The sequence below is a fragment of the Clostridioides sp. LIBA-6622 genome, assembly GCF_056716095.1.
The window spans coordinates 190,514-248,184 of sequence record NZ_CP196998.1 but is presented as its reverse complement, the minus strand read 5'-3'; the positions used below and the strand labels follow the sequence as shown (position 1 = coordinate 248,184).

General features: G+C 27.6%; 46 protein-coding genes, 1 pseudogene and 1 riboswitch (2 of these 48 running past the window's edge). Of the genes and pseudogenes, 7 read left to right on the top strand and 40 right to left on the bottom strand.

Annotation, left to right across the window (positions count from 1 at the left end; genetic code table 11):
- The 5 genes from ACTG47_RS01485 to ACTG47_RS01465 all read right to left on the bottom strand — a co-directional run.
- Positions 1-684, bottom strand: partial view of a M56 family metallopeptidase gene (locus ACTG47_RS01485; protein WP_479925836.1) — the 5' portion only. Its footprint begins 456 nt before the window's first position; the window shows 684 of its 1,140 coding nt (coding positions 1-684); its start codon is at positions 682-684; its stop codon lies beyond the left edge, outside the window.
- 87 nt (positions 685-771) lie between these two features.
- Complete coding sequence (locus tag ACTG47_RS01480) at positions 772-1,773, bottom strand: M56 family metallopeptidase (protein WP_479925835.1); 1,002 nt, start codon at positions 1,771-1,773, stop codon at positions 772-774.
- A gap of 330 nt (positions 1,774-2,103) precedes the next feature.
- A complete protein-coding gene (locus ACTG47_RS01475) occupies positions 2,104-3,246 on the bottom strand; it encodes a M56 family metallopeptidase (RefSeq protein WP_479925834.1) in 1,143 nt (380 codons plus the stop codon).
- 177 nt (positions 3,247-3,423) lie between these two features.
- The gene (gluD, locus tag ACTG47_RS01470) at positions 3,424-4,689 is read right to left on the bottom strand and encodes an NAD-specific glutamate dehydrogenase (RefSeq protein ID WP_169467565.1); all 1,266 of its coding nucleotides are present in this window, start codon (positions 4,687-4,689) and stop codon (positions 3,424-3,426) included.
- 128 nt (positions 4,690-4,817) lie between these two features.
- Complete coding sequence (locus ACTG47_RS01465; RefSeq protein WP_169467567.1) at positions 4,818-5,642, bottom strand: ATP-binding protein; 825 nt, start codon at positions 5,640-5,642, stop codon at positions 4,818-4,820.
- A gap of 276 nt (positions 5,643-5,918) precedes the next feature.
- On the opposite strand from ACTG47_RS01465, the gene ACTG47_RS01460 reads away from it, so the two are divergent.
- Positions 5,919-7,106, top strand: a complete 1,188-nt coding sequence (locus ACTG47_RS01460) for a class I SAM-dependent methyltransferase (protein WP_479925833.1) — start codon at positions 5,919-5,921, stop codon at positions 7,104-7,106.
- 125 nt (positions 7,107-7,231) lie between these two features.
- On the opposite strand, the gene ACTG47_RS01455 is transcribed toward ACTG47_RS01460, so the two are convergent.
- The 4 genes from ACTG47_RS01455 to ACTG47_RS01440 form a co-directional block, all read right to left on the bottom strand.
- Positions 7,232-8,458, bottom strand: coding sequence for an FAD-dependent oxidoreductase (locus tag ACTG47_RS01455; RefSeq protein WP_169467571.1), 1,227 nt, complete (start codon positions 8,456-8,458; stop codon positions 7,232-7,234).
- The gene (locus tag ACTG47_RS01450) at positions 8,433-8,906 is read right to left on the bottom strand and encodes a 4Fe-4S dicluster domain-containing protein (RefSeq protein ID WP_479925832.1); all 474 of its coding nucleotides are present in this window, start codon (positions 8,904-8,906) and stop codon (positions 8,433-8,435) included. Before ACTG47_RS01450 ends, ACTG47_RS01455 begins: the two co-directional genes overlap by 26 nt.
- Positions 8,899-10,800, bottom strand: coding sequence for an anaerobic carbon-monoxide dehydrogenase catalytic subunit (cooS, locus tag ACTG47_RS01445; RefSeq protein ID WP_169467575.1), 1,902 nt, complete (start codon positions 10,798-10,800; stop codon positions 8,899-8,901). The genes ACTG47_RS01450 and cooS overlap by 8 nt, the downstream gene beginning before the upstream one ends.
- Positions 10,801-10,970: 170 nt before the next feature.
- Complete coding sequence (locus tag ACTG47_RS01440) at positions 10,971-12,035, bottom strand: CapA family protein (RefSeq protein WP_479925831.1); 1,065 nt, start codon at positions 12,033-12,035, stop codon at positions 10,971-10,973.
- Between the two features lie 284 nt (positions 12,036-12,319).
- On the opposite strand from ACTG47_RS01440, the gene ACTG47_RS01435 reads away from it, so the two are divergent.
- Positions 12,320-12,490 (top strand): DUF362 domain-containing protein, encoded by a 171-nt coding sequence (locus tag ACTG47_RS01435; RefSeq protein WP_009888017.1) that lies wholly within the window; start codon positions 12,320-12,322, stop codon positions 12,488-12,490.
- Positions 12,491-12,659: 169 nt separating this feature from the next.
- Here the strand turns inward: ACTG47_RS01435 and ACTG47_RS01430 are convergent, their stop codons facing one another.
- Both ACTG47_RS01430 and ACTG47_RS01425 read right to left on the bottom strand, forming a co-directional pair.
- Entirely contained in the window at positions 12,660-13,190 is a 531-nt protein-coding gene (locus ACTG47_RS01430) for an FmdE family protein (RefSeq protein WP_479925830.1), read from the bottom strand.
- A 152-nt stretch (positions 13,191-13,342) separates the two neighbouring features.
- Entirely contained in the window at positions 13,343-13,975 is a 633-nt protein-coding gene (locus ACTG47_RS01425; protein WP_021382595.1) for a redox-sensing transcriptional repressor Rex, read from the bottom strand.
- 135 nt (positions 13,976-14,110) lie between these two features.
- On the opposite strand from ACTG47_RS01425, the gene abc-f reads away from it, so the two are divergent.
- Positions 14,111-16,024, top strand: coding sequence for a ribosomal protection-like ABC-F family protein (gene abc-f, locus ACTG47_RS01420; RefSeq protein ID WP_479925829.1), 1,914 nt, complete (start codon positions 14,111-14,113; stop codon positions 16,022-16,024).
- A gap of 15 nt (positions 16,025-16,039) precedes the next feature.
- Positions 16,040-17,416 (top strand): MATE family efflux transporter, encoded by a 1,377-nt coding sequence (locus ACTG47_RS01415; protein ID WP_169467581.1) that lies wholly within the window; start codon positions 16,040-16,042, stop codon positions 17,414-17,416.
- Positions 17,417-17,513: 97 nt separating this feature from the next.
- Here the strand turns inward: ACTG47_RS01415 and ACTG47_RS01410 are convergent, their stop codons facing one another.
- The 3 genes and pseudogenes from ACTG47_RS01410 to ACTG47_RS01400 form a co-directional block, all read right to left on the bottom strand.
- On the bottom strand, positions 17,514-18,215 hold the full coding sequence (locus ACTG47_RS01410) for a Crp/Fnr family transcriptional regulator (protein ID WP_479925828.1): 702 nt from the start codon (positions 18,213-18,215) through the stop codon (positions 17,514-17,516).
- 73 nt (positions 18,216-18,288) lie between these two features.
- A pseudogene (locus tag ACTG47_RS01405) lies at positions 18,289-19,236 on the bottom strand (RNA-guided endonuclease TnpB family protein).
- Between the two features lie 22 nt (positions 19,237-19,258).
- Complete coding sequence (locus ACTG47_RS01400) at positions 19,259-19,408, bottom strand: hypothetical protein (protein WP_479925827.1); 150 nt, start codon at positions 19,406-19,408, stop codon at positions 19,259-19,261.
- 921 nt (positions 19,409-20,329) lie between these two features.
- Between ACTG47_RS01400 and ACTG47_RS01395 the strand changes: the two genes are divergently transcribed.
- The 3 genes from ACTG47_RS01395 (at position 20,330) to ACTG47_RS01385 (ending at position 25,315) form a co-directional block, all read left to right on the top strand.
- Positions 20,330-22,342 (top strand): sigma 54-interacting transcriptional regulator, encoded by a 2,013-nt coding sequence (locus ACTG47_RS01395; RefSeq protein WP_169469709.1) that lies wholly within the window; start codon positions 20,330-20,332, stop codon positions 22,340-22,342.
- 366 nt (positions 22,343-22,708) lie between these two features.
- The gene (locus ACTG47_RS01390; RefSeq protein ID WP_169469710.1) at positions 22,709-23,929 is read left to right on the top strand and encodes a M20 family metallopeptidase; all 1,221 of its coding nucleotides are present in this window, start codon (positions 22,709-22,711) and stop codon (positions 23,927-23,929) included.
- Positions 23,930-23,965: 36 nt separating this feature from the next.
- On the top strand, positions 23,966-25,315 hold the full coding sequence (locus tag ACTG47_RS01385) for an APC family permease (RefSeq protein ID WP_479925826.1): 1,350 nt from the start codon (positions 23,966-23,968) through the stop codon (positions 25,313-25,315).
- Between the two features lie 224 nt (positions 25,316-25,539).
- Here ACTG47_RS01385 and ACTG47_RS01380 read toward each other — a convergent pair whose 3' ends face one another.
- The 26 genes from ACTG47_RS01380 to ACTG47_RS01255 form a co-directional block, all read right to left on the bottom strand.
- Positions 25,540-27,285 carry an ABC transporter ATP-binding protein gene (locus tag ACTG47_RS01380; protein ID WP_479925825.1) on the bottom strand — a complete coding sequence of 582 codons (1,746 nt, stop codon included), beginning with the start codon at positions 27,283-27,285 and terminating at the stop codon, positions 25,540-25,542.
- Between the two features lies 1 nt (position 27,286).
- Positions 27,287-28,255 carry a S8 family serine peptidase gene (locus tag ACTG47_RS01375; RefSeq protein WP_479925824.1) on the bottom strand — a complete coding sequence of 323 codons (969 nt, stop codon included), beginning with the start codon at positions 28,253-28,255 and terminating at the stop codon, positions 27,287-27,289.
- A gap of 19 nt (positions 28,256-28,274) precedes the next feature.
- Entirely contained in the window at positions 28,275-30,785 is a 2,511-nt protein-coding gene (locus ACTG47_RS01370) for an ABC transporter permease (RefSeq protein ID WP_479925823.1), read from the bottom strand.
- A gap of 8 nt (positions 30,786-30,793) precedes the next feature.
- Positions 30,794-31,456 (bottom strand): ABC transporter ATP-binding protein, encoded by a 663-nt coding sequence (locus tag ACTG47_RS01365; RefSeq protein ID WP_479925822.1) that lies wholly within the window; start codon positions 31,454-31,456, stop codon positions 30,794-30,796.
- Between the two features lie 90 nt (positions 31,457-31,546).
- Positions 31,547-31,729, bottom strand: a complete 183-nt coding sequence (locus tag ACTG47_RS01360) for a hypothetical protein (protein ID WP_169469716.1) — start codon at positions 31,727-31,729, stop codon at positions 31,547-31,549.
- Between the two features lie 52 nt (positions 31,730-31,781).
- On the bottom strand, positions 31,782-32,819 hold the full coding sequence (locus ACTG47_RS01355; RefSeq protein WP_479925821.1) for a radical SAM protein: 1,038 nt from the start codon (positions 32,817-32,819) through the stop codon (positions 31,782-31,784).
- 3 nt (positions 32,820-32,822) lie between these two features.
- A complete protein-coding gene (locus tag ACTG47_RS01350) occupies positions 32,823-34,115 on the bottom strand; it encodes a radical SAM/SPASM domain-containing protein (protein WP_479925820.1) in 1,293 nt (430 codons plus the stop codon).
- Positions 34,116-34,426: 311 nt separating this feature from the next.
- A complete protein-coding gene (locus ACTG47_RS01345; protein ID WP_479925819.1) occupies positions 34,427-35,734 on the bottom strand; it encodes a sensor histidine kinase in 1,308 nt (435 codons plus the stop codon).
- Entirely contained in the window at positions 35,728-36,438 is a 711-nt protein-coding gene (locus ACTG47_RS01340; protein WP_169469720.1) for a LytR/AlgR family response regulator transcription factor, read from the bottom strand. Before ACTG47_RS01340 ends, ACTG47_RS01345 begins: the two co-directional genes overlap by 7 nt.
- A gap of 763 nt (positions 36,439-37,201) precedes the next feature.
- Positions 37,202-38,152 (bottom strand): 4-hydroxyphenylacetate decarboxylase activase, encoded by a 951-nt coding sequence (gene hpdA / locus ACTG47_RS01335; protein ID WP_479925818.1) that lies wholly within the window; start codon positions 38,150-38,152, stop codon positions 37,202-37,204.
- Positions 38,145-38,402, bottom strand: a complete 258-nt coding sequence (hpdC, locus tag ACTG47_RS01330; RefSeq protein ID WP_169469722.1) for a 4-hydroxyphenylacetate decarboxylase small subunit — start codon at positions 38,400-38,402, stop codon at positions 38,145-38,147. Before hpdC ends, hpdA begins: the two co-directional genes overlap by 8 nt.
- Before the next feature lie 3 nt (positions 38,403-38,405).
- Positions 38,406-41,114, bottom strand: a complete 2,709-nt coding sequence (gene hpdB / locus ACTG47_RS01325; protein WP_169469723.1) for a 4-hydroxyphenylacetate decarboxylase large subunit — start codon at positions 41,112-41,114, stop codon at positions 38,406-38,408.
- Positions 41,115-41,410: 296 nt separating this feature from the next.
- On the bottom strand, positions 41,411-42,427 hold the full coding sequence (gene tsaD / locus ACTG47_RS01320) for a tRNA (adenosine(37)-N6)-threonylcarbamoyltransferase complex transferase subunit TsaD (protein ID WP_169469724.1): 1,017 nt from the start codon (positions 42,425-42,427) through the stop codon (positions 41,411-41,413).
- Positions 42,428-42,432: 5 nt separating this feature from the next.
- On the bottom strand, positions 42,433-42,909 hold the full coding sequence (rimI, locus tag ACTG47_RS01315) for a ribosomal protein S18-alanine N-acetyltransferase (protein ID WP_479925817.1): 477 nt from the start codon (positions 42,907-42,909) through the stop codon (positions 42,433-42,435).
- On the bottom strand, positions 42,899-43,615 hold the full coding sequence (gene tsaB / locus ACTG47_RS01310; RefSeq protein WP_479925816.1) for a tRNA (adenosine(37)-N6)-threonylcarbamoyltransferase complex dimerization subunit type 1 TsaB: 717 nt from the start codon (positions 43,613-43,615) through the stop codon (positions 42,899-42,901). The genes rimI and tsaB overlap by 11 nt, the downstream gene beginning before the upstream one ends.
- Complete coding sequence (tsaE, locus tag ACTG47_RS01305; RefSeq protein WP_479925815.1) at positions 43,615-44,067, bottom strand: tRNA (adenosine(37)-N6)-threonylcarbamoyltransferase complex ATPase subunit type 1 TsaE; 453 nt, start codon at positions 44,065-44,067, stop codon at positions 43,615-43,617. The genes tsaB and tsaE overlap by 1 nt, the downstream gene beginning before the upstream one ends.
- Before the next feature lie 126 nt (positions 44,068-44,193).
- A complete protein-coding gene (locus tag ACTG47_RS01300) occupies positions 44,194-45,234 on the bottom strand; it encodes a DUF4116 domain-containing protein (protein ID WP_479925814.1) in 1,041 nt (346 codons plus the stop codon).
- A gap of 336 nt (positions 45,235-45,570) precedes the next feature.
- On the bottom strand, positions 45,571-46,176 hold the full coding sequence (locus ACTG47_RS01295; protein WP_169469729.1) for an ECF transporter S component: 606 nt from the start codon (positions 46,174-46,176) through the stop codon (positions 45,571-45,573).
- A gap of 124 nt (positions 46,177-46,300) precedes the next feature.
- Positions 46,301-46,418: riboswitch (FMN riboswitch) on the bottom strand.
- Positions 46,419-46,477: 59 nt separating this feature from the next.
- The gene (locus ACTG47_RS01290; RefSeq protein WP_169469730.1) at positions 46,478-47,644 is read right to left on the bottom strand and encodes an amidohydrolase; all 1,167 of its coding nucleotides are present in this window, start codon (positions 47,642-47,644) and stop codon (positions 46,478-46,480) included.
- Positions 47,645-47,767: 123 nt separating this feature from the next.
- Positions 47,768-49,909 (bottom strand): Tex family protein, encoded by a 2,142-nt coding sequence (locus ACTG47_RS01285; RefSeq protein ID WP_479925813.1) that lies wholly within the window; start codon positions 49,907-49,909, stop codon positions 47,768-47,770.
- Between the two features lie 146 nt (positions 49,910-50,055).
- Positions 50,056-51,163 (bottom strand): peptide chain release factor 2 gene (gene prfB / locus ACTG47_RS01280; RefSeq protein ID WP_479925812.1). Its coding sequence is split into 2 segments (ribosomal slippage): positions 50,056-51,087 and positions 51,089-51,163, totalling 1,107 coding nucleotides; the frame shifts between segments, so codons are not numbered across the junction.
- 14 nt (positions 51,164-51,177) lie between these two features.
- Positions 51,178-53,853, bottom strand: coding sequence for a preprotein translocase subunit SecA (gene secA, locus ACTG47_RS01275; RefSeq protein WP_169469733.1), 2,676 nt, complete (start codon positions 53,851-53,853; stop codon positions 51,178-51,180).
- A gap of 131 nt (positions 53,854-53,984) precedes the next feature.
- On the bottom strand, positions 53,985-54,536 hold the full coding sequence (gene hpf / locus ACTG47_RS01270) for a ribosome hibernation-promoting factor, HPF/YfiA family (RefSeq protein ID WP_169469734.1): 552 nt from the start codon (positions 54,534-54,536) through the stop codon (positions 53,985-53,987).
- 549 nt (positions 54,537-55,085) lie between these two features.
- Positions 55,086-55,760, bottom strand: coding sequence for a copper homeostasis protein CutC (locus tag ACTG47_RS01265; RefSeq protein ID WP_479925811.1), 675 nt, complete (start codon positions 55,758-55,760; stop codon positions 55,086-55,088).
- A gap of 2 nt (positions 55,761-55,762) precedes the next feature.
- The gene (locus tag ACTG47_RS01260) at positions 55,763-56,815 is read right to left on the bottom strand and encodes a Sapep family Mn(2+)-dependent dipeptidase (protein ID WP_479925810.1); all 1,053 of its coding nucleotides are present in this window, start codon (positions 56,813-56,815) and stop codon (positions 55,763-55,765) included.
- Positions 56,816-56,860: 45 nt separating this feature from the next.
- Positions 56,861-57,671 carry the 3' portion of a glycosylasparaginase gene (locus ACTG47_RS01255; protein WP_479925809.1) on the bottom strand. 149 nt of this gene lie beyond the right edge of the window, so the window shows 811 of its 960 coding nt (coding positions 150-960); its start codon lies off the right edge, out of view; its stop codon occupies positions 56,861-56,863.

The window sequence follows — 57,671 nt, the reverse complement described above, 5'->3', positions numbered from 1 at the left end:
TTCATCACAATAAAGTTCACAATCTAAATCTATATGTTTATCCATTATATATACAAATGGATTAAACCAATATACTATTTTCAAAAATAAAATTATATATTTTAAATAAAGGTCTCTACTCTTAAAATGCATAAGTTCATGCCTAAAGATCCAATTTAGTTCTTTTAATTTATAATCATGTGGTGGTAAAAACACACATGAATTAAAAAATGCTGGTGTTTCAACTTCATATGAGTACTTGAGCTTTATATTTTTTGTTATATCAAATTCTTTCAATATACTTTTATAAAGATTGACTATCTCTTCATCATCAACTTCATAAGATAAATCACCTATTAAGTTTTTAAGTTTTATATATTTGAATATAGTATAAATTAAATATATCATTACAGATATAATCCAAAAGTATAGTAAAATACTACTAATTATAATTGAAACATTATTAAATCCCTCTAAATTTATATTATTGATATTAATGTCTTTTTTACTTCTCAATATATTTATTGTACAAGTATAATATGTAAATGGCAAAAATAATTTAATAACAACTATCATCCATATATAATAGTTAAATTTTTTACTAAATCTTTTAAATACATTTTTCTTGAATATTAATATCAGAAGGATACTTAAACTACTCACTATAACAGTTCTAAAAATACCATTTAGAATGAAGTTAGACATAGATTCCCTCCTTAACCTATTTAATATTATCTTACACCTTAATTTAATTATTTTGAGTTTTCAATAATATACTTTAGATTTTTTAACTTAATTCTCAACTACAACTATTCGTCTCATTATTTCAAATGCACTTCCAGGTCTACCTAAAGAAATACTACTTTCAATAATACTAGATGAATCAAATTTCATGAAAGTAACCAACGACAATATACACAAAACTAAAGCTATCAATACACCATTTTTATATTTTTCATTAAACATATTCGTTACTCTTTTTCTAATATCAGATTGTTTATATAGTCCAGCTATAAATTTATTTGAAAAATGTGAACTCTTTTTCATTGCATTTATAATTGTTAATGCATACTCTTGTTTTTGTTGGGTAGTACAGTTTTTTAAAACTCTTTCATCACAATAAAATTCACAATCTAAGTCTATTAATTTATCCATTATATATATGAATGGATTAAACCAATATACTATTTTTAAAAGTAACATTATATATTTTAAATAAAGGTCTCTACTCTTAAAATGCATAAGTTCATGCCTAAAAATCCAATCTAATTCTCTCAATTTATAATCATGTGGTGGCAAAAGCACACATGAATTAAAGAATGCTGGAGTCTCAACTTCATATGAGTATTTTAGTTTTATATCTTTTGTTATATCAAATTCTTTTAATATACTTTTATAAAGATTTACTACCTCTTCATCATCAACTTCATAAGATAAATCATTTATTAAACTTTTAAGCTTTATATATTTAAATATAGTATAAAGTAAATATATCCCCACAGATACAGCCCAAGTGTACAGTAAAATACCACTAATTATAGTTGAAATATTATTAAATCCCTCTAAATTTAGGTTATTAATATTAATGTCTTTTTTACTTCTCAATATATTTATTGTAAAAGTATAATATGTAAATGGTAAAAATAGTTTAATAACAACTATCATCCATATATAGTAATTAAATTTTTTACTAAATCTTTTAAACACATTTTTCTTGAATATTAATATCAGAAGAATGCTTAAACTACTCACTATAACAGTCCTAAAAATCCCATTTAGAATAAAGTTAGACATGTATTTTTCTCCTATCTTATTTAATAGTATTTTACAGCTAATTTTAGTTATTTCTTAATGCCTTCATATCATAGTTATTAATTAAAATATATGTTTTTTGTAATAAATAACTATGTTTTATTATCTTATATTATATTTATTTTAAGGCATGATTTATTGAAATATTCTTATACTTAATTATAGCTTAGTAATGATTACTGTGCATTAAACTCATTAATTTAATATCTATAAATTTAATAGTTAGAAATATACAAAGTCGAAGTTATAATAAAGATTTGATGGTCTAAATATAAAAATTTCATAATATTAACTTTAAGATTAAGTCTAACATTATTTTTTTATATCCATGCAATTTTTAAAAAATCTAGGTATAATTTCTATTGGGTCTGAATCTTTTGGAATTATCCCAATTGCTCTACAATTTTCTTCATGTTGTCTTTTCAGTTTTTTAGGTGCATCTGCATATGTAAAATCTATTGTTACGAATACATCTTCTTTTCTTCCTTCAAACGTATATCTTGAGCTCTCTAAGAAATTACTTTCTTCAATAATACTAGTTGAATCAAATTTTAAAAATGTGATAGAGGACAATAAACTTATGCTTAAAGCTATTAAAATACCATTTTTATATTTTTCATTAAACATATTTGTTACTCTTTTTCTGATGTCAGATTGTTTATTTAGACCAGCCACAAATTTATTTGAAAAATTTTTCCCCCTCTTCATTGAATTTATAATAGTTAAGGCATATTCTTGTTTTTGCTGTACACTACTATTTTTTAAAACTCTTTCGTCACAATAAAGTTCACAATCTAAATCTATTGCTTTATCCATCATATGTACAAATGGATTAAACCAATATACGATTTTTAAAAATAGTACTATATATTTTAAATAAAGGTCTTTACTTTTAAAATGCATCAGCTCATGTCTAAAAATCCAATCTAGTTCTTTTAATTTATAATCATGTGGTGGCAAAAGTACACATGAATTAAAAAATGCTGGTGTTTCAACTTCATAAGAATACCTAAGTTTTATATCTTTAGATATATTGAACTCTTTTAATAAACTTGTATAAAGGTTTATTATTTCTTCATCATCAACTTCATAAGATAAATCATATATTAAATTTTTAAGTTTTATATACTTCAAAAAAGTATAAATTAAATATATTATTACAGTACAAATCCAAATATACAATAAAATATTATTGTTTGAGGTTGATACTTCATTAAAATATTCTAAATTAATATTATCAATATTTATATTTTCTTTACTTCTAAAAATATTTAAAGTAAGTGTATAATATGTAAAAGGCAATAACAGTTTAATAATTACTATTATCCATATATAATAGTTAAATTTTTTACTAAATCTTTTAAAAATATTTCTCTTAAAAGCTAATATTAAAAGAATACATAAGTTACTCACTATAAGAGTTCTAAAAAGTCCATTTAAAATTAAATCAGCCATCAATTCTCACCCATCTTAATTATAGCATTTCAAATTTTGAAATTTTTAGTTCCATAATTTATAAATTAAAATAAAAAATGACCCACATTATCTGAGCCACATAATTTAAGGGCTGTACTATGTACAGCCCCTTTATATCTTAAATAATTATATCCTATTATTTATTAAGAGTAAATCCTAGTACCATCCTCTTAATTTCATAGCTTCAGCAACTTTCTTAATTGAATGCATGTAAGCAGCTTCTCTCATTGTAACATTGTACTCTTCTTTGATTTTCCAAATAGATTCGAATGCTTTAACCATAGCTACTTCTTCTTTTTGTTCTACTTCTTCTTCTGACCAGTAGTATCCGTATAAGTTTTGTACCCACTCGAAGTAAGAAACTGTAACTCCACCAGCATTAGTTAATATGTCTGGAGTAAGAACTATTCCTCTTTCAGCAAATACTTCATCAGCTTCTGGAGTAGTTGGACCATTAGCAGCTTCACAAACTAATTTAGCTTTTATAGATTCAGCAACTTCTTTAGTTATAGAGTTTTCTAATGCAGCTGGTATTACTATATCAACATCTGAAGCCCAGAACTCTTCTAAAGATATTCTCTTAGCTCCTGGGAAGTTTAATAAGTTACCATGCTCTTTCATATGATCTAACATAGCTTGACCATCTAATCCATTTTCATTGTATATAGCATAAGAACCTTCTGCTTTACACCATTCAGCCATAGCTACAACAGTACCACCAAGTTTTTCACAGTTAAGAACTGTGTAAGAACCAACGTTTCCTATACCTTGAATAGCTAATTTAGCTTTTTTCATATCTATTCCTAATTTAGCAGCAGCTTCTCTTGCAGTAACAGCAACACCAAATCCAGTAGCAGCTGTTCTTCCTAAAGAACCACCAAATTCAACTGGTTTACCAGTTAAAACACCTATAGCACTTTGTCCAGTTAATTTATTGTACTCATCAACCATCCAAGACATTATTTGTCCATTAGTGTTTACGTCTGGTGCAGGAACGTCAACTTTCTCACCTATTAATTTATATATTCCATCTATGTATCCTCTACTTAATCTTTCTAATTCACCTTGAGATAAAGTTGATGGGTCTACTATTATTCCACCTTTACCTCCACCATATGGTATACCTGTTACAGAACACTTGAAAGTCATCCATATAGATAAAGCTTTTACTTCGTCTCTTGAAACATTTTGATGGAATCTTATTCCACCTTTTGTTGGCCCTACTGCATCATTATGTTGTGATCTAAATCCTTTAAAAGTTTTTATAGAACCATCATCCATTTTAACTGGAATTGAAACTTCTATAACTCTCATAGGTTCTTTTAATAATTCATAAACTGCTGGTTCCATACCTAATTTATCACATGCATTTTTTACTTGAGATTGCGCCATCTCGAAGACATTTACATCTTTTCCTGACATTTGAAAGCCCCCTTATAAATACGTTATAATTATGTATACTCCATTTAGAAAAAACCATTTCCTAAATTTACAGTTTAATTATAGCACACTTTATTGCAAATTAGTATATCATTTTTTCAGTTTATTTTTTAACATGGGAGGAAGTTTATTTTTTTAATTTTATGAATGTTAATATCTATTTTTTGTACATTAACTAAAGTCATTTTCTCAATAGACTTTTTTATTATCTGTTGCATATCTTCAATTTTTTTTATAACTTCTAAATCATTGATATTTATACTTACAAAAATATTCATAAAATTATTGCAATTCTCTATATTGATTTTATTTATTCTATCAATGTTTCCAAAGTTGTATACTTCATATTCAATAATCTGTTTAATTACATCTTCATTAATATAAAATTTTCCAATATAGCTAAAAGTTGGTCTTATTATTGTTTTTTCTAAAACTACCATATTTCTATTATTTCCTTTTTTAAAAAGTCTCTTTAATGGATTTATACTAAGACCACTTGCCATACTTTTTATTTCAACTGCTGGAACAGGAATTACATGATTTCCTTCTTTTCTAGATTGTTTTGCTATTTCTATTTCATATTTAGTACTTATCTCTTGAATATTTATAAATTTATAAATTCTTTCAATTGACAATCTATCTACAATCTGATTAACCATTTTTTTTGATGTCCCAATAATGAGAATCTTGCTTATATTTTCTTTTTTTATTGTATCCCTAACTTCTTTTCTGTGCTCTACATTGTAAAAAATAGCTCTTTTAACTGCTTCTATAGTAGTATTTGCTTGTTTTGCTGATATTCCAGCTAAAACCTTGTTTTTATATATTAAAATACCATCATCAATTATATAATCTATGTCATTTTCATATGCAAACTCTAAAGCCTTAAAACTCTTTCCTGTGCCACTTGACCCAACCAAGGCATATACTTCCATTTTACATCTCCTTCATAAAATAGCTTTAAGCTATTTACTCAAAATTTTATTACACTTTATTGATTAAAATTATTATATCATTAACAGTTAAATATTATATCCCATATGAAATTTTATAAGCAAAAAACATACTACAATATGAAATTCTTTTTCAAAAGATAGATTTCCTTCAAACAAAAAATTTATTGAAAAAATTTTACTTTTTTAAAAAAAGGAATATAATATATTTTAAAGCAAAAAAAACTTACTGGATTTACATTAGAAGGAGCTGGTAATATGAATATTACAAAAAATTTTTTAAAAGACTATTTAGAAAGATTTGGCGAGACACCATTTCTAGTTAGGCTTAAAGATGGAGAAGAATTTCCAATTGGAGAGGGTTCTCCTCAGTTTAAAGTTATTGTAAATAATGATATTAGCAAATCTGAACTACTAAAAAGTACATCTTTAGCACTTGGAGAAGCCTACATAAATAGAGATATTGAAGTTGAAGGAGATTTATTCTTAACTTTAAACCTACTTTTAAAACAAATAGACAAATTCAATATTGATAATTCAGCTGTAAAACATCTATTACACTCATCAAATTCAATGAGACATCAAAAAAAAGAAATACATGCTCACTACGATATTGGTAATGATTTTTATAGCCTATGGTTAGACAAGACACTTAGTTATTCTTGTGCATATTTTAGAAATGATAATGATACTCTTTATGAGGCTCAAATCAATAAAGTTCACCACATATTAACTAAACTAAATTTAAAAGAAGGTATGAGTCTTCTTGATATTGGTTGTGGTTGGGGATTCTTACTAATAGAAGCAGCAAAAAAATATAAGATTAATGGTGTTGGAATTACACTTAGTGAAGAACAGTATAAAGAATTTAACAGAAGAATTCAGGAAGAGAATCTTCAAGATTATCTTGAAGTAAAACTTATGGACTATAGAGAGCTTAGAAACTCAGACCTTATGTTTGATAGAGTTGTAAGTGTTGGTATGCTTGAACATGTTGGTAGAGAAAATTATGAGCTTTTTATTAAAAATGTAAATGCTATTCTAAAGGATAGCGGATTATTTTTACTTCACTATATAAGTGGTCTTAAAGAGTCTTATGGAGACCCTTGGATAAAAAAATACATTTTCCCAGGAGGAGTTATTCCTAGTCTAAGAGAAATGATACATGTCTGTAGCGATTACAAATATCATACTATAGATGTAGAGAGTTTAAGATTACATTATGTAAAAACTTTATTATATTGGCAAAAAAATTTCTATGAAAATCTTCCAAAGATTAAAGAAATGTTTGATGATAAGTTTATAAGAATGTGGGACTTATACCTTTGTTCTTGTGCTGCTGCTTTCAACACTGGTATTATAGATATACATCAGATACTTTTCACTAAAGGTATAAAAAACGATTTACCTCTTACTAGGGAATATATGTATCCTTGTTCAAAATAATATCTTTCTATAATATAATTTAAACTTAGTTATAAAAATAGAGCTATTTCTAAATAAGATTCCTTATTTTAGAATAGCTCTATTAATTAATTCATTGAGTTTTAAGTATTACTCTACATATGTCTTTATAAGCTATAACAAAACTCTCCATTTTCTTTTATATCAAAAAAGTCTGCATAACATACATCAAATATTCTATTTTCTAAATCAGATATTTCAACTTTGTTTTTTATCAAATAAGTTAATACACCCACATATGAAATATCTCCTTGTATAACAGCTCCATAAATTACATTATCTTTAAAAACAAATTTTTTATAATCATCAATTCCATCTCTAGTTAATACTCTATAGCTATCATCTACAGGTGTATTCATACCTATAGAAATAGTTGGTATATCCATAAAATTCATACTATTTTTAAAAGCAAATTCATCTTCTATCTTTTTACCTTCTCCAACCATGTTATACGCAGCTACAATTCCTTGCTTTACTGCTAAAGGCCAAATAGCATTTTTACCAACAACATCACCAGCTGCATATATATCTTTTTGTGTTGTTTGGCACATATCATCTATTATTATACCTCTATCATATTCTATTCCTGTTCCATCTAAAAAATCAGCATTTGGTTTAACTCCTGTAGCCACAATTACCATATCTGCATCAAGAATCTCTCCATTTGAAAATGCGACACCTTTAACATCTTTATTATCGTCCAAGATAATTTCTTGGATAGATGCACTTGGGTAAAATTTCACACCCTTTTCTTTAAACTTGTTTTCATATACTGAAGCTGTATATTCATCTAATTGTCTATCTAAAATATACTTTTCCATAAATGCTACAGAAATATTTAACTGCTGATATTTAAATAATCCAACTAATGCATCTATACCAACTAGACCAGCACCTATTATTACTACATTTTTAGAGTTTTCTGCTTTTTCTTTTATTTTATAAATATCATCTATGTTTCTCACAGAATATACAAAATTTCCATCTCTTAAATTTTTTATTGGGGGAATAGCAGAAGACGCGCCTGTAGCTATTAGAAGCTTATCATAATTTACAGTAATATCTTCTGTCTGAACTACTTTTTTACTTATATCTATACCTTTAACAGTTTCACCTGAAATCCAATTTACATTGTTTTTCTCCATAAAATCTTCATCAACAAAATTTATTTGTTTTAAAGTTCTGTGTTCAGATATAACATGATGTAACATACATCTTGAGTATATATTTTCATCTTTAGAAATTACTACTATATTTGAATCTTTATCTAATTCTCTCAATGTTTTTACTGCATTGATACCAGCAGCACTAGCCCCTAACACTACATAATTCATCGTTTTCCTCCTTCTGTAATTCAATTGCTCCACTTGGGCAATTAGCTACACATCTAGGATACTCCTCATCTTTACATAAATCACATTTAAGTATGTTTTGCTTGCTTCTATCATCTGGCTTTAATAATCCATATGGACAAGACATTACACACATATAACATGAACCACATTTTTCTTCATCATAAGAAACGATTCCACTTTTACTATCTTTACGCATTGCGCCACTCATACATGCTAATACACATTCGGGTTCATCACAGTGTCTACAAAGAATTGGAACTGGATTATTATGTTTGCTATCTAATTCTATATGTCCTCTACTATCATTATCTATATTTTCTAAATCAAGAGTATACATGTCATAGTCTTTATTGTGCTTTAGCATACATGCTAATACACAACTTTTGCATCCTGTACATAAATCTTTATTTATAAAAATTCTATGCATTACATTCCACATCCTTTAACCCCAAATTTTTTCTTCTGTCTATTATTATTTCTTCTAATTGATTAGCTGAAGATTTAGGGTCTGGATTCACTATAACATGTCCTCCTGTTAAGTCTTTTAATTTTTCTGTTAATACTTCTGTTACTAATTTTCCTCCTGTTATAAATGGAGGTAAAGCTAAATGAAGAGGTAAACCAAGAGCAAGACCAAAGGCTCCATCAGCCAATGCTTGTTCTTCTAACCATTGTGGAGCTGAAAGCACCAATGGTAATTGTGGTAAATCTATTCCAAGCTCAGCTGCTAATTCAGTTGCTACTATTTCTAGTCTTCCTATAGCTAAACATGGACCAAAGTTTAATACTGGTGGTATTCCTAGAGTCTTACATACTTCTTTTAAGTTTTCTCCTGCTAATTCTTCTGCTCCAGGTGACATAAGACCAACATTTTCTAGTCCTCCAGTAGAACATCCTGCTGAAAGTACTATTATATCTTTTTTAATCAATTCTTTAGTAAGTTCAACAGTATTTACATCATGACCTCCTGCTGTCATATTTGAACATCCTACAACAGCTGCAACACCTTTAATTTTTCCTTCTGCAATTAAATTAATAAGAGGTTTCCATGAATCTCCTAAAAACGCTTTCAAGTTCTTTTCACTTACACCAGTTAAAGATTGTTCAAATCCATGGTCTTTTGGTATATCTATTTCAACACTTCCTCTTCTCTCCTTATAAGATTCTAATGCTTTTTCTATCAATGTATTACTAAGTTCATCTAATTTACTTCTGTCTAATCCTATATATTCTGCATTTGCCTTTTTGGCAACATCATCTAAACAGACCATTTTCACTTTATATTTATCTGCTATTGGCTCAAGACCTGGTATAGTACAGTTAAACTCTGAAAGAACTATATCTATTGCTCCAGTTGATAAAACTGCTTCACTCGTAAAATTGTTACCTGCATGTCCAGCAAATACTTCTTGATAATGTTCTCCTCTTAATTGTAAATCTTGACCAACGCAAGTACATCCTACTAACTTAAAGCCTTTTGCTCCAACAGCTTGAGCTAATTTTATAACATCTTCATCTTTTAATCTATCTTGGAAATTTGCAAATGTTGAATGTTGATGACCTGTTATCATTATATTTATGTAATCTGGGTCTATTACATTAAATCCTACAGGAGCCATTCTTATGACTGGTTCTCCTAGCATAACATCATTTAAAAGATTAGTTAGTGTAAGACCATATAATCCTGTTGATATACCTAGATTTAAACAATTAACTAACATATCTACTGGATCACTATTTAAATTTGTTGATGATTTTACTATTGCATCAAAAACTTCTGATTTTGCACCACCAGGCATTATACCCAACTCTTTCCATTTCTTCACTCTAGGTGCATAAGCTATCTTTTCTACTAATTCCATTTTGTCATCTCTTGATTTATATAAATCATTAATGACTTTATCAGCAACTTTTATACATTTATCATATTTTTCATCACTTTCTATTCCAAACATCTCTGCTAATTGATTTAATGTTTTTTCTCCTTTAATAACACCTTTAGTTATTCCAACATTCTTTAAATTCTTAGCTGTATTTTCTACCACATGTAAATAACAAGCTGCTCCAGATGCTACAGCTCTTAAAAAGTTTCTTGCTACTATAGTGTCTGCATCTGCTCCACATATACCTCTTGGAGATTTAGGAGTTACTCTACATGGTCCATTTGAACAGAGTCTACAACAAACCCCCTGAAGTCCAAAACCACATTTAACTTTTTGATCTTCTGTTCTATGAAATGCTGTTTCAACATCCTTTGAAGCTACAAAACTTTCTAATTTCTTGTCTGCACTTTCGCACATTTTACAAGTGTTACAAGCCATTACAAATTCCCCCTTATATTTTTATATTAAATAAGTAGATTAAATAGCTTTATTATAATTGATTATAATTTAACTATTAAAATCTACTTATTTAATACCACGTTTTACCATATCCTAAACAAAATATAAATTATTAAAATAAATATATATATTTATTTTTTTTTACATTTTTATTTATTCAAATCTTTACTTATTTTTTCTAGTTTATTTAAAACTCTATCTTTCTCACTTCCATCTAGCACTTTTGGTTGATAATTATTTCTAGAACTACTAGATGTTATTGATGTTGGTATTATATTGGGCTCTTTAATTGAAGTTAATTTGTTATCTGAAAAAGAAAAAGTTTGTTGATATATATAGCTATCTGTATCAGAAGGATTCTTATTTCCTCCAAAACAAAAATTTCCTAGACTATAAGCTATGTACTTATCTTTATATTTTTCTATGCCTTGGACAACATGTGGATGAGAACCCATAACTAAATCAGCACCCTTATCTATTACATAATGAGCAAAATCTTTTTGTTTTTTATCTGGATAATAATCTAATTCTATACCCCAATGAAAATACACCACAACAACATCTGATTTTTTCTTTAGTGCTTTAATATCATCTTCCATTTGTTTTAAGTTTTTTTCATTATACTCAGTTGATAATCCATTATATCCTAATAATCCTACCTTAATTCCTTTAACATCTATAACAGCATCTTTGCCTAGACCAAAATAATTTATTTTATTTTCATCTAATATAAACTGTGTGTCTTTCATTCCTTCTTCAAAATAATCTTCTGAGTGATTATTTGCAACACTTACTGCATCTACACTTCCAGATTTTAAAATATTTACATATCCTGGAGTACCTTTAAATGCAAACTTCTTTTCTTTTGCATTTGACGCAGTAGTAAGTGGTCCTTCCAAGTTAACTACTGTTAAATCATCTTTTTCAAATACAGGTTTTACATTTTTAAGAAAATAATTATAATCTTCTCCTTGTCTTTTAAATTCATGATCAAAGCTACCATAATATGATGAGCCTTTATAGTTTCCCATAGTTACATCACCAGCGAAACTTATAGTTATATCTTTTTTTACAGGCTCTCTTTTTTCTTCAACCTTACTTTGGCTATTTTTAGAATCCTTTTTAATATTGCTTTCCTCATTTGGATTATTAGAACATCCTACTACAAATAACACTATACTCATAATACATATGTAAACTAATTTATTTTTCATATTAAATCTCCTTTGCATTAATAAATTCTAAGATAAAATATACTTTTTTAGAGTATAACATTTTTAAATAGAATCGATGCCATATTCTTTAACTTTAATTTTATTTTTAAAATAAATTCCTTTAAGATAAATAAAAATATAAGCAGATTAAACTTTGTTGTAAAACTTTCAAACAAGAATATCACAATAAAGTTTTTGTTGTAGAATTAATTTAATTGTTATATTCAATAATATTTGTTATAATGTTATTGAATTACAATACATATAAAAGGGAGGATTTCAAAATGGCATATAAAATTACTGACGCTTGTATAAGCTGTGGTGCTTGTGAGGCTGAATGCCCTGTTAGCTGTATATCAGCTGGAGACGACGCATATGTTATAGATGCTGGTTCTTGTATAGACTGTGGTTCTTGTGCAGGAGCTTGTCCTGTAGATGCACCTCAACCAGAATAATAATTCGTTATTCATAAAGAGACTGATTTTATTTTATCAATATTAATCAGTCTCTTTTTAATTATGTATAATTCAAGCATCATAATTTATATACTTTGTTATATTCTATATATTTCCCTTCTTAATATACTATTAATCTACATCTAAATACTTTTAATTTAATATAAATTTAATCCTCTTCGTAAAATCTTTCATATTTATCAAAGCAATCAAGGCATACTTTTTTATTTTCTTGAATCCTTATATACTGCTCAGGTGCAAATTCACCACATACTTCACATTTAAGAGATTTAAATATTCTTGCCTTTTCAGGAAGTCTTAACTTCGTATCTGTAACCTCAAATATATCTTCAAAATCGCTTTCTAATAAGTATTTTTTATATCCTTCTCTATCCATATCAAATGGTTTAGACTTTACATATATTCTTATAGATTTTCCATTTTCTCTATTAAAGAAATGATATACTGATTTCCCAGTCATTCTAAGTAGTAAATTCCCTTTGCCCATTGTACAACTTAGCACTACTTGTATACCATCTATTCCACAAGCATCATTTTCAGAAATACAAACAATCTCCTCATCTCCTGATTGTTTGCATCCTAAATATTCTCGTGCTGCAAGTGCTGCTTTAAACCCTATGGCTAAACCTGGACATTCATGCCCATGAAATTCAATAGCCTTTGCCCATAACTCCTCCACCAAAAACTACCTCCTTAATATTGTTTATTTGTATACATTATTTAAATTTTTATTTTATCCTAATACTTCAAAAAGCCAGAGGATTTAATATTAAATCGTCTGACTTTCTTAATACTTTTCATAACTACTAATTATTAATATGTTTAAGTTGTTTACTTTCCTTCTTTCATTAAATATGATAAGGTAAATAAGCTTTCTGTTAGGTTTACATTTTCAACTATAACACCTTTCGGAACTTCTAAATCTAATGGTGCAAAATTCCACACCCCTTTTATTCCAGCTTTTACAACTCTATTAATAACTTCTTGTGCTCCATTTTTAGGTATACATAATACAGCAATATCTATATCATTATTTTTTATAAAGTCTTCTAAAGTATCTGAATCTAATACTTCAAATTCTCTTATTTTTAAACCTATCATTCTAGGATTTGCATCAAATAAAGCTTTTATCTCGAATCCAGCTTTTCTAAATCCTGCATAATTGGCTATGGCTTGTCCTAAGTTACCTGCTCCTACAAGAACTGCGTTATATGGTCGATCCAGTCCAAGAATTTTACCTATCTCAGTATGAAGAGCCTCCACGTTATAACCATACCCTTGTTGTCCAAATCCGCCAAAGTTGTTTAGGTCTTGTCTTATTTGAGAAGCGGTAAAACCTATTATATCACTCAATTCTTTAGAAGATATTCTTTGTATATCCCTATCTAATAAGTCTCCAAGATATCTATGATATTTTGGGAGCCTTCTTATAACTGCCATTGATATATTTTTATTTCCCAACATCTTCACCTCCTAAAAGTGTCCTCTTTTTTGTTTGATTCACAATAAAATATTTCTTTTTCAAAACTACTACATATAACCTTGATTATATTATATCAAAACATTATAATTTTAGATAGTTCAAGGAGGTAGAAATTTATGATTGTTTTGTCATGTAATAACTTAAATAAAAGTTTTGGCATAGATTCTATATTAGAAAATATTAGTTTTACAGTAAATGAAGGCGATAAAATTGGTATAATTGGGGTTAATGGTACTGGGAAAACTACTTTATTTAAAATAATTTCAGGAATTTATGGTTATGATAGCGGAGATATTTACACTTCTAAAGATTGTGAAATCGGATATTTAGAACAAAATACCAATTTTTATTCGGATAATACTATTTTAGAAGAAGTGTTAGAAGTTTTTAAAAATTTGATAGAGATGGAATCTTATCTAAGAGAATTGGAGGTTAAAATATCAGAAGAAAGCACAAAAACAAACTCTCCAATTCTGGAAAAAATAATGGATGAATATTCACATAAATTAGAATTATTTTCAGACTTAAATGGATATGGCTATAAGTCTGAAGCCAAAGGTGTTCTAAAAGGATTAGGATTTAGTGAAAATGATATGGATAAACCAATAAGTATACTTTCTGGTGGTGAGAAAACTAGGGTCCTTTTAGGAAAATTACTTCTTAAAAAGCCAACTTTATTGTTACTCGATGAGCCTACTAACCACTTAGATTCTGAGGCTATAGAATGGTTGGAAGTATTTTTAAAACAATATAAAGGTACTGTTATGTTAATATCTCATGATAGATACTTCCTAGACCAATCTGTAAATAGGATTTTTGAAGTTCATAATAAAAGACTTAAAGTATATAATGGTAACTACTCTAAATTTATTGAGTTATCAAAAGTGGAAAAAGAACTAGAACTTAAGAAATTTGAAGACCAGCAAAAAGAAATAAAAAAGCAAGAAGAATCAATAGAAAGACTTAAAGCTTATGGTAGAGAAAAACATCTAAAACGTGCAAGAAGTAAAGAAAAAGCATTGGATAAAGTAGATGTCCTAGATAAACCAGAAGCGTATAGAAAAAAAGCTCGTATACAATTTACTCCTTCTGTTCAGAGTGGTAATGACGTTCTTCAAATCAGAGATGTATCCATGGGATATGGAGAAAGAATACTTTTTAAAGACTTGGATTTAGATATATATAGAGGAGAAAAAGTTGCTCTTATTGGTGCAAATGGTATTGGTAAATCTACATTATTTAAAATAATAACTAACGAATTGCAACCTCTTAGTGGTAATATTAAGTTTGGAACTAATGTCCATGTTTCTTACTTCCATCAGGAACAAAAAACTCTTAATTTAGATAATACAATAATTGATGAGATTTGGGAAAATAATACTCATCTTACTCAAACTACTTTGAGAAATATGTTAGGAGCATTTTTATTTGTTGATGAAGAAGTTTTTAAAAAGATTTCTACATTAAGTGGTGGAGAAAGAGCTAGGGTTGCCATACTTAAACTTATATTATCAAATGCAAATTTATTATTATTAGATGAGCCAACTAACCATCTAGATATTGACTCTAAAGAAGTTCTTGAAGATGCATTAACTAATTATGATGGAACTATATTTACAATATCACATGATAGATATTTTCTAAATACAGTTGTTGATAAGATTTTGGTTTTAGATGAAAATGGAGTTACTGAATATCTAGGAAATTATGATTATTATATAGATAAAAAAAGGCAAATCCAAGAGATGAGTCTCCTAGAAGAAAAAGAAGAAAAAACTAGAACTCAAATAAAAGATGAAAAAAGAAAAGAACGAGAACAAAGAGAAGTAGAAAAGAAAAATAGAATAAAAAGACAAAATATAGAAAAAGAAATCGAAAAATTAGAACTTAAAATTGAAGAGTTAGATATACTTTTATGCCAAGAAGAAGTATACTCTAATCCAGATAAGGCTAAAGAAGTTAGCCAAGAAAAAATTAATTTAGAAAATAACCTTGCCTCTCTATATGATGAGTGGGAAGAATTTATGTAAAAGGGAGAGGATTATTTGCAAGAACTATTTTCTTTAAAAGACGAAAATAAAAGATTTTATAAAATACTTTTATCTTTATGTATACCTATTATCATACAGAACTTAATTTCTACTTCTGTAAATGTAATAGATACAGTTATGATAAGTAGTTTGGGAGAGGTATCTGTAGCTTCAGTTGGAGTTGCAAACCAGTTTTTCTTTCTTTTTAATATGTCATTATCGGGTATTACAGGAGGGGCTGGAGTTTTTATTTCACAGTTTTATGGAAAGAAAGATGTCAATAATATAAGAAAAGTTACAGGTCTTACTTGTTTATTGGCTATTGTCCTAAGTTTTGTATTTGTTATTCCTGCTTTACTAACACCAGAACCAATTATACACATATTTTCTTATGATTCAGAGGTTGTAAGACTTTGTATAGATTACTTTAGTATTGCAGTATTTAGTTATCCATTAATAGCTATAAGTACAGTATTTAGCACTGGTTCTAGAGGTGTTAGAAATCCTAAGTTAGGTATGATTTGTAGTGCATTCGCTCTTGTAACAAATGTTATTTTAAATTATGGGTTTATATTTGGTAACTTCGGTCTTCCTGCATTGGGTGTAAAAGGAGCCGCATTAGCAACTGTTATTGCTAGAGTATGTGAATTAATTTTAATGATTACTTATGTTTATTTTTATAAAAAAGACTATATATTAAAATTTGGTTTGAAAAATTTAAAAGCTATTGATAAGATTTTTATAAAATCTTTTTCATCAAAAAGCTTCCCTATATTTGTAAATGACTCTGTCTGGGCAGTAGGAACTGTTCTATATTCTGTTGCATATGCAAGAGCAGGTACATCTGCTATAGCAGCAAGCCAAATAGCAACCAGCACAGGTAACTTCTTCATAATGACAGCTGTATGTATTGCATCTGGTGCATCTATTATGCTTGGAAATGAACTTGGAGCTGACCATATTAAAAGAGCTATTGAGTATGCTAAAAAGTTTTCTATATTGGTGTTTTTAGCTGGCTTAATACTTGGAATTATTTTAATTTTAAATATCCCATTATTATTAAAAATGTTTAGTGTTTCTGATAGCTTATCTTCTGATATAACTAAGATATTTTTCATAATGGGAGCATTAATGGCTCTTAAATCCTTTAATACATTAGTCATAATTGGTATTTTAAGAAGTGGTGGAGATACTAAATACGCTCTATTTTTAGAATTAGGATGTATGTGGTTAGCTTCTATCCCTTTAACTTTTATAGCTGCATTTAAAGGCGCTCCTATATTTATTCTTGTTCTACTCACTTATAGTGAAGAAGTAGTTAAATTTATATTTGGCGTTCCTAGAGCCTTATCTAAAAAGTGGGCTATTAATATAGTAAAGGAAATTGACTAATAACTATACTCTACCTTATAAGTATAATATTTATAAATAGTCTCATTGAGAACAATTAAGATATTCTTGATTTTCAATGAGACTATTTCTATATACTCTATTCCTCTTCCAAAAACTCTTTTACTTCGAATGATAACCTATTTAATTCATCATAATTTAAAATCTCATATGTATTGCTTACTTTTTTTATTATCCCCTTTTCAGTCAATTTTAATAGGGAATAATATCTACTTTTTCTACTAATAGAATATATTTCACTAAAATGGCGAATAGCTTTTATATTACATACATTATTTTCTTGTTTTTTAAAAATACAATAGGCAATAACTTCTGTACAAGAAAATAACTCTCTTACCATTCTAGTTTTATATAGCTCATATATCCTTCTTGTACATTTGCTGTGAAATAGAGCAATAAAATCTGATTTAAGATAAAACTCTTCAAAGATATGTTTCTCAAATCGAAATAATTTTATATTGGTCTTGGCAAATATGTCACATTTCAAATTATGTTCATATATATAACTTATTTTACCTATAAATTCATTCTCTGGTACAATGTCAACAAGAAATTTATTTCCTCCTCTAGTAGTACATTCTACTAAAGCGACTCCCTCTATTATAAAAAATACTTCTTGTAAATCTTTATCTGATGCTACAAATCTTTGACCTTTTTTATATTCAACAATTGATACTTGATTTAAATTATTTTTAATAATTGGGTATATACTTGTTTTTTCTGCTTTCCTGAACCTCCCATGACTAAAGTCACAGAGTTCCTGCTTCATAGAATTTTGCATACTAAAATATGTCTTACTAACTCTCCACAGGCTATCCCCGTAGTTCCTACGGTTCTTACATAAGTTATCTATTTTAAACTCTTATTAGTCTTAGTCCTTCTTTTAGTATATTTATACTTACATTTATATCTCTATTGTGAGTTACATCACAACAAGGACAAATCCATTCTCTTATATTCAAGTTATTCATTTCCTCGTTTTTGTACCCACATTTATTGCATATTTGTGAACTTGCAAAGAATTTACCTACCTTTACAATTTGTCTACCATACCAATTAGCCTTGTATTCTAATTGACGAACAAATTCTGACCATGATACATCAGAAATTAAACGAGATAATTAATTTAGTAGATAGTTTTTGTAGAAAATCCTTCCTTTGATTAGCTATATGTTCTTGAAGTCTTGCAACTTTTAATCTTGCTTTATTTCTATTTAAACTACCAATTGTTTTTCTCGATAGTTCTCTTTGTAATTTAGCAAGTTTATTTAATGACTTTAGAAGATACTTAGGATTTTCTATAAATTGTCCACAACTTGAGATACAAAATTCTTTAATTCCTAAATCTAAACCTATCTGATTATTAGTATTTTCAAATGCTTCAATATCTATATCAGTACAACATAATGATACATAATATTTACCACTTGGTTCTTTGGATACAGTAGCATTAAGTATTCTCCCTTGAGGTACTTGTTTATCCCTTACTTTAACCATACCAAGTTTAGGTAATTTTATTGACTACAGTACATAATATTTCCATTTGTAAAGTTAGTTCTATATGAAAATCTATTAGTTTTCTTTGATTTAAATTTAGGAAATCCTGTATTTTCTTTAAAGAATTTTTTATATGAGTTTTCTAAATCTTTTAAGGTGTTTTGTAGTGAAAATTTGTCAGGTTCTTTAAGCCACTTTAATTCTTTTTTTAAATTGGTCAAATCAGAACTACACTGTTTATAAGTAAAAGTTTCTTTTTTATTTGGATACATTCTAAACTTATATGCTTTTTCCACTACTATCACCTCACTTTACTTGTTTTTCTCATTACATATCATCTACCATGAGCCACTTCCATTTTTCATCACTCATTCTAATATTAACATATGTAATTTTATTTAAAGCAAGTACTTTGAAGGTTTTTATATTTATTTCTAAATAACATATGTAAGAACCATAAGTCCTAACTTTTATCATTTTTGAGGTTGTCGTTCACATAAGTTCGCTACTACCTATGCAGTTCTCTTATGAACTTCTTACACTTTCATGCAAGCACAGACTATATCTTATCCTTCGGCATTATCCGTTAAGGTCTACCCACTTCCACTACCAATAGCTTGTAGTGTACTTCCCTCAAGAGGAATAGTCGTTGAAGTTTCTCCTACTTAGGAGCTTACCTGCTGATTGCCCATTTTAAAGTACTTAGGGTTTAACCTTATACCATCTAACCAATTTTTTCTACTTTCGTAACTTTCACACTTAGGTCTATTTCATCCTTATGTTTTAGTTTGGTTAGCTTTAGGGGTTTCCAGCAATTCAAGTAGTATTGGATAGGCTCTATCCTATCTCTACATATAAGTTTCCCTATATGCTGACTATTTTAGCTACTAACTCACGACTAAAGTCACGAGTATGCGTATCTATTTTTTAATCAAAGTTCTCCTTTATAGTATATTGTATAAAACATTTTATTTATATATTTAAATTTATATTATTTTTAATAAAAGACACTATTACTATTAAATTAATCTTGACAAATCTATTCTACTCACGCAGAATAAACTTATACATATATATTTTCATACATTATTTATCTTAATACAATTCTATATTTATGAAATTATTTTATCAATAGAATTTATTAAAATAAATTTTTTAGGTGTATATTATAATTTAATCGAATAGAAATGAACAATATACATACAGTTTTAATTTTAAGCAACAATTAGGGGGATTTGGTGACAAGATTTAATTATAAGAAAGAAAGTGTCTTAAGGTGACTTTTATAAAGTCATGGATAGACACTTTCTTTTTTATTTGATAAATTTAAATTATAAAAATTATATAGCTCTATACAGTCATTTTGTTAGAGGCTATTTATTATATAAGGAGAAGTTAATGAAAAAATCAGTTGCGTTGGTAAATGATAGTAGAAAAGATTTAATAGACTTTTTAGAAAATAATTTAAAACTAGTTTTTGGGGATTATATAAATATCAACAGATACTTTATAGATGAAATAAATGATAATGATATTATAAATGATGATGTTATATTAGTAATGTCAGTAGAAAGATTAGATAAAATTATAAATAATATATTAGATAAGAAAAAAGTTATTGTAATAAGAAGAACTTTTAAGGAAGATAAAATATATAATTTATTATCTTTACCACAGGGAACAAATGCTCTAATCGTAAATGATTCTGATGAAACTACTCTAGAAACCATAAGTTTGTTTTATAAAATCGGAGTAACTAATATCAGACCAATACCATATATGAATGATAATAACTATAAAGATATAAAAATAGCTATAACTCCAGGAGTTCCAGAAAAAGTGCCTAGCTTTATCTCAGATATATTTGATTTAGGTCATAGATATATAGATATATCCACTTTTATAGAAATAATAAACTTATTACAAATTGATTCAAAAGAAATACAGTCCAATCTAGTAAAATATTCAGAAGAGATAATTAGTTTGGATACTGGTATAAAAGATAAATATAAAGAACTATTCTTAAAAATAGAAGAATTAGATACAATATTGAACTTATCAAAGGATGGCATACTATTTACTTCAAAAGATGATGAAATAAATACATATAATAGTAAAGTAAAGGATATTTTGGATATAAAAGAAGATATATATGGAAAACACATTGAAGAAATATTTACAGATAGTTTAAAGGTTTTATTAAATGAAAAAGAAATATTAGACAAAGTTATTATATTTAATAAAAAATATATAAATGTAAATAAAAAAAATATATACAATAGAGATGAAAAAATGGGAACATACTATAGTTTACAAGAAATAACATACATAAAAAAACTAGAGCAAAATCTCACTAAGAAATTAAGAGAAAAAGGGCAAATAGCAAAATATACATTTAAGGATATAAAAACAAACAGCCCTAAGATGATTGAATGCATAGAGTTAGCTAAGAAAGTTTCTAAGTCTGACTTAAGTATACTTATCAGAGGCGAAAGTGGAACTGGTAAAGAGCTAATAGCTCAATCTATACATAACAATTCAAATAGAAAAAATCAGCCCTTTATAGCAGTAAATTGTGCTGCTGTTCCTGAGAATTTATTAGAAAGTCAGTTATTTGGATATGATAAGGGAACTTTTACTGGAGGTCTAAAAGATGGAAAGCAAGGATTATTCGAACTTGCTAATAATGGGACAATTTTCTTAGATGAAATAGGCGATATGCCCTTAGAATTACAAACAAAACTACTTCGAGTTCTTCAAGAAAAACAAATAATGCCAGTTGGCTCTCACAATGTAATTAATATAGATGTTAGAATCATATCTGCTACAAACAAGAACTTAGAACAAATGATTGACAAGAGCCAATTTAGGGAGGATTTATATTATAGATTAAATACAATTCCAATAAACATCCCTCCTCTAAGAGAAAGAAAAGAAGATATATTAATTATCATGGAGGATTTAATTAATAAGAAATTAGTAATTACACTAGAGGCAAAAAAACTTATACAAAACTATAAGTGGAAAGGTAATATAAGAGAACTCCAAAATGTAACATCTTATTTAAATATTATGTGTGATGATATTATACTAGAAAAAGATTTACCCCCAAACTTAAGAACTTTGGATAACAAAAATTCGTCATTAAAATTAAAATATAATAAGAATGATATATTAAATATACTAGAGATATTAATTTTAAATAAGGAATCAGACGTTGGAATTGGTAGAGGGTTAATTTTAAAAACATTACTAGATAAAAATATCCAAATTACAGAAGGTAAAATTAAAAAAATATTTGAATATTTGAGAAAAGAAGAACTTATAATTTGTGGTTCTGGAAGATATGGAAGTAAAATAACTCAAAAAGGAGAAGATTTTTACAGTAAATTAAAATATCAAGACTTATAAATCTATAATATATTAAACAAAGAAATCTATTCAGGGGCAAGATACTCCCTCAATAGATTTTTTACTTTTTTAATATGTAAAACAGTACCCCATTTTGTGCATAATTAATAGGAATTAATAGGAATAGGATACATATAATAATTCCTATTATTTTCATATAGGCTAATATATCGGATTATTCTTATCTAAAACAACAAATTTCTCCGAAAATTGCAATAAAACAATCATTTTTTATATTTTATCAACAAACAAATGATTGTTTTAATTCAAAATTCTTATAAAAATCAAAATTCATTCATTGAAAATTATGGCATAATAATTGCTACTATATTAATCAAACAATAAAAAGTAATTGGAGGAATAAAAATGCAACAGGCTTTAAAATTAGAATATCAAACTAAAGAATTGGAAAAAGATTTTGTAATAGAAAGTTGTAATTCTATAAAACCTTGGCTAATAAATGTAAGAAGGGAATTACATAAAATCCCAGAATTGGCTCTTGAAGAAAACCTTACCAAACAAAAAGTAATGTCTTATTTAAAAGAAATAGGAATTGATTACATGGAATTTACAAAACATAATGGGATTATGGCATATATTTTAAAAGAAAATGCAAGTAAAACTATTTGTATAAGAGCAGATATGGATGCTCTTCCTATAGAAGAAGAAAATAATATTCCTTATAAATCAATACATCCTGGAAAAATGCACGCTTGTGGTCATGATGCACATACAACAATGCTACTTGGAGCATGTAAAGTTTTACATTCAATAAAAGATAAATTAAATGTAAATGTAAAGTTCTTATTTCAACCAGCAGAAGAAGGTTTTGGAGGCGCAAAATTCTTAGTTGAAGATGGATGTTTAGAAAATCCTAAAGCGGATTATATATTTGGACTTCATGTTATGCCACATATTGAGACAGGATTTATCGAAACAAAATATGACACATTAAATGCCAGTGTAGACACTATAAAAATAAATGTTAAAGGCAAAAGAGCTCATGGTGCATACCCTGAGAATGGTATTGATGCAATAGTTACAGCTTCACAAATTGTTACATCATTACAAACTATAATAAGTAGGAATTTAGAGCCAAATAATGCTGCTGTTTTAACTATAGGTAAAATATATGGTGGTGATGCACACAATGTAATATGCGAAGATGTAAAACTAGAAGGAACTTTAAGAACTTTAAATAACAAAACAAGAAACTTTATGATTGATAAGATATCCAAAATTGTTGAGGACACTGCGTCTGCATTTGGCTGTACTGGAACATTACATGTAAGTGATGACAATTATCCTGCCGTTATAAATGAAAAAGAATTAGTAGACACTATTATCTCAAGTACTAAAGAATTACTTGGAGAAGAAAAATTTATATTAAGACCAAACCCTTCTTTAGGTGGTGAAGATTTTTCTTTTTATACAGAACATTGCAAGGGAGCATTCTTTCATTTAGGATGTAAAAATGAGGAAAAGGGATTAATTTCACCTCTACATACATCTAGCTTTAATATAGATGAGAATTGTCTGCCAATAGGCGTTATGATGCATGTAATGAATACTTTATATTTTAATTAATACAGTAATTAATAAAAGAATAGGAGATAAATTAATATGGAAAAGGCTAAAAAATTAGGGTTATTTAGTATGATATTATTAGGAATTAATAGTATAATAGGTTCAGGTATATTCTTACTACCAGGTAAAGTCTATAACCTAGCAAGTCAAAACAGTATATTTATATATATTTTTGCTACACTTTTAGTTCTATCAATACTTTTATGTTTTGCAGAAGTTGGAAGTATGTTCGATAAAAATGGAGGTGCATATCTATACTCCAAAAAAGCTTTTGGAGATTTTATAGGCTTTGAAGTTGGTACCATGTCTTGGGTTATAAGAATTATATCATGGTCTACTCTAGCAGTAGGATTTGCAACAGCTTTAGGTTCATTTTGGCCAGAAGCTGCCACTGAATATAAAGGTTATATAGCAGCAGCACTAGTAACACTACTTTCTATAAATAGCTTATTTGGAATTAAAAGCACAAAGATAATGAATAATGTAATAACTATAGCTAAATTAGTACCACTAATAGTTTTCGTAATAGTCGGAATATTCTTTATAAAATTCGGAAATATTGCCCCTTCAGGTAATGTAGTTAACTCTAGCATGGGACCAGCAATCATATTGGTATTTTACGCATTTACTGGATTTGAATCATTTATTGTAGCAAGTGGAGAGATGGAAAACCCTAAAAAGAATCTTCCTATCGCCTTAATAACTACAATATTTATATGTGCAATAATTTATATTTTAATTCAAGTTGTCTGTATGGGTATACTTGGAGATAAACTATTTGAAAATAGTATCCCAATAGCAGATGCCTCAAGTGTATTTTTAGGTAATTATGGTAAAGTCTTTATATCTGTAGCGACATTAATATCTATATTTGGTATAAATATAGGTTCTTCAATAGTAACTCCTAAATGTGGTTCTTCTCTAGCAGAAGAAGGTTCTCTCCCAGCATTTATAGGAAAAACAAATAAACATGATGCCCCATATGTAGCAATAATAATATCTTTAATTTGTTGTATACCACTTGTACTAACTGGAAGTTTTGAACAACTTGCAGTAATGAGTGTAATTGCAAGATTCGCTCAGTATATACCAACTTGTTTGTCAGTGATAGTTTTAAGAAAAAGAACAGATATTCAAGGCTCTTTTAAGATTCCATTTGGCCCAGCTATACCAATAGTAGCTATTTTAGGTAGTTTATGGTTGTTGCAACAGGCTTGGGCAGAAGATATGTCAAAACCTATAACTCAAAATAGAGTTTTAATAGGATTAGGAGCAATGTTATTAATAGCACCTCTATACATATTTATGAAAAAAAATAAGGGAATTGAGTTTGAAGATAAATCAGAAGATCCAAAACTATATATTTCTAGAGAAAAAATTCAATAACATTTTATAAATTATTTAGTATTTTAATTTTATACTGGAAGTTAATAATGACCTAAATTTTGCTCTTCATATAAAATTTAGGTCATTATTTTTCTGAATATTGATCAAAATACTACAATTTTATTTATAAGTATTATTAATATATTTTCTGAGCTAGAATTTAGCCATAAATTCTGATTTTAAAAGCTCTTTATTAAAGATAATAATCTAACAAAATTATTTACTTATGCGAAAAAACCTTCTAAAGATTTTTCATTTATTAAGTTGTGGTAGATATATTTATTTGATATAAGCTCTTCATGAGAGCCTTCTTCAACGACTCTTCCTTCATAAATTACATATATTTTATCTGATTTTTTTATAGTAGATAATCTATGTGCTATTACTATTACTGTTTTGTTTATCAAAAACTCCTTTATATTTTCTAATACAAGGTTTTGAGATATATTGTCTAAAGCTGATGTAGCTTCATCAAATACTATAATCTTAGAATCAGATAACAAGGATCTTGCTATTGAGATTCTTTGTTTTTGTCCTCCTGATAATTTTATTCCTTTCTCTCCAACAATTGTATTAAATCCATTTGGTAAACTATCTATAAATTCATTTATACCTGTACTTTTACATACTCTTAATAGAAATTCTTTATCTATAAACTTATTATAAGGTTTTATATTATTTATTATTGTATCATCAAACAATAATAAATCTTGTGTTATAATAGATATTTTTTTTCTAATATCTTTGAGATTGTATTCTTTAATAGGTATCCTATCTACAATTATTTCTCCATTTTCGACATCCCATAATCTAAATAGTAGTTTAGCTATTGTCGATTTTCCACAACCACTTGAACCAACTAAAGCTGTAATTTTTCCATTTTCAAAGCTTAAGTTCATATTTTTAATAATATTACACTTATTATCATATGAAAATGTAACATTATCAAATATTATATCTCCTTTAAAACTCTTCATACATCTTATTCCACAGTTATTATTAGATATATTTATAGGCTCATCCAAAATAGTAAATATATGATTTATAGATGTTTTTGCTTGTTGTATACTTATATTGGATCTTATAATATTCATGCAAGGACTAATAAGCATACCTATATATTGCTGAAATGCAATAAGTTCTCCAAATGACATGTCTCCTTTTATGATATTATATCCTCCATACCCATAGATAATTATTGATATAAAGCTACTAAAAACATTCCCTGTTGCTCTACTCATTGAAAATAATCTATCCATTACCATTCTAGCCTTAATCATATTTCTTTCTTTTTTTAAATATTGTCTAAAGAATTTAATATTAGTCTTAGATATAATAATGTTCATAATATTAGAGACATATTCTTGATTTATATTAGCTACCTCTCCTGCACATACTCTTATCTCATCACTTTTTTTGGCTATTAATCTAGTGAATTTAGATTGACTATACATAATTAATATTTGTAATAAGATTATAATACTAAGTAAATCAGATTGCATTTTCATTAGAATTATAAAAGAAACTAAAGCTGTAAAAAAATCTACAATTATAGAAAATATTAATTCAGCTCCTAGACCTTCTATCACATGAATATCATCTTCAAGTATATTTAATATATTTCCTGTTTTAATATTTGTGTAATAATCACCTGACAGTTTGCTTAAATGCTTTATTATCTTTATTTTAAAGGTTATAGATATTTTATTTTTCATTTTAGAATACATATATTCTAAAGCTATAGATAGAAAGCTTGATGTTAGCGATATTATAGTATATAATCCTATCAACTTAAATAACATATTGATATTACCATTTTTTATAGCATTATCTAGTATATTCTTAGTTATTTGTGGTAAACATAAATTTAAAATAGATACAATCATTATAATCGAAAATGCTACTATTATATTAAATATATTTTTTTTTATTACGATTTTAAAAAATCTTATTAAGTTCTTTTTTTTCATTTTATTCATCCTTAAAAATGAAATTATATAAAGAGTATATGGATATCAGGTTTTCATTTGTTACTTCATTATATATAATATTTTGAGATAATTTGTTTTCTAGATATTTCAAAAAAATATATATATTATCTATTCCCACTAAGCTATATATAGGTTTAGTTTCTATATTTTTATTTTCTATAAGCTTAAATTTTTTAATCGAATCACTTAATATCTTCAATTTAAAATAATCATACTTCCTATTACTATACTCAATTTTTAAAGGCTTTTTTAAATTCAAATCCTCTATAGACCATTTTTTTCTATCTGCATTTTTAGTTATAATATCTATTAAATCTTTATTTTCCATTCTAAAATTATTCTTAATAAATCTAGAAACTAATCCACAAAAATGTGCAGTACAATAGCTATTTCCTCCAAATAGTTTATAATTTTTGTTTATACTTGGTAAAAGTCTATATTCAGCTTTACACACACATTCAATTACTGCATTTTTATCAAACCAATACTTATTTATATTTGCTATACATCTTTGAACTCCTATTACACCATCCAAATAACTTGGATAACTCACTTTATTCTTATTATCTGAGGAGCAGACTAATAGCTTGTCTTTTTCATTTGCATAATTAATTACATGTCTAAAATCTTCTAAATACTTGTTCTGAAATGTTGAGCAACTTAATGAAATAATTTTTACATCTTGCATTTCAGAAGCATACTCTATTGATTCTATTATTTTTTTTATGCTAGATTGAGAATTTTCATTTAAAACCTTTATAACGTTTATACTAACCTTTGGATTTTGTCTGAGAATCTCAGCTGCACAAGCTGTACCATGACCACTAAAATCTTTTACACTTTTTATACTATCTTCATATGTATTTATATTGAAATATTTTATATTTTTATTTCTAAACTCTTTAAAATTAGTATCTATCCCACTATCAATAATTGCAATCGAATTCATATAATATCTCCTTAATCTCTTATTGTAATGTTTTTATTTCTTCCATAAAATTTTTATTATGAATCTTTTGTAATGTTTTTATTGTGGTTATTTTAATTATAGATACTAAAACAAAAACTATTATAATAATAGCACCTACAAATTCTAGGTTTATTAGATGAATATTTTCAAAAGGCTTTATTATTATGCTCCTTACAATTAAAATAGGTATTACTGCTATAGAAAAACTTACTATTATATATATATAACTCTCTAGTTTAACAATTTTGTTTATTTCATTTTTTGATATTCCTATCCCTTTAAATAAAGCAAATTCCTTACTTCTACTATTAATATTAGTAACTATTGTATTACAACAATTAAATAGAGATAGTATAATTATTACTCCAATTACTAATACCATAATTAAAGTTTTTTGATTATCACTTTTCTCATATTCAGCTGTTTCAGTTTTATAAGGAATCAAAATTCCTTTATTTGTTTTTTCTGTAATTTTGTTTAATTCACTTTCAACATATTTATCATTTGCTAATTTACTTGTCCATATATCAAATCTCTCATATGATGATATCCCTGTAAATTTATTAAATTGGTTTGTAGATATAACGCCTCCAAATTCAGCCCCTACCTGTGAGGTTACTGGTAATGTTTTTATAATTCCACCTACTATAAATTCCTTAGATATAGTTTTAGTGAAGCTATTTGTTTTAGGATCTATTATATCAAAATATACTTTTATTTTATCTCCTTTCTTTATATTAAGTGACTCGCTTGATTTCTTTGTAACATATAATAATGATTCTTTATTAAATTTACTCATATTTTTCTTACCATCTATCAAGACATCAGTTAATATATCTGTATCTTCTATTCCCAAAATCTCAAAGGAATTATTGTATACTTTAATTCCATCATTTATTTGTGATCTTGCCTCAATATTATCTTTATTTTTTTCCCAATAATTAGATTCTTTATTTATATCTTTTTCATCAATCTTTATATTAAACCATTTATGTCTATATGCATTTACTTTTGTAACACCATCTATAGTTTTTATATTTTCTAATGTACTTTTATCATAACTTTTGTTATTTAAATGTATAGTACTTATATCAATATTATGTAATAAATAATCTCCCTGTATCCAATACTTTAAGACACCATCATTTAAAAAATTGCTAGTAGCTTTCGTATATATAGTTGCCATTAAGAAAAAAATCAGTACCATTGATACTATAGATAAACATGCACGTTTCCTATTTCTTTGAATATTCTTTGATGCTATATTACCATAATCCTTAAAAAATTTAGACATAATTTTATTTATTAAAGAATTTTGTCTTATTGTAAATTTTTCATCTTGCCTTCTTATACAGACCATTGGATCTATATTTACTGATAACATAAGTGGTCTTGAAACTGATATTATTATAGTTCCTAAACTTAATAATATAGAAGTTATATATGTACTTATATAACTATAATTTTTAATTGCGTTTACATAGCTAATATCATATATTACTCCTATAACATATTCTCTTGATAAATTAGCTATTAATGTTCCTAAAATTAGGCCTATGAAAATACTTATAAAAGAATATATAGATACTTCTAAAAACATTATTTTAAAAATATCAGATGGATTAAATCCTAGCGCCCTCAATATACCAAAATCTCTTACTCTATTTGATACTAATATATAAAAAATATTATAAATTAGTAATATAGTTGCTGAAGCAAGTACTATATTAACTATCATATATGGTATTTTTAGATTAATACTATCAGCTATTGCTACTAACAATTCATTATTAAAATATACATTATTCTTATTTAAATCTTCATCTTTAATAAGCTTTTCTGATTGTTTTTGTATATTTTTTTCCTTTTTGAAAGTTAGCATAATCTGATCATATTTATTTTTAATAGGTATATTCTTAATAGCACAATCATTACTTATAAGTCCAATTGATGTGCCTTGAGCTTTTAGAATTGAATTACTATGTAGAATACCTGTTATTTTAAATTCCTTTTTATCAGAATATATAGTTTCTTGATTCATGCCAGTTTTTCTATAATTCAAATTTATTTTTTTCCCTATAGGATTTTTTATACCTTTTTGTTTAATGTACCATGAATCTATAGCAATTTCATCCTCTTCTATTGGTAAATCACCCTCTTGTAATGTGTATATATCATTTAGTTCTTCAGCAATACTATCCTGGAATAATATTTGCAAACTTTGCCCATTACCAACATCATTAATCCCTAGAAGCATTGATTTTCCTACTTTATCTACACTTGGATTTCTTTCTATTCTTTTTATTTCTTCATTATCGGGACTAATATATTGTACATGTTTTGATGTAAATTCTTCTTTTGCTTGGTTTATCATCAAGTTTTTAGCATCTTCACTTATTATATTCATAACTAAAAACAAGGCAGTTGAAATTATAATACTTATAATTATTAATATTGTATTTTTTTTGTTTCCCATTATATATTTTTTTACAATACAGTTAAGTTTCATAAATTTACCTACTCTCTTATAAATCCGTCTTCTATTTCTATAACTCTATCAGCATATTTTGTTATATCTATATTGTGAGTTATCATTATCATTGTTTGGTTGTATTTTTTTTGTGATTCCTTTAAGAGTTTTAATACTTCTGACTCCGTCTTTGTGTCTAGGTTTCCAGTAGGCTCATCAGCAAGTACAATTGCTGGCTTATTTACAAGAGCTCTTGCTATTGCTACTCTTTGTTGCTGTCCCCCTGATAATTGATTAGGCAAATGCATTTTTCTATCTTCTATTCCAAGCAAATTAATCAATTCATTAATATAAAACTCATCTTTATTTTTTACATTTATAGTTGGTAGCTTTATATTTTCTTCAGCTGTTAATACTGGAATTAAATTATATGCTTGAAATATTAATCCTAATTTTTCCTTGCGCAAAATAGATCTTTCCTTTTCATCAAGAGATGATATATTTATATTATCTATAATTACATCCCCATTGGTTGGAGTCTCAAGTCCTGCCATTATATGTAATAGAGTACTTTTTCCACTTCCACTTTTACCTACTATTACAACAAATTCGCCTTTATTTATCTCTAAATTTATTTGATTTAATGCCTTTACCTCTGTTTCTTTTTCACCATATATTTTATTCAAATTCTTTATCTCTAAAATTTTCATATACTACTCCTCATTTGTTATATTAATTAAGTTAATTAAAATAAAAGTCTAATTCTTTATAAATTAGACTTTTATCTTCACTTATCAATTTTATAGCTTTACACTTGCATATGCATCTATAAGCTTGTCTTTATAACATCCTTTTGTTGTAGAATTTTTATTACCTATCCATATCCAACGACCACAATCAGCTAAGCAATTTCCATCTTGACCATTTACTTCTAATACTTCTACCTTTTCTAAAATTGATTGTACTTTAAATTCTTTTTTCATAAGTGCCTCCTATATAATTCTTGTTATATTTATATAAAGTAGATAAACTACATTATACTAATGATAATGTCTCTTTAACCTTATGTTTATTTTTTATTTGAATATTTTCTAAGATACAATTGATTGTAGGAGGTGTATAATAATCCCCTGTAATAACTTTATTTATAAGTTTACATCTATTTGAAGAACAGGATCTCCTATTATTACATTTTTCACACTTTTTATTATCAATGGAGCTAATATTTATAATATCTTTTACCTTCTCACTATGTATGCCATCTAAAATATTACCTATACTGTATTCCTCTAAACCAACAACAAATGTACATGGATAAATTAAACCATCTATATAAAAGTGTGTGTTTGGATAACATATCCCCAATACTTTTTTATCACCAATTATTTCATCCACTATACTTATTTCTACTTGTAAGCTATTACTTTTCCAGTAACTTAAAGTTTTTTGATATTGTTCTTCTATTATACTTATATGATTTTCATTCCACTCATTTGAGAATAAGTCAAAGGCCACAGATATTTGTCTAAATCCTATGTTTACAAGATATCTAATATTATCATGTAAATCTTCTATTGTATTTGGTGTAACTGTTACTCTACATCTTAATTTTTTAAATATCAACTTCATCTTATCAGCAGTTTTAATAACTTTATCAAATGAACCAATACAATTCTTATAAATTCGATTTTTATTATGAGATCTAGAATCTCCATCTATACTTATAGATATATAACCACTAAAGGAATCTTTATAATCCTCAAAAAATTTTTCTATCTCTATATTCCATATAGTTCCATTAGTAGTCATACCATATTTTATTGTTGAGCTACCTTTGATGTCTTCTATTTCATTTACAAATCTTTTTATTAATTTAAAATTTAATAAAGGCTCCCCTCCATGAAATTGTATAACATGCATATCTTCATTTGATTCCATGATTAATTTTTTTATTTTATTTAATGTTTGATTCTCTACATAATTAATCATATTACCTACTTCTTTATTCTTATGTTCATAACAGTATTTACAATTTAAATTACAATTCTTAGTTGTCCAAACTGTACACTCCATTTTTTACCCCCAAACTACAGATGTTAAAGTTTTTTTAACCTCACTACACCTATTTTCAAATATATGTTCTTTACCTAAAAGATCATCATATTCAGCTGGACAAGACCAGCAAAACAACTTGACTAGACACTCTTTACATTTATTATTATTACATAGTTTTAAATTTATAAATGCTTTATATCCATCATTTGTAGAAATATCCATTTTGTTTACATAATCTACTATATCTTCTATTTCTAATATATTTCCCATAGAATAATTACTATCCATTAAAAGGTTACAAGGATATAGTTCTCCATTACTTCCAATACTTATTGTCGTATCACAACCTCCACAAGCTCCTAATTTAAGTTCTTTCTTATTAGTAGGTATATACGATTTCCAATCTATAATATTTTTTTCTTCTATACCTCTATTTTTTAAATATTCATTCATTTTTTTACTTATCCTATCATAATTTAATCCTGCTCTCCCTTGATATGAAAAATGTCTTATCATTGCATCTGTACCTAAATTTTTATTTAACTCTTCAAATTCTATATTTATCTTCTCATGATTTGGTAAAACTGCTGACATAGATATATTATTGAAACCATGCCTTCTTAGAAACTTAACTTTCTCTATCACATTTTTAAAAACATTATTACCTCTTATTATCTTACATGTTTCTTCATCAATACCATCAATGCTTACACTAATGCTATTAAAATATTTTTTCATATTTTCAATATTATTTTCATCTATTAATAAACCATTTGTCATAATATCTATATTTCCATCAAATTTACTCTTTAAGTATTCCATTATAACCCATAAATCTGATCTGATTAATGGTTCACCACCAGATATGGTTATATTTCTAGGATTAATTTGTAATATTTTATCAACTATACCAAACATCTCTTCTGTACTTAATATATCTACTGAATTTGAAGTGTCTGCATCAGCACAACAATGTGTGCAAGATAAATTACATCTATCTGTTACAATAAAATAAATACTCTCAATTTGTTTACTTACATTATGTTTTTTATTTGTTAGTATATTTGCATTATATAAGCACTCAATAAGTTTATCAAAATACACTTTATCTTTATTAGATTCAAAACAATCTAAGATCTCATTATGGTTTAAATTCATTCCTAGTACCTCATTTAGTATGTTAAAACATTCCTTTGATATTTTAATCCATTCCCTAGAATCGCCACTTGCTAAAATTACGACATTATTATTATCTGTAAACCTCAAATTATCCGAATATTTATATATATTGCTATATTTTTTTTTATCTGACATAGTAATATCTCCTTTATCATTTAACTAATTGTTCAAATTTATTTAAATTCTATACATTAATAATAATTTTAGTTTAATAACAATTTATATCTATAAATAAATATATCTTATTAACTTTGAAGTTTTTAATATACAGAACTTTAAAGACTATATGATAATACTCTATGAAAACAAAAAAATGTTACCTTGTTTCAAAGTCTGACTGATTCTATTTATGTCAAACTTCCTGTATCTACAAGGTAACATCCTATATTTATTATTTCAATATATTATCTCCAACTGGTCATTTTATGTCTCCAACTGGATATCTTTTACATCAAGGGTATATAAATTATCATCATAAATTTATTTTTTGAAGAGTTTATTTCTATATTTCCATTATATTTCTCTACAGATTTTTTTATACTATTAATTCCTATACCATGCAAAAACTTATCTTTTTTATCAGTTATAATATTCTCTCTTCTAAAATCATTTATTTTTGTATTTGAACATTTAATTATAAAAAAATCATTTAAAATAGTTCCTTTAAGTTTAATAATTTTTTTTGCTTCAATGTCCTTAATTTTTAAACATGCTTCTATAGCATTGTCTAACATATTTGAAAATATAGAACATACATCTGTCATATCTAAAAACTCGCACTTTAAAAAATTTATATCTACGATAAAATCTATATCATTAGCTTTACAATCCATGTATTTCTCATTTAATATAACATCTAAAATTAAATTATTTGTATTAAATAATGATTTACAATCTTTCAATTGCTTATTTATATCTTCAATATACTTATTTGCTATTTCATTTTTTCCATAAATATTTTGTATACATATCATATGATTATTCATATCATGATATAGCTTTCTAGTCTTCAGTGATATCTCTTGTATAGTTAGATAATACTTATACTGCAATTCAATTTTTTTCTTTACAGTTTCATTTTCCAGCCTTAACTTATTGTCTTCTATTATCTTATTTATCACACCTATTAATGATAAATTCGAAATACATAATATAATTGAAATGATAATTATTATAATCCACTCTATATCATTAATGTATTCATATTTAAATATAAAACTAAAAATAGATATAATGCTAATTATATTTTCTATCACAAGTATAATTATATATACATATTCTTTAACTCTCACAGTTAAAGCTATTTTTAAAGATTTAACTATTGGGATTAATGATATTAATAAAGGCTTACAGAAAATTACCAATTCTAATCTAACTTGATTTTTATCTATCAGATTATTCATATCTGATACTGAATGTAAAGCAACTATTAAATTATATGTAATAGCTTCTAATCCTATTATAATCATAATGTAAGTTGAAATTGCAAGTAAAGATTTATTAAATCTTATATCATAATTATACATATAAAAAAAATACATAATTACGATATCTACAACTAATCCAATGTTTTGATTAAAGTTGAACAAAGATAATCCTGACACAATAATAATAGAAATCAATAAGCTTATACTTATAACAACCTTACTTTTTTTCTGTTGAATTAATTCATCTAATATTACTTTTAAGACCACAAATTCTACAATTGTAGATAATATTGTTATAATCATCCAAAACAAATTTAATTCTAACATATTATAGATCCTAAGACATAGGTTAATTTTGTCTTTAAACTACCAACTCTATGTTTACTTACAGGTATATCTTCATTATTTATAACAACACTATTTTTAGATATAGATTTAATATGATTCATGTTTATAAGGTAACTTTTGTGGCATCTGAAGAAATCATACATTTTAAGTTCTTTTTCTAATTTTTCTATACTATTTTGCATACAATAGAAACTATCAAATGTGTGTATTGTTATATTCTTCTTATTAACTTCTATATATGTAATTTCATCTATTAAAACTTTGTTAATAGTTCCTTTTTTATTTACTATGAGATAGTTATCTCTTTTTTTTATAATATCAGACACACAAGCTAGAATATTATCTTTTAAATCATCTGGTTGAATTGGTTTTAATAAATATCTATAAGCTCTAACTTTATACCCATCTTGCACATAATCCATTAATGATGTTATAAATATGATTTCAGAATTACATTCCCTTTTTCTAATTTCTTTAGCCACATCAATTCCTGTTAATTTATCCATTTGAATATCTAAAAAAAATATATCAATAGCTTCTAAAGTTCTATCTAAAAGCTGTTCCCCTGAATCAAATTCTAAAATTTCTACTTGATTTGAAATTTCATTGAAAATTTTGGATATTAAATCTTTCAATAAAACTCTTTGAATAATATCATCTTCACAAATAACAACTCTGTACATAAATCAATCCTCCCCCAAAACTTAGTAATTAAAATGTATATATAAATTATTTTTATAATTATTAATCTTAATTATATGATTTTTACACACAGTCTAAATTTGTATTTTTCTTTAGTCTATACCCCTTTATTATAATTTTACTTACTATTAATAAATCCACTTCACTAATAAAAGAAATAATTTTTATCTCTTCTCTTCCTGTAATAATATAAAACCTCAATAAAAATATACATTTTATCCTTATTTTCAATTTTATTGAAAGTTTTTAATTGCTATTTTAAAACTTGTTAAGTGTATAAGAATAACCTAACTATTTTCATATAAATCTAGATATTTTATATTCTAAATGATTACATTTTGGAAAACTTATTTGACATTGATATCTACAATCAGCTTTCTAATTTCTATAAATTATTAAAATATTATTATATTACTAATTTAGTTTTATCTTGTAAAATATTTACTATTCAAAATATAATTAAACCAGTAAATACATTAAATTATTAACTTTATTTTATTTTATTATAATTTATACAATTAAATTTTAACATAAAAATACAAAATAGTACATATCATTCTACAAGTTGATAGTATAAATATTTTATTATATTTTCAAATAAAATCTATATAAATAATCTCGATAATCTATATAATTTATATCAACCTAAATCTTAAAAACAAATCATATCCTTGTCTTGAATACATCAAAAAAGGTAAACTCTATATAGAGTTTACCTTTTTAATTGATTTTTAATCTTTACTTTTAGAAAGCTGTCTCATGACCAACATAACAAGCTATCCCATTATCTAAAAATATATCTTGTAATTCTTCAAGATGCTCTTCATCAACATCTCCTTTGTCAGAATACTCATATTCCTTACCTAATTGAATCCATTTTGATTCTCCTAGCCTGTGAAATGGTAATAAATTAATTTCTACCAAATTGTTTTTGTGCATAAAAGATATAATATCACTTATATTTTCAGTACTATCATTAAATCCTCCTATGACTGGAACTCTAAGTACCAATCTTCCTTTCCAGTCAGAGTTAGCAAGATTTGATACATTTTCCAATATTAAATCATTATACACACCTGTTTGCTCTTTGTGTTTTTCTCTATCCATATGTTTTATATCAATAAATGCAAAATCAATATCTTTAAATATCTTATTAAAAATTTCATTGGAAACACATGCACTTGTCTCAATAGCAGTGTGCACATTTATCTCATGACATTTCAATAATACTTCATGTAAAAATTCATGTTGAAGTAGTGGCTCTCCCCCACTAAATGTTACGCCTCCATTACTTCTCCAATTATTAGAATCACGTTTAATTACTCTTATAAGCTCATCTACAGTATAAGGTTTCGCACATAACTTAAACGCATTATAATAACATGAGTTGACACATTCAAAGCTTTCACAGTCTTTACATATGTTCCAATCTATGATTGGCTTATTATCAAGATTAAAACTCAATGCACCTTTTTTACATTTACCATGACATACAGTACACCCATCTTCATATTTACAAGATAACTCACTAAACATCATATGTGGTCTTACAGTCCAACTTTCAGGATTCGCACACCATTTACAACTAAGTGGACATCCATTTAAAAATACAGTTGTTCTGCAACCTGGTCCATCATGGACTGAAAAACTTTGTACATCAAAAATCATACCTTCTAGTTGATTTTGACTACTCATTAAACATATGTCCTTCACAAGTAATTGCATTTAATGTTGAATATACCCAATCTTCCTTTTCAAGACCAACACATTTACCTATACCTTCATCATTAGCTTCAACAAAATTTTTACAATTTTTACATTTTGGCATTACTTTTAATTCTTCACAAGCTTCATCATCTAAGTTAAGCATTTGTTTTGATAGTCTACAAATTCCTTTTGTAGCATCTACTGCACAAAAATTCATACAATCACTATGTTTTTTCATATTTTACACCCCTTCATACTCTGTTCTAGCAATTACTTCATCCTGTATTGGTTTTCCTAATTCACACCAGTATTGAGTAAACCCAGCAACACGCACCATTAGTTGACGATAATTATCAGGATTTTTCTGCGCCTCTTTTAATGTTTTAGAATCCACAACATTGTATTGAATATGGAAACCACCTTTTCTTAAATAACTTCTTGTTAAGTCTAATAATTTTTTAGTACCTTGTTGTCCTTTAATAGTTGTTGGATGAAGTTTTAAATTCATCTGAGAATTTTGAACTACTGCTTGGTCCCAAATAGTTGCAGACTCAAATAATGCATAAACACCATTTTTATCAGTTCCTGCATATGCAGAAACTGAACCATCTGAATATGTTGTTCCACTTAGTCTACCATCTGGGGTAGCTAAAGTAGCAGCTCCTTGTGGTCCATGTGTAGAAACAGATATTTGACAAGGATACATTTTTTTAGCATATAAAGATTGTGCTTCTTCACACACTTTTGCTAACCATACTTCATAGTTTTTAAGAATACTATCCGCATATAAATCATTATTTCCATATTTAGGTGCATCAAGACAGGCCTTATAAATAGCATCATATTTACCAGTTTCATCTACTTTTACTTGGTCTGCCATAGAATAATTTCCGACTTCTAAGGCATCTTTAAATCCAAAGTTATTCAAAATAGCCTCTTTCATTTCCTCAAGTGTAAAGTTTTTATCATCATATACAAGTTTTTTAAGTGCTGCAAATGAATTAACCATCGTAACAGTACCACAAGTTTCTACATTTAATGTTGCGTTATAACGATATCCCATATTTCCTATATGTTGACCCTTGTCTAAGCAATCTGGTTTTAATAGTGAATTTATTACAGAAGTATCAAACTTTCTCCATATATCTAATTCAATATTATTTGCTCTTTCAAGGACATTTATTGCTTGTTTATAATAATCTTTAAACACTTCTACAACCTCTTCATATGTATTTAGAGGTTTATTATGAGGTTCAAACACTTGCATATTCATACGATGGTCTTTACCATTCATAAGAACAAGTTCTAATATTTTAGGATTAGCTAAGAAATGCACTCCAGAACCAGCTGTTTGTCCTGCTCCACCTGCTATAGAATATGTTTTTCCATTTAAAGTTAACTGTTTCCAACATCCTGGAGATGTTTCTAGACATCCACCTAATGCAAAAGCTCTAGCTTCTTCAACAGTCATACCCTCATCGGCAAATTGTCTCATCATGAAAGTTGTTCCATTTGAGTTATTTACCCATGCTGGATAACCAGAACCAAGCTTTGTACATTCAACAGCCTTCATCAAGAAATCTTCTGGAAGTTTTTCATCATACAACATAGTTAAACTAGGTTGAGGAGTTCTACATCTCATACTTGCTTCCAATAGTAATTCTTCTAATTCATTTGCTCCTGTAGAACCATCTTCTCTTAATCCACCTATAGATAATGTGTTAAATGTATTTCCTGATAACACACCTCCATTTACACCAGCTGAAGCAAAACAGTCGATACAAGTGATTTTTATTCTATAAAGTTCTAATAATTCAATAACCTCTTCTTTTGTAATTATGCCTTTTTCTATATCTTGCTCATACCAAGGATATAAGATTTGACCAAAACGCCCTATAGACATACCAGATATAGCATCTTCATTTACTGATGCTATATGAATTGTATAAGTCAATTGAAGAGCTTCTCTAAATGTACGAGGTTGTTTGTGTGCAATATGTTCTAATATCTCCACTAAATCTGAATATTCTTTTTTAGCTTCTAAATCTTTCTCTATACTTTCTAAATATTTTGCATGTTTTGCATAATTTAAAATCCAAGTTTGTAAACCTTCAATAACTTGAACTACAGCTTCATAGAAATATAGACGATCCATTCCAATAAGCCCATCTCCAGATGCGTTTCCTGCGACTGCTTTCTTACATTCTTTCGCCATTTCTATAATTCCATCTAGTCCATAATTCAAAGGATAAAAATAATTTATAACTTCTCTACCTTGAGGAAGTGTGTATCCTGAATCAAACATACAAATAAGTGTACTCATTAATTTCTCTTTTAAATCATAATCTGGCATCATTTTCTCATAATGAAAACCTAAATCTTCAACTGATTTTCCAACCCATTCCTTAGCCATTTTTACAAGTACAGGTACTTCTTCTTTTCTCATTCCAAATTTACCAGCTATTGAAACAACATTTCCAAAACTTTCGGTTACATTTCCCCCACCAGAACCAAATTTTGTAAGTTCATCTGCTGTATTACTAGCTAACTTATTTGCTTCTTCTTTCATTTGTTCTCCTTGAGCTACAAAGAAACTTTCACTTACCCAAGGCATTGGGAATGACCCTCTATAGTGGCGTGTTTTTTGCATTACTATCTTCTCACCTGGTATTATGTTTGGTGTCATATGAGAAAAAGCAGATTTAAGAGCTTTAGCCCTTCTAACTACAGGTATATCACCATCTGATTTTCTGTACTCTCTATTATACCAATATGGAAATTCCATATCAGCTGTAGATAATGTATTATAATATACATTTAATAAATCATCAGCTCTTTTACTTGCTTTTTTTTCACTAAATTCATCTAAATTTTCTTTATCTTGAAAATTTGCCTTAATATTTTTTGCTTCTAAAATACTTCTTATTTTGTCTTCTTTACTTTGACTCATTTCTTCCCCTCCTTAATCTTTCTATAATTAGTATAAAACTTTTTAACAAGGGAAAAAAAGGGTATATTACCCACTTTTTGAAATAATCTTTCTACAAAAAAATTAAACTCGAAGTAAATTCAAACCAAATATAACCTTTATATCCTAAAAGTGTTGCAATTCATTAGAATATAAAGGTTATACATAGTTTTACTTCAAGTTTTAACATATACTATATTTACTTTTATTGTATTTATTTTTACTTATATTTATTTTTCTGAAACAATTCTTTAATATATTTATAAATTTATTTCATATCACTGATTTATCTTTAAATTTGGAACTGCATTTAAACTCATATCATGTGTTTTACCATTTATAAAATTATAATATCCTGCACACCCTATCATAGCTGCATTATCTGTGCATAAAATTAGAGGAGGATATTTAACAGTGATACCACTATCTTTCGCGATTTCTGTTATTTTGGCTCTAAGCCCTGAATTAGAAGCAACTCCACCAGAAAGAGTAATGATGTCGTAACCTTTATCTTTCGCCGCTTTTAGTGCTTTAGTAGATAAAACTTCTACCACAGCTTCTTGAAAAGATGCTGCTACATCTTCAACTACTATTTCCTCATTTTTCATTCTTTTTCCATTTAGATAATTTAATACAGAAGATTTTAATCCACTAAAACTAAAATCATAGCTATCTTCTTCTAAATATGCTCTTGGAAATTCTATAGCATGTTTATTTCCTTTTTTAGCTAAATTATCAATAATAGGGCCTCCTGGATAACCTAAATTCATAGCTCTTGAAATCTTATCAAATGCTTCTCCAGATGCATCATCTCTAGTTTTTCCTAAAATTTCATACTTACCATAGTCTTTGACTTCAACCAAGTGAGTATGACCTCCAGATACTATTAATGTTATAAAAGGAGGTTTCAAATCCTTATGCTCTATATAGTTTGCACTTAGATGACCTTCTATGTGATTTACTCCTACAAGTGGTATATTCAAAGTATATGCAAGTGCCTTAGCATAAGATAATCCTACTAATAAAGCTCCCACTAGCCCTGGTCCATATGTAACTGCAATATGGTCTATATCATTAAATCCTATATTTGCCTTATCTAAGGCCTCCTGAACAACTATATCAATATTTTCCACATGTTTTCTTGAAGCTACTTCTGGTACTACACCACCAAACTTTTTATGTGTTTCTATTTGAGTAGAGATTATGTTTGAAAGAACTTCTCTACCATTTTTTAAAACTGATGCAGCTGTTTCATCACAACTACTTTCTATAGCTAATGTTATTATATCACTCATAAACTCTACACCTCTTTTAATTGGTTCCACATTATAATTGCATCTTCTTTATTATCACTGTAGTATTCTTTTCTTATTCCACCCATTTTAAATCCATATTTTCTATATAAGCTTTGTGCTATTTTATTTGACGCTCTAACTTCTAATGTCATAGACGCAATATTATTGTTTTTACATAAATCAACTATACCTTTTATAAGCTTGTCTCCTATTTTTTTGCCTCTATAGTCACTATGAACAGCCACATTATTTATATGTCCTTCATCAAGTATAAGCCAAATTCCCACATATCCTACAACTTTTCCATCTAGTTTAGCTACTATATACCTTGCAACTTCATTAGACAACTCTTTTCTAAAAGACTCTTTTGACCAATAATCTTCAAAACAGTTTTTTTCTACTTCAAAGACTTCGTCTATATCTTTAATGGTCATTTCCTCTATTTCTATATCATCTATTATTGGTTTTGTATTATCTTTCATTATTTAGCCTCTTCATTTTTTCATCATATTGTACTTCAGCCTGAGATTTTCTGATATACATAGGATTTATTGTATAACAAGTATGTACATCTATATTTTTATTATATTTGTTTAATGCCAGAGAACATAAGCTTCCTGCATTAGACACATTGTTAACTGGCGAAGGTATTTTTATATTTTTTATATTCTCTAACTTATCTTTATATTTGTATACAGCTTCTCCAACTACTATAAATTCTTCATCACTTGATACTATTTCCTCTAATAAAGCATCAAATTCTACAACATCAACACCATCTAATTCTATTAATTCTCCATTTTCAAATTTATATTTAGCTGAATAAACTTGGTTCTTCTGAGCATCTAATATGCAACATATCTTTCTCTCACATAGATTCATGTTATTTGCTAGAGATTCTAAAGAATTCACTGCTATTATTGGTATACTATTTACATGAGCCATAGCTTTTACTGTGGCCATACCTATTCTAAGACCTGTAAATGAGCCAGGACCTATACATATAGCTAATAAATCTATATCTTTTATACTTAAATCACTCATGTTCAACATACTTTCTATCATTGGCATAAGTTTTTGTGAATGAGTTTTTTTGTTATTTACTGTAAACTCACATATTAAGCTATCATCTTCTACAACTGATACACTTGCTGCCATAGAAGATGTATCCATACCTAGTATTTTCATTATTTAGTCAACTCCTCAACTATTTCTTTGTAAAACTCTCCTTTTGGAGTTAATATCATTTCTCTTCCTTCATCTTTATATTTTAATTCTATATTCAAATATTCTTTCGGAAGTATGTCTTCTATTAGATTAGCCCATTCTATTATGCAAATTCCACTTGAATTTACATATTCCTCATATCCAATATCGTACATTTCATCACTACTACCTATTCTATATACATCAAAATGATATAAAGGTATTTTACCTTCATATTCATTTATTATAGTAAAAGTCGGACTTGTTATATAATCTTTTATACCTAATGAATCAGCTAAGCTTTGTGTCATTGTAGTTTTCCCAGCCCCTAAATCTCCTACTAAACAGATAACACTACCTTCTTTTAATACTTTGCCTAATTTATATCCTATTTCTCTAGTTTTGCTTTCATTTTCTAAATATATTTTTGCCATTAATTCATCTCCATTTTGATATAATCGTCATGTGAATTTATATCACTGCTTAATTAATTATAGTATAAGCCTCAATTATTATAAAGTATTTCTATTTATCTTTTTTATCTTTCAATATTAATAATCCTATATACATTCTTCAATAGAAATTTTTACATATTCTTTTGCCTTGCAATTCTGTTTTAAGGCTTCTCTACATATTTTCTCAGATTGTTCTTTTACGTACTTGAGAGATTTATAATTCTCCTTTACTGCTTCAATGCACATTCTCTCTGTCTGATTTTTTATATACATTAACATCTTTCCATTTTGCCTTACAATTTCTATACACATATCTTCTGTATACCTATCTATGTAACTTAACACATTTTTAATATTATATCTTTTATCTAAATGTTTTATAGCTTCTATACATATTGCTTCTGTCTTATTATTAACAAACTGCAGGCTTCTTCCATCTTGTTTGACAGCCTCCATACATATTTTATCTGTTTGTTTATTTACATATTGCAATGCCATACCATTTTGATTTACAGCTTCCATACACATTTTATCTGTTTGTTTTTTTACATATTGTAATGCTTTGTAATTTTGCTTAATAGCTTCCATACATAATTCTTCACTCTGCTCTCTAACATATGCAAGACACCTACCATCTTTTTTAATTGCTTCTAAACATATACTTATTGTTTGAACCTCTAAAGCTTTTAAAATACTTACAACATCTATATTAGAAGAGCACTTTATTACTTTTATAATAAGATTATTCGTTTTGTTTCGTACATACTTAAGTGCATTACAGTCTTTTTTTATAGCTTCCATACATATTTCATCTGTTTGCTCTTTTACATATTCTAGTGCTTTATAATTATACCTTATTGCCTCTAAACATAATTCATCTGTTTGTTTTTTTACATATTCTAATGCTTTATAATTCTGCCTTATCGCTATTATACACATACCATCAGTTTGATTTTTTATATTTTTTAATTCACGATAATCATACTTTACACTTTCCATATTTTGAATATATTCATTTGTAATATGTTTTAAAGGCATTTCTAACTTTGTGTTATCAATACTGATATGAATATTTTCCCAATTACTATTAAAATAATACCCTTTATCATCTAAAAATAATTTTTTCAATCTTTCAGGTATGTTCATCTATCTACACTCCTATCATTATTAAATTAGATATTATTAAAAAATCTGTTCTAAATCTTTATTTATTTTTAATAATAACTTTATTTTTTCTTTATTATGAATTCGCTCTGTGTATTATAGATACCTTTTTAGTTTTTTAATAGTTAATCGTTTTAATTCTTCCTTTATTTCAAAAATTAAACTTGTCTAAATATTTCTTATTGCATATACAATTTTTGATAAATTAATAAAGCCATAATATATTTAATATATCAATCACAGTATAGGACTGAAGTTACAAATAAATTATGGCTATTCAATGCGTTTAATTTTAAAATTTTATTTTTTCTTGTCTAATTATTTTTTTATTACATTACCCATTTTTTTGTAAAGTGGTAATGTTACTAAAGATATTATGACAGCCTTTAATACATTAAATGGAGCTATCATCCAAATTACAAAAGTAAATAAGTCATGAACTTGAGGATTTATAGCTGAACCTAGACCTATTATAGCATCTAGTCCCATTAATTGACCATAAAGTGGTAACATTACAAAATAATTCACTAATGAACCAATTATAGTCATAGCTATTGTCCCTAATACAAACCCAATTACTACACCTTTTAAATCTTTACTTCTCTTATATGAATAACAAAGTATAAGTACATAAGAGCCACCAATTAATATGTTTGCAAATTCTCCTACTCCTCCAGTTGTTGTTGCTGTTATCATTTGCAGTATATTTTTTACTACAACTACACCAAATCCAACTAATGGTCCTAAAGACATACCACCAAATATTGCTGGTATATCTGATAAATCAATTTTTAAGAAATCTGGAAAAATACCTGGTATTGGTGCTTGAATAAACATCAATAAATAAGATATTGCAGATAAAATTGACATAACCACCAAAGTTCTTGTTGAAATCATATTACCTCTTTTTACTGTATTTTGCATAACTACTTTCCTCCTAATCAATATGTTTATATTTTTTAGGAAAAACAAAAAACTCGAAGACCTTATCTTCGAGTTTTTATGGATATAGTTTAAACAAACTAAAATAAACTTATTTATATTCCATAAATATCTTCTCTCATCCAGACTTTACTGTCGGCTTTGGAATCTCACCAAATCAACTACCTAAGTAGTTCGCGGGCTATACCGCCGGTAGGGAATTTCGCCCTGCCCCGAAGATCTTCTTTGATTTTTTAATTTTCCTTACACTCTTATATTAGTTAATTTTTTAATAATTGTCAAGTTATTTTTTTTCATATACTATCTTACCATTTATTATAGTACAAAGTACATTACTTTGAATCTCTAGTGGAGAATTATCCCATATTACTATATCTGCATCTTTACCAACTTCTATAGAACCCACTTTATCTTCTATTCCTAAAGTCTTAGCTGGATTTATTGTAATTGACTCTATTGCCTTTTCTTCTTTCATACCATGTTTAACAGCTATGCCTGCACATATTGGAAGATATTGAACAGGTATTACTGGATGGTCTGTCATTATACATACATCAAGACCTGCATTTGAAAGTATTCCAGCTGTATTAAATGTCAGGTTTCTAAGTTCAAACTTAGACCTTTCTGATAAAGATGGACCTACTATCACAGGAAATCCTTCTTCTACCAATTCATCTACAATAAGATGACCTTCTGTACAATGGTCTAATGTAAGTTTTAAGTTAAATTCTTTTGCAATTCTTATTGCTGTAAACATATCATCAGCTCTATGAGCATGTGCCTTAAATGGAATTTCTCTCCTCAACACAGGTATTAAGCTTTCCATTTTTATATCATATTCAGGCTTTTCACAATCCTCATCATCATGGCTCTCATATACATCAATATCCTCTAGATATTCTTCTGCTTTTTTTAAGTTCTCTCTAAGCAAAGCTGCTATAGCCATCCTAGTTTGGGGAGATTTGTCATCCTGACCATAACAACTTTTTGGATTTTCTCCAAATGCTATTTTAGATGCAACTGGGTTCTTTATTACCATTTTATCAATTCTTTTTCCATATGTTTTTATAGCTATACATTGACCTCCCATAACATTTGCACTTCCAGGTGTTGTACAAACAGAAGTTATACCACCTTCAAAAGCTTCTTTAAATGTTCTATCCATCGGATTAATTCCATCTATGGGATTTAATTGTGGTGTTATTGGGTCAGTTTCTTCGTTTCCATCTGCCCCTTCAAAACCTATACCATCTTCCCATAGACCCAAATGAGTATGGGCATCTATAAATCCAGGAAACACAAGTTTATTACTTGCATCTATTATATCCACATCTAAAGGTGCTATTAAGTCTTCTCCTATTTCTATTATTTTTCCTTCATCTATAAGGATGTCTCCTTGAATTATTCCATTTGTTATGGTATTTATTTTACCATTTTTTATAAAAATCATTCATTTTCCTCCTGATTTTCAAGACTATCATACTTCTTTTAATATTGGTTTTTACAATATATTTGTACGATTTTAATACTTATATCTTCTGTAAATCACGTTTACAAAAATATATAAACTTATTTATTTTTTCATTGATAAAGCCACTCTTTTTTTGTTTAAGTCGATTCCTATAACTTTTACATCGACTATATCTCCTACTGTAACAATGCTCATAGGGTCTTTTACAAAACTATTACTCATTTCTGATTTATGGACTAGTCCATCATTTTTTATTCCAATATCTACAAATGCTCCAAAATCTACAACATTTCTTATTGTGCCTTTTAAAGACATACCTTCTTGTATATCTTCAATCTTTAAGACATCCGTTCTAAGAATAGGCTTTATTCCTTCTTCCCTTGGGTCTCTTCCTGGCTTTTTGATTTCAGTTATAATATCTCTTAAAGTAACTTGACCTACTTCTAACTTTTCACTTAATTTTTTCAGACTAATCTCTTTTATTTTCTCATCTATCTCGTCTATATTTTTATTTTTTATATCCTCTAAAGAGTATCCTATTATCTCAATCATTTTTTTACATATATCATAACTTTCAGGATGCACACCTGTATTATCTAGTGGGTTTTTACCATCTAAGATTCTCATAAAACCAGCACATTGGGTAAATGCTTGAGGTCCAAGTCTTTTTACTTTTTTCAATTGTACTCTTGATGTAAAATCTCCATTCTCTTCTCTATATGCTATTATATTTTTTGCAATGGCCTTACTTATTCCTGCAATATGTTCTAGTAAAGAATATGACGCTGTATTTAAGTCTACTCCAACACTGTTTACGGAATCTTCAACGACACCATCTAGTACTTCTTCTAGTCTCTTTTTATTTAAATCATGCTGATATTGACCTACACCAATACTTTTGGGGTCTATTTTTACAAGCTCTGCTAATGGGTCTTGTAATCTTCTAGCTATAGATATAGCTCCCCTTATTGATACATTTATATCTGGATGCTCTTCATTTGCAAGTTCAGATGCTGAATAAACAGATGCCCCAGCCTCACTAACTATAACATATTGTACTTCTCTATCTATCTCTTTTATCATTTCTGATACAAAAGTTTCTGATTCTCTTGATGCAGTCCCATTACCTATTGAGATTATATCTATATCGTATTTTTCAATCAATCCTTTTAAAACTCTCTTTGCTCCCTCTACATCATTTTGTGGTTCTGTTGGGTATACTGTTGTATAATCTAATAGCTTACCATTTTTATCTACTATAGCTATTTTACATCCAGTTCTAAATGCAGGGTCAAATCCCATAACAACTTTATCTTTAACTGGTGGCTGAAGCAATAAACTTTTAACATTTTTTCCAAATACACTTATAGCTCTTTCTTGAGCTATTTCTGTTAAATGATTTCTTACTTCTCTTTCTATTGATGGAAAAATTAATCTTTTATAAGAATCTTCTATTGAGCTTACGATTTCTTCTTTATTTTTGAAATTTTTATCATTTACATATTCATTTATTATGTAATTTAAAACCTTATCATTATTTATTTCTAGTTTAACTTTTAAGAAGTTCTCTTTTTCTCCTCGATTTATTGCCAAAACTCTATGTGGAGCCATACTCTTTACTGCTTCGTTGTAATCATAATACATATCATAAACTGATTTCTCATCAGTAGAGCTTTTACTAACTATCATACCTTCTCTTAAAGCTAATTCTCTTATATATTTTCTAATCTTAGCATCGTCTGAAACTAATTCTGCAATTATATCTCTAGCACCTTTTAATGCATCTTCAACAGAAAGAACTTCTTTCTCCTCATCAATATAATTCTTTGCTTCTATTTCTATGTTATCTAGATTATTTTCTAGTATTGACAATGCTAAGTTTTCTAATCCTTTTTCCTTAGCTATTGTTGCTCTAGTTCTTTTCTTTTGTTTATATGGAGCATAGATATCTTCTACTTCTTGTAATGTCTTTGCTTTTTCTATATTTTTTGTTATTTCATCTGTTAACTTGCCTTGCTCATCTATTAGTCTAACTACATCATCTTTTCTACTTTGAAGGTTTCTTAAATACATCAATTTTTCATGAAACTCTCTTAGTGTGACATCGCTCATTTCACCAGTCATTTCTTTTCTATACCTAGCTATAAATGGTATTGTATTTCCCTCATCAATAAGTTTTAATGTATTGTTTATTTGCTCATCTCTAAGATTAAATTCTTTTTTTAAGATTTGATTTATATCCAATTTTTTCACTCCTAATGTTAGTTTTTTCATAAGTATAATAATAAACAGAACGAAGGCTGAGGGTTGTCGTCCTCAGCCTAAGTGCTATAAGTGCATAGTAAGCACTAACCTTCTTATACATATATCTTAATTAAAGTGCATATTTATCAAACTGTTTTATTCATTTTTAAGTATTCATTAATAAATAGGTCTATATTTCCATTCATTACACTATCTACATTTCCAAACTCAGCATTTGTTCTATGGTCTTTAACCAACTTATATGGTTGAAAAACATATGACCTAATTTGACTACCCCACGTTATTTGTGAATATTTTCCTTGTATGTCTTCTATTTTTTCCTTTTGTTCCAATTCTTTTAATTCTATCAATTTTGCCATCAAAAATCTCATGGCTCTATCTTTATTTAAATGTTGAGACCTCTCATTTTGACACTGAACTACTACACCTGTAGGGATATGTGTTATTCTAACTGCTGAATCAGTTGTATTTACATGCTGCCCTCCAGCTCCAGATGCTCTATATGTGTCTATCTTTAAATCCGATGGATTAATTTCTACTTCCATATTCTCATCTAGCTCTGGTGTTACATCTATAGATGCAAATGAAGTATGTCTTTTTCCTGATGGGTCAAATGGAGAGATTCTCACTAATCTATGAACCCCTTTTTCACTCTTTAAGTATCCATAAGCATTTGTTCCCTCTACAAGAATTGTAGCTGTCTTTATTCCAGCTTCAGGGTCTGATATTATATCTAAAAGCTTAACTTTATAACCCTTACCTTCTGACCATCTTATATACATTCTCAAAAGCATCTGAGCCCAATCTTGAGCATCCAGGCCACCAGTACCAGCATTTATAGATAATATAGAATTATTTTTATCATACTCTCCACTTAGAAGAGTCTTTATTTTAATTTCAGATAATTTCTCTTCTACTGATTCTATAGATTTTTCTATATCTTTTTCTACAGAATCATCCTCTTCTTCTAGGCCTATTTCAATCAGCACTTCTATATCTTCTAATAAGTTTTTTAAGCCTTCATATTCTTCTAGCGTCTCTTTCAAAGATTTATTTTCTTGAAGCACTCTTTGAGCAAACTCATTATCATTCCAAAAGTCCTGTTTGTTTATCTTTTCTTCATTAATTTGTATCTTTTTCATTAATGAAGCTATGTCAAAGAGAAACCCTCAATTCTTCTAAATTTGAAGCTATTTGCTCCACACTATGTCTATACTCTTGTATCTTTAACATTTAATCCTCCAAGATTATCTACCACAACAGTTTTTATATTTTTTACCACTTCCACAAGGACATAAGTCATTTCTTCCAACTTTTTCATCTTTCTTAACTGTTTTGCTTGTTGGAAGTGTCCCATCTGATGGTGAAGATAGATTTTCAACATCTACAACTGCTTTTCTTTCCACTGGAGTTTCTATTGTTATATTAAATAAATATCTTACAGTATCTTCTTTGATATGTTTATTCATTTCATCAAACATGTCAAAACCTTCCATTTTATAAGCAATAACTGGGTCCTGCTGACCTACAGCACGAAGTCCAATACCTTGACGTAATTGGTCCATCGCATCTATATGGTCTATCCAATGATTATCAACAGCTTGAAGTAAGATTACTCTCTCAACCTCTCTCATTCTTTCATAGCCTACTTGTTCTTCTTTTGAAGTGTATATCTTCATAGCTATTTCGTAAACTTTTTCTGTTATTTCAACTGGATTAAGCTTTTCTATTTCTGGTATTTCTATGCTACCTTTTGGTAAGAACAGATTATACATATGCTCTTTAAATCCATCTTCATCAAATCCTTTATCTTGTGTATAAAGAGTCACAGCTTCTTCTATTATAGAATGAGTCATTGATTGTATTTGTTCTTGTAAATCTTCTCCTTCTAATACACGTTTTCTTTCTGCATATATTATTTCTCTTTGTTTATTCATAACATCATCGTATTGAAGTACATGCTTTCTTATTCCAAAGTTTTTACCTTCGACTTTCTTTTGTGCTCCTTCAATAGATTTAGATAATATTCTATGTTCTATTGGCATATCTTCTTCAAGACCTATTTTATCTACGATTCCAGATATCCTGTCACTTCCAAACAATCTCATAAGGTCATCATCAAGACCTATATAAAATCTTGAACTACCTGGGTCTCCTTGACGACCAGCACGACCTCTCAACTGGTTATCTATTCTTCGAGATTCATGTCTCTCTGTACCAATTATAGCAAGTCCACCTGCTTCTACAACTTGTTTTTGTTCTTCTTGTGTTTGTTGTTTAAACTTTTCAAATAGTTTTTCATACTCTTCTCTAGCTTCAAATAGAGCTTCATTGCCTTTTACAGGTATACCTTCTATTGGAGTATCTACTCTGTTTACTATTTCCTCTTTAAATCCATTTCTTCTCATCTCTCTCTTAGTTAAGAAGTCTGGGTTTCCACCTAGAACTATATCTGTACCACGACCAGCCATATTAGTAGCTATTGTAACAGCGCCTAATCTACCAGCCTGTGCTATTATCTCTGCCTCTTTATCATGATGCTTAGCATTTAATACTTCATGTTTTATGCCTTTTTTCTTTAATATTTGTGATAATAGTTCTGATTTTTCTATTGATACTGTACCTACAAGTATTGGCTGATTAACTTTATGTCTTTCAATTATTTCTTGTGCTACAGCATTAAATTTACCTATTTCACTTTTGTATACAGAATCTGGTAAATCTTCTCTTACCATAAGCTTATTGGTAGGTACTTGGAAAACGTCCATTTTATAAATTGCTTTAAACTCTTCTTCTTCTGTTTTTGCTGTACCAGTCATACCAGAAAGTTTTTTATACATTCTAAAGTAATTTTGGAATGTTACAGTAGCTAGTGTTTTAGATTCTCTTTGTATTTTAAGACCTTCCTTAGCTTCTATCGCTTGGTGTAAGCCTTCTGAATATCTTCTACCAAACATAAGTCTACCAGTAAACTCATCAACTATTACTATTTCTCCATCTTTAGCAACATAGTCAACGTCTTTCTTCATTATTACATGTGCTCTTAAAGCTTGATTTATATGATGATATAACTCTGTATGAGATATATCAGTTATATTATCAACATTAAAGTATACTTCTGCCTTTTGTATACCTGATGCTGTTAGAGATACAGCCTTATCTTTTTCTTCTAATTCGTAATCATCTGGTTTTAGAGTTAACACAAATGTATTTGCATCTGAATATAAGTGAGTTGATTTGTCTCCAGGTCCAGATATGATAAGTGGTGTTCTAGCTTCATCTATTAGTATAGAGTCAACCTCATCCACTATAGCATAATTTAATCCTCTTTGAACCCTTTGCTCCTTGTGTATTACCATATTGTCCTTTAAGTAGTCAAATCCGTACTCATTATTTGTACCATAAGTTATATCACAATCATATTGCTCTTTTCTAACTTTTGGATTTTGACCATGCACAATAACCCCTACACTCATTCCTAAAAACTCATATATTTTTGCCATTTGGTCTCTATCACGTTTTGCAAGGTAATCATTTACTGTTACAACATGTACACCTTTTCCTGTAAGGGCATTCAAATAAACAGGAGCAGTTGCAACCAAAGTTTTACCTTCACCTGTTTTCATCTCGGCTATTCTTCCTTGATGTAACACTATACCTCCAACCATTTGGACTCTGTAGTGTCTAAGTCCTAACACTCTCTTAGAAACTTCTCTAACTACTGCAAAAGCTTCTGGAAGTATATCATCTATACTTTCATTATTTGCTAATCTTTCTTTAAATATATTTGTCATATTTTTAAGTTCCGAGTCTGCCATAGATTCAAATTTAGGTTCTAATGAATCTATTATATCAACAGTTTTATTGAACTTTTTTAATTCTTTTTTATCTGCCATGTTGAATAAATTATCCATAAAGCTCATATTTTACATCTCTCCTCGTTCTTTATTGTACTATTATTCATTTTACCATAAAAACTATACTTTTAATATTAATTTAAAAAGCTATCGATAATTTATTTATCGATAGCTAATATGATTAAATCTAAATTGCTTTATTCATGTTCTATTATACCATATCCACCATTATGACGCTTATAAACTACTGCTATTTCATCTGAATCTATATTCTTGAACATATAAAAGTCATGTCCTATTAACTCCATTTGTAATACAGCTTCTTCTTCACTCATAGGTTTAACACTAAATTTCTTACGTCTTTGAATTACTAATTCTTGATTTTCATCCCCATAATCTTCTTGTTCATCAGCTAGATTTATTTCTGCATCTTGGAATCTTATGCTCTTGTTGTCTTTATGTTTATCTTGTAATCTCTTTTTATATTTTTTTAATTGTTTACTTAATTTATCATATACAACATCTATAGCTGTGTATAAATTTTCCTGCATATCTTCTGCTCTAATTATAGGTCCATTTACAGTAGCTATTGTTACCTCTATTTTTTGTCTTGCTTTTTTAGCACTTACTGTAACTTTTACATCAGTGTCTGGATGAATGTAATTATCTAACTTACTTAGTTTGCTTTCGATTTTACTTTTTATTGCATCAGTTAATTCGATTTGTTTTCCAGATATAATTATGTTCATAAGTACATCTCCCTTCAATTATGCCAGTATAAGAAAATTTATACTTTAATAATATATTCTACACGAACTTTCATAATCCTCTTTTTATTATTAACTTTTATGATTTTTTATATTCAATTGATAGAATTATTTATCATTTTTAGTTATTTAAAAGCTTATGTGGATTAATATTATTACAACTGCCTGTGGATAATGTGGATAAAACTGTTAATAACTCTTGTATTTGTTTATTTAAAGCTATTTTTGCTACCGTTTATATCCACAAATATCTCCATTAATTGTTTATTAATATGTGAATTCATGTCATAAGTTGGTAATTTTAGGAAATTATATGTATTATATGCCGTTCGACTTTTATAAATCTTTTATAAATATAAACCCTCTAAAACCTCCATATTTTATTTTTCTTTCATTATCAATATTCAAGACTATGTAAAAGTAGTAAAGCTCCTCCAACAATAATTTCATACTTAATACCTATTATCATGCATATACCCAAATTATAATTAACTCACACTCTTTATTTATATTAAATATTTAATGTTTATACTATTTTGAAATTATATTTACAAGTTGTTTAAGTTTTTGTCTATCTATACCTTCAAAAGAACTGTTATTTATCCTAATCGCTGTACCAAAATGAAAATTACTTGCTTTAGTTAATTCCTTTATCTTCTCTATATTGTTGAAATTAAGTCCTCCACCTAACAGAATTTTTATATGATTAGAACTAAGCATCATATTCTTTATTATTTGTATGTTATTAGCTATATTGCCTTTTCCTCCTGATGTTAATATATTTGTAATTTTATTATAATCCTTCAAAACCTTAATACTATCCATTATATTTGATTCATCTATAGCTCTATGAAATGTGACATCAAGAGTATCACAACCTTTCAATAAAATATTTAGATTTTTTTCATCTATATTATTATTTTTATCTAACATACCAAATACAACCCCATTAGCACCAATATCTTTAATTATACTTATATCTTTTTGCATGATGATTGTATCTTCTTCACTATAAGTAAAACTTTTTGCATGAGGTCTTATCATTACATTCACAGGTATCTTTACACTGTTAACGACACTTTCTATAAGACCAAAACTTGGTGTTAATCCACCTTCAGTTAAGGCACTAACCAACTCTATTCTATCTGCGCCACAATCTTCTATGATTTTAGCGTCTTCTACTGTCATTCCTATTATCTCTAACATAACTACTCCTTTGCCAATTCATATATTGCATTTGCAAATATCTTTGCATTTAAAATTATATCTTCTATGTCCATATATTCATCAGGATTATGAGCTATTCCTTTTTGTCCAGGAAATGAAGGACCAAATGGAACTATATTTGGCATTACTTTTGCATATGTGCCTCCATTGGTTGTTACTGGAGTTCCATCCAATGCTGTTACTCTTTCATATGCTATCTGAAGTTTTTTAATAAGCTCATTCTCTTTATCAAAATACACAGGATTAAAATTAGAAATAACTTCCATTTCAATACCACTTGGAAAACTAAAGTTTATTTCATCTAATACATTTTCTATTTTATAACTAAAATCGTATTTTACCTTTATATCTAATATAATATCACTATTTTCTTTACTTAATTCTTTATATGTAACAAGCACATTTTCAGACATGTTTTCTATAAAATCTAAGAATGTGTCTTCTTCATAGATATTTTTACTTTTGATTCTAATCTTTGCCATTCCTTTTTCACCATATACAACAGGATACTTACAATCTGGTGTAAATCCCATAAGAGGAATTTTTTCTTTTTCTAAATAATATGGTATGTCTTCAAATCCACTCTCTTCATTTGTGCCAAAAATTATCCTAACTTTTTTATCTAACTTTAAAGCTAATTCTTTAATAGCATACAATCCATATAAAGCGGATATTATAGGACCTTTATTATCTAATACCCCTCTACCATAAATTCTTCCACTGGCTTTTTCCCCTTTATAAGGATGATACTCCCAACCTTCACCTTCATGTACAACATCTACATGACCAATTACACAAACGTAATCTTCACTCTCTCCATATTCTGCATAACCAATATAATTATCTAAATTTCTAACCTTAAATCCCAATTTTTTTGATATTTCTAATGCTTTATTAAGTGCTTTACCTACTTTTTCGCCAAAAGGGAAGCCATTTTCTGACTCCCCTTTAACACTAGGTATTTTTACAATATCTATAATATCACTTAATAAGTCTTCTTTTAATTCATCTACTTTATTATTTATGATATCCATAAAAATCTCCTTATTATAAAAACTCTACTTTATTATATGACTTATTTATTCTTTCACTTCTATTGGAGCTTTTATTCTAGCTTCATATGCTTCCATCCATTCATTTGATATAACCTTATGTATAGTTTTCCCATCTACTCTATTTGAAATATAGACTGTAGGTGCTTCTTCATCAGTTACTACCGAAAAAGTAAAGTCTGCTATATTTGTAGCTACTCCCCATTCTCCCTTATTATTCATCGCAACTAATGATAAATCACCAGCTTTTCCTCTTCTTTTAATAAGCTGTTTATCAAGTTCATTTACTGCTATATCACAAGCTTCTTGTGGATGTTTCCCTTCTTTCATAAGTCTAACTATCTCATAGGATATACACCCCTTCATCAAGTCTTCTCCTAGACCAGTAGCTGTAGCTCCTCCTATACTACTATCAACAAAAAAACCCGAACCAGATAGTGCAGAATCTCCTATTCTGCCTCTTTTCTTCATAAATAATCCACTTGTTGAAGTAGCTGCACACATCTTCCCATTTTTATCTAAAGATATCATTCCAACAGTATCATGACCCGCATATGGACTCAAGCCTTTATCTAAAGTTTCTTTTTTTCTTTTTTTATAATGTAACTTTGCTCTGTCAGTCAACATATTTTTTCTTTCAAATCCATTTTTATGAGCATACTCTTCAGCACCTATTCCCACCAAGAAATTATTTACCTTCTCATAACTTAACTTTCTAGCTATACTGACAGGATTAGAATAATCCCTTATCCCAGCAACTGCCCCAATATCTAATGTATTACCATCCATAAATGCAGCATCAAGCTCTACCTCACAGTTTTCATTTGGAAGTCCTCCA

Excerpts from the sequence above, each read along its gene's own strand:
- ACTG47_RS01395 (WP_169469709.1), top strand. The coding sequence starts at position 20,330 with ATGAAAAAATCAGTTGCGTTGGTAAATGATAGTAGAAAAGATTTAATA.
- ACTG47_RS01400 (WP_479925827.1), bottom strand. The coding sequence starts at position 19,408 with ATGATAAAAGTTAGGACTTATGGTTCTTACATATGTTATTTAGAAATA.
- rimI (WP_479925817.1), bottom strand. The coding sequence starts at position 42,909 with ATGAAAGATAATACAAAACCAATAATAGATGATATAGAAATAGAGGAA.
- ACTG47_RS01350 (WP_479925820.1), bottom strand. The coding sequence starts at position 34,115 with ATGTCAGATAAAAAAAAATATAGCAATATATATAAATATTCGGATAAT.
- abc-f (WP_479925829.1), top strand. The coding sequence starts at position 14,111 with ATGATTGTTTTGTCATGTAATAACTTAAATAAAAGTTTTGGCATAGAT.
- ACTG47_RS01450 (WP_479925832.1), bottom strand. The coding sequence starts at position 8,906 with ATGCATAGAATTTTTATAAATAAAGATTTATGTACAGGATGCAAAAGT.
- ACTG47_RS01295 (WP_169469729.1), bottom strand. The coding sequence starts at position 46,176 with ATGCAAAATACAGTAAAAAGAGGTAATATGATTTCAACAAGAACTTTG.
- tsaD (WP_169469724.1), bottom strand. The coding sequence starts at position 42,427 with ATGAGTGATATAATAACATTAGCTATAGAAAGTAGTTGTGATGAAACA.
- ACTG47_RS01435 (WP_009888017.1), top strand. The coding sequence starts at position 12,320 with ATGGCATATAAAATTACTGACGCTTGTATAAGCTGTGGTGCTTGTGAG.
- ACTG47_RS01340 (WP_169469720.1), bottom strand. The coding sequence starts at position 36,438 with ATGTACAGAGTTGTTATTTGTGAAGATGATATTATTCAAAGAGTTTTA.
- ACTG47_RS01385 (WP_479925826.1), top strand. The coding sequence starts at position 23,966 with ATGGAAAAGGCTAAAAAATTAGGGTTATTTAGTATGATATTATTAGGA.
- hpdB (WP_169469723.1), bottom strand. The coding sequence starts at position 41,114 with ATGAGTCAAAGTAAAGAAGACAAAATAAGAAGTATTTTAGAAGCAAAA.
- ACTG47_RS01390 (WP_169469710.1), top strand. The coding sequence starts at position 22,709 with ATGCAACAGGCTTTAAAATTAGAATATCAAACTAAAGAATTGGAAAAA.
- secA (WP_169469733.1), bottom strand. The coding sequence starts at position 53,853 with ATGAGCTTTATGGATAATTTATTCAACATGGCAGATAAAAAAGAATTA.
- ACTG47_RS01480 (WP_479925835.1), bottom strand. The coding sequence starts at position 1,773 with ATGTCTAACTTTATTCTAAATGGGATTTTTAGGACTGTTATAGTGAGT.
- ACTG47_RS01475 (WP_479925834.1), bottom strand. The coding sequence starts at position 3,246 with ATGGCTGATTTAATTTTAAATGGACTTTTTAGAACTCTTATAGTGAGT.
- ACTG47_RS01425 (WP_021382595.1), bottom strand. The coding sequence starts at position 13,975 with ATGTTGGGAAATAAAAATATATCAATGGCAGTTATAAGAAGGCTCCCA.
- gluD (WP_169467565.1), bottom strand. The coding sequence starts at position 4,689 with ATGTCAGGAAAAGATGTAAATGTCTTCGAGATGGCGCAATCTCAAGTA.
- ACTG47_RS01360 (WP_169469716.1), bottom strand. The coding sequence starts at position 31,729 with ATGAAAAAAGAATTTAAAGTACAATCAATTTTAGAAAAGGTAGAAGTA.
- ACTG47_RS01260 (WP_479925810.1), bottom strand. The coding sequence starts at position 56,815 with ATGGATATCATAAATAATAAAGTAGATGAATTAAAAGAAGACTTATTA.
- ACTG47_RS01345 (WP_479925819.1), bottom strand. The coding sequence starts at position 35,734 with ATGTTAGAATTAAATTTGTTTTGGATGATTATAACAATATTATCTACA.
- ACTG47_RS01290 (WP_169469730.1), bottom strand. The coding sequence starts at position 47,644 with ATGATTTTTATAAAAAATGGTAAAATAAATACCATAACAAATGGAATA.
- tsaE (WP_479925815.1), bottom strand. The coding sequence starts at position 44,067 with ATGGCAAAAATATATTTAGAAAATGAAAGCAAAACTAGAGAAATAGGA.
- hpdC (WP_169469722.1), bottom strand. The coding sequence starts at position 38,402 with ATGAAAAAACATAGTGATTGTATGAATTTTTGTGCAGTAGATGCTACA.
- ACTG47_RS01380 (WP_479925825.1), bottom strand. The coding sequence starts at position 27,285 with ATGAAAAAAAAGAACTTAATAAGATTTTTTAAAATCGTAATAAAAAAA.
- ACTG47_RS01410 (WP_479925828.1), bottom strand. The coding sequence starts at position 18,215 with ATGCAAAATTCTATGAAGCAGGAACTCTGTGACTTTAGTCATGGGAGG.
- ACTG47_RS01370 (WP_479925823.1), bottom strand. The coding sequence starts at position 30,785 with ATGAAACTTAACTGTATTGTAAAAAAATATATAATGGGAAACAAAAAA.
- tsaB (WP_479925816.1), bottom strand. The coding sequence starts at position 43,615 with ATGAAAATACTAGGTATGGATACATCTTCTATGGCAGCAAGTGTATCA.
- ACTG47_RS01375 (WP_479925824.1), bottom strand. The coding sequence starts at position 28,255 with ATGAATTCGATTGCAATTATTGATAGTGGGATAGATACTAATTTTAAA.
- ACTG47_RS01465 (WP_169467567.1), bottom strand. The coding sequence starts at position 5,642 with ATGGAAGTATATGCCTTGGTTGGGTCAAGTGGCACAGGAAAGAGTTTT.
- ACTG47_RS01265 (WP_479925811.1), bottom strand. The coding sequence starts at position 55,760 with ATGTTAGAGATAATAGGAATGACAGTAGAAGACGCTAAAATCATAGAA.
- ACTG47_RS01365 (WP_479925822.1), bottom strand. The coding sequence starts at position 31,456 with ATGAAAATTTTAGAGATAAAGAATTTGAATAAAATATATGGTGAAAAA.
- ACTG47_RS01300 (WP_479925814.1), bottom strand. The coding sequence starts at position 45,234 with ATGAACATACCTGAAAGATTGAAAAAATTATTTTTAGATGATAAAGGG.
- ACTG47_RS01355 (WP_479925821.1), bottom strand. The coding sequence starts at position 32,819 with ATGGAGTGTACAGTTTGGACAACTAAGAATTGTAATTTAAATTGTAAA.
- ACTG47_RS01440 (WP_479925831.1), bottom strand. The coding sequence starts at position 12,035 with ATGAAAAATAAATTAGTTTACATATGTATTATGAGTATAGTGTTATTT.
- hpf (WP_169469734.1), bottom strand. The coding sequence starts at position 54,536 with ATGAACATAATTATATCTGGAAAACAAATCGAATTAACTGATGCAATA.
- cooS (WP_169467575.1), bottom strand. The coding sequence starts at position 10,800 with ATGGCTTGTAACACTTGTAAAATGTGCGAAAGTGCAGACAAGAAATTA.
- hpdA (WP_479925818.1), bottom strand. The coding sequence starts at position 38,152 with ATGAGTAGTCAAAATCAACTAGAAGGTATGATTTTTGATGTACAAAGT.
- ACTG47_RS01455 (WP_169467571.1), bottom strand. The coding sequence starts at position 8,458 with ATGAATTATGTAGTGTTAGGGGCTAGTGCTGCTGGTATCAATGCAGTA.
- ACTG47_RS01460 (WP_479925833.1), top strand. The coding sequence starts at position 5,919 with ATGAATATTACAAAAAATTTTTTAAAAGACTATTTAGAAAGATTTGGC.